The sequence below is a fragment of the Pseudomonas sp. SWRI81 genome (assembly GCF_014268545.1).
GTDB classification, from domain to species: Bacteria; Pseudomonadota; Gammaproteobacteria; order Pseudomonadales; family Pseudomonadaceae; genus Aquipseudomonas; species Aquipseudomonas hamedanensis.
The window spans coordinates 1-57,671 of sequence record NZ_JABWQS010000035.1 but is presented as its reverse complement, the minus strand read 5'-3'; the positions used below and the strand labels follow the sequence as shown (position 1 = coordinate 57,671).

The 57,671-nt window shown below is 62.3% G+C and carries 23 protein-coding genes (1 of these 23 running past the window's edge); 15 read left to right on the top strand and 8 right to left on the bottom strand.

Annotated features, from left to right (window positions below; genetic code table 11):
• Window positions 1–1,638, top strand: the 3' portion of a protein-coding gene (locus tag HU765_RS19810; RefSeq protein ID WP_186622452.1) for a MacB family efflux pump subunit. It extends 333 nt beyond the left edge of the window; only the last 1,638 of its 1,971 coding nucleotides appear in the window; its start codon lies off the left edge, out of view; its stop codon occupies window positions 1,636–1,638.
• 7 nt (window positions 1,639–1,645) lie between these two features.
• The gene (locus tag HU765_RS19805; protein ID WP_186622450.1) at window positions 1,646–3,040 is read left to right on the top strand and encodes an efflux transporter outer membrane subunit; all 1,395 of its coding nucleotides are present in this window, start codon (window positions 1,646–1,648) and stop codon (window positions 3,038–3,040) included.
• Window positions 3,041–3,189: 149 nt separating this feature from the next.
• On the opposite strand, the gene HU765_RS19800 is transcribed toward HU765_RS19805, so the two are convergent.
• On the bottom strand, window positions 3,190–4,818 hold the full coding sequence (locus HU765_RS19800; RefSeq protein ID WP_186622448.1) for a PvdJ/PvdD/PvdP-like protein: 1,629 nt from the start codon (window positions 4,816–4,818) through the stop codon (window positions 3,190–3,192).
• 183 nt (window positions 4,819–5,001) lie between these two features.
• Between HU765_RS19800 and pvdM the strand changes: the two genes are divergently transcribed.
• The 5 genes from pvdM (at window position 5,002) to HU765_RS19775 (ending at window position 13,249) form a co-directional block, all read left to right on the top strand.
• Window positions 5,002–6,351, top strand: a complete 1,350-nt coding sequence (gene pvdM / locus HU765_RS19795) for a pyoverdine-tailoring dipeptidase-like protein PvdM (RefSeq protein WP_186550989.1) — start codon at window positions 5,002–5,004, stop codon at window positions 6,349–6,351.
• Between the two features lie 33 nt (window positions 6,352–6,384).
• Window positions 6,385–7,671: an aminotransferase class V-fold PLP-dependent enzyme gene (locus tag HU765_RS19790; RefSeq protein ID WP_186622446.1), complete on the top strand. Its 1,287-nt coding sequence runs from the start codon at window positions 6,385–6,387 to the stop codon at window positions 7,669–7,671.
• A 50-nt stretch (window positions 7,672–7,721) separates the two neighbouring features.
• Complete coding sequence (locus tag HU765_RS19785) at window positions 7,722–8,612, top strand: formylglycine-generating enzyme family protein (RefSeq protein WP_186622445.1); 891 nt, start codon at window positions 7,722–7,724, stop codon at window positions 8,610–8,612.
• A gap of 424 nt (window positions 8,613–9,036) precedes the next feature.
• Window positions 9,037–10,686: a cyclic peptide export ABC transporter gene (locus tag HU765_RS19780; protein WP_186622444.1), complete on the top strand. Its 1,650-nt coding sequence runs from the start codon at window positions 9,037–9,039 to the stop codon at window positions 10,684–10,686.
• Window positions 10,687–10,837: 151 nt separating this feature from the next.
• Window positions 10,838–13,249: a TonB-dependent siderophore receptor gene (locus tag HU765_RS19775; protein WP_186622443.1), complete on the top strand. Its 2,412-nt coding sequence runs from the start codon at window positions 10,838–10,840 to the stop codon at window positions 13,247–13,249.
• Window positions 13,250–13,374: 125 nt separating this feature from the next.
• Here the strand turns inward: HU765_RS19775 and HU765_RS19770 are convergent, their stop codons facing one another.
• From HU765_RS19770 to HU765_RS19750, 5 genes are all read right to left on the bottom strand, one after another.
• A complete protein-coding gene (locus HU765_RS19770) occupies window positions 13,375–14,328 on the bottom strand; it encodes an alpha/beta hydrolase (protein ID WP_186622442.1) in 954 nt (317 codons plus the stop codon).
• Between the two features lie 58 nt (window positions 14,329–14,386).
• On the bottom strand, window positions 14,387–23,515 hold the full coding sequence (locus HU765_RS19765; RefSeq protein WP_186622441.1) for a non-ribosomal peptide synthetase: 9,129 nt from the start codon (window positions 23,513–23,515) through the stop codon (window positions 14,387–14,389).
• Window positions 23,516–30,046 carry a non-ribosomal peptide synthetase gene (locus HU765_RS19760; RefSeq protein ID WP_186622440.1) on the bottom strand — a complete coding sequence of 2,177 codons (6,531 nt, stop codon included), beginning with the start codon at window positions 30,044–30,046 and terminating at the stop codon, window positions 23,516–23,518.
• Window positions 30,047–30,059: 13 nt separating this feature from the next.
• On the bottom strand, window positions 30,060–45,623 hold the full coding sequence (locus HU765_RS19755; RefSeq protein ID WP_186622438.1) for a non-ribosomal peptide synthetase: 15,564 nt from the start codon (window positions 45,621–45,623) through the stop codon (window positions 30,060–30,062).
• A gap of 252 nt (window positions 45,624–45,875) precedes the next feature.
• Window positions 45,876–46,610, bottom strand: a complete 735-nt coding sequence (locus HU765_RS19750) for an alpha/beta fold hydrolase (RefSeq protein WP_346727549.1) — start codon at window positions 46,608–46,610, stop codon at window positions 45,876–45,878.
• Window positions 46,611–46,740: 130 nt separating this feature from the next.
• Between HU765_RS19750 and HU765_RS19745 the strand changes: the two genes are divergently transcribed.
• Window positions 46,741–47,874 carry a cupin-like domain-containing protein gene (locus HU765_RS19745; RefSeq protein ID WP_186622436.1) on the top strand — a complete coding sequence of 378 codons (1,134 nt, stop codon included), beginning with the start codon at window positions 46,741–46,743 and terminating at the stop codon, window positions 47,872–47,874.
• 106 nt (window positions 47,875–47,980) lie between these two features.
• Here the strand turns inward: HU765_RS19745 and HU765_RS19740 are convergent, their stop codons facing one another.
• The gene (locus tag HU765_RS19740; RefSeq protein WP_186622435.1) at window positions 47,981–49,153 is read right to left on the bottom strand and encodes an MFS transporter; all 1,173 of its coding nucleotides are present in this window, start codon (window positions 49,151–49,153) and stop codon (window positions 47,981–47,983) included.
• A gap of 264 nt (window positions 49,154–49,417) precedes the next feature.
• Between HU765_RS19740 and HU765_RS19735 the strand changes: the two genes are divergently transcribed.
• The 6 genes from HU765_RS19735 (at window position 49,418) to HU765_RS19710 (ending at window position 55,721) form a co-directional block, all read left to right on the top strand.
• Window positions 49,418–50,422 (top strand): Camphene synthase, encoded by a 1,005-nt coding sequence (locus HU765_RS19735; RefSeq protein ID WP_186622434.1) that lies wholly within the window; start codon window positions 49,418–49,420, stop codon window positions 50,420–50,422.
• Between the two features lie 127 nt (window positions 50,423–50,549).
• The gene (locus HU765_RS19730; protein ID WP_186622433.1) at window positions 50,550–51,350 is read left to right on the top strand and encodes an SDR family oxidoreductase; all 801 of its coding nucleotides are present in this window, start codon (window positions 50,550–50,552) and stop codon (window positions 51,348–51,350) included.
• Complete coding sequence (locus tag HU765_RS19725) at window positions 51,343–53,169, top strand: glycoside hydrolase family 15 protein (RefSeq protein WP_186622431.1); 1,827 nt, start codon at window positions 51,343–51,345, stop codon at window positions 53,167–53,169. The genes HU765_RS19730 and HU765_RS19725 overlap by 8 nt, the downstream gene beginning before the upstream one ends.
• Window positions 53,170–53,562: 393 nt before the next feature.
• The gene (locus tag HU765_RS19720; RefSeq protein WP_186622430.1) at window positions 53,563–53,952 is read left to right on the top strand and encodes a hypothetical protein; all 390 of its coding nucleotides are present in this window, start codon (window positions 53,563–53,565) and stop codon (window positions 53,950–53,952) included.
• Window positions 53,953–53,988: 36 nt separating this feature from the next.
• Window positions 53,989–54,714, top strand: coding sequence for an abortive infection system antitoxin AbiGi family protein (locus HU765_RS19715; protein ID WP_186622429.1), 726 nt, complete (start codon window positions 53,989–53,991; stop codon window positions 54,712–54,714).
• Window positions 54,715–54,764: 50 nt separating this feature from the next.
• Window positions 54,765–55,721: a putative phage abortive infection protein gene (locus tag HU765_RS19710; RefSeq protein ID WP_186622428.1), complete on the top strand. Its 957-nt coding sequence runs from the start codon at window positions 54,765–54,767 to the stop codon at window positions 55,719–55,721.
• A 72-nt stretch (window positions 55,722–55,793) separates the two neighbouring features.
• On the opposite strand, the gene HU765_RS19705 is transcribed toward HU765_RS19710, so the two are convergent.
• Window positions 55,794–56,777 carry a GlxA family transcriptional regulator gene (locus HU765_RS19705; protein ID WP_186622427.1) on the bottom strand — a complete coding sequence of 328 codons (984 nt, stop codon included), beginning with the start codon at window positions 56,775–56,777 and terminating at the stop codon, window positions 55,794–55,796.
• 89 nt (window positions 56,778–56,866) lie between these two features.
• Between HU765_RS19705 and inhA the strand changes: the two genes are divergently transcribed.
• Entirely contained in the window at window positions 56,867–57,553 is a 687-nt protein-coding gene (inhA, locus tag HU765_RS19700) for an isonitrile hydratase (protein ID WP_186622426.1), read from the top strand.
• Window positions 57,554–57,671: the final 118 nt, after the last annotated feature.

Here is a 57,671-nt window from a genome sequence, read left to right as displayed (position 1 = left end):
CCGGCCATTTATGCCGGCACGCCTGCCGCCGAACGCCACGCCCGGGCGGCGGCCCTGCTGCAGCGCCTGGGTCTGGCTGAACGCACAGGCAACCGCCCGCATCAATTATCCGGCGGTCAGCAGCAGCGGGTTTCGATTGCCCGGGCCTTGATGAACGGTGGCCATATCATCCTTGCCGACGAACCGACCGGTGCGCTCGACAGCCACAGCGGCAAAGAGGTCATGGCGCTGCTCGACGAGCTGGCGAGCCAGGGCCACGTGGTGATTCTGATCACGCACGATCGCGAAGTCGCCGCCCGCGCCAAGCGCATCATCGAGATTCGCGACGGGCTGATCATCAGTGACAGCGCCGAGGAAACTCCTCACGCACAAACCCCGGCCAATCCCGGCGCCTTGCAGGCCGTGGACTTGCGCAAACGCCTCAGCGAAGGCGCCGAAGCCACGGGCGCCTGGAAAGGCGAACTGGTCGATGCCGTGCAAGCGGCGTGGCGAGTCATGTGGATCAACCGCTTTCGCACCGCGCTGACCCTGCTCGGCATCGTCATTGGCGTCGCCTCGGTGGTGGTCATGCTTGCGGTCGGCGAAGGCAGCAAGCGCCAGGTCATGGCGCAAATGGGCGCATTCGGTTCGAACCTGCTGTACCTGGGTGGCGCCTCGCCCAATCCGCGCACGCCGCAGGGCATCATCACCCTGGATGACGTGGCGGCGCTGAAAACCCTGCCACAAGTCAAACGCATCATGCCGGTGGCCGGCGCCGAAGTGGTGGTGCGTTTCGGCAACCTCGACCAGAGCGCTTATGTCGGCGGCAACGACACCAACTTCCCGAGCATCTTCAACTGGCCGGTGATCCAGGGCAGCTACTTCACCGACGCCGACGAGCGCAACGCAGCGCCGGTGGCGGTGATCGGCACGAAGATTCGCGACAAACTGCTCAAAGGCGTCGCCGACCCGATCGGTCAATACATCCTGATCGAAAACGTGCCGTTCCAGGTGGTCGGCGTGCTTGCCGAGAAGGGTGCAAGCTCCGGCGACCAGGACAGCGACAACCGGATCGCGGTGCCCTACTCCGCCGCGGCCATTCGCCTGCTCGGCGGGCACACGCCGGAATATGTAGTGATTGCCGCCAGTGATGCACGCAAGGTCAAAGAAGCCGAGCTGGCCATCGACGACCTGATGCGACGCCTGCACGGCAAACACGATTACGAACTGACCAACAACGCGGCGATGATCCAGGCCGAGGCCCGCACGCAAAACACCCTGTCGCTGATGCTCGGCTCGATTGCCGCGATCTCGCTGCTGGTGGGCGGCATCGGCGTGATGAACATCATGCTCATGACCGTGCGCGAGCGCACCCGCGAGATCGGTATCCGCATGGCGACCGGCGCGCGCCAACGCGACATTCTGCGGCAGTTCCTCACCGAGGCGGTGATGCTTTCGGTGGTCGGCGGACTGGCCGGCATCGTCCTCGCGCTGCTGGTCGGCGGGGTCCTGCTGATCAGCGAAGTCGCCGTCGCCTTTTCCTTGCTGGCGGTACTCGGCGCGTTTGGCTGCGCCCTGGTCACCGGCGTCGTCTTCGGCTTCATGCCCGCTCGCAAAGCTGCCCGGCTCGACCCGGTCACGGCCCTTACCAGTGAATGATCGATCTATGAAACCGTGTCTCAGTGTCTTGACCGTGTGCCTGTTGCTCAGCGCTTGCGGCAGCCCCGCGCAGCATCCGCAGAGCGGCATCCAGCCGCCCGCCGCGTGGCAGATGCCGCACAACGACCGCCTCGTGCGCAACGACGCACAATGGTGGACGCAGTTCGGCAGCCGCGAACTTGACGGCTTGATCAGCCAGGCCCGGGCCGGCAGTTTCGACCTGGCCGCTGCTGTCGCGCGCGTGCAGCAGGCCCGTGCCACCACCGTCATCGCCGGCGGCTCCTTACTGCCAGAGGTCAAGGCAGGCATGAACGCCAATCGACAAAAGCTGCTGCGCGGCAACGGCTACAGCCAACTGGACGCCGACAGCAGTAACAAGGCGGTGGATTACTTTGATGCCAATCTCAACGCCAGCTATGAAATCGACTTCTGGGGCGGCCAACGCGCCAGCCGCGACAGCGCACAATTGAACCTGCGCGCCAGCGAATTCGATCAGGCCACGGTTGAACTGACCCTGCTCGGCAGCGTCGCCGACAGCTACGCGCAAACCTTGTCGTTGAACGAGCAAAGCCGTATCGCCGAGCTCAATCTGAACAACGCCCTGAGCGTACTCAAGCTGGTCCAGACGCGTTTCGACTCAGGCTCGGCCACGGCCCTTGAACTGGCTCAGCAAAAAAGCCTGATAGCGGCGCAACAGCGCCAATTACCCCGAGTGCAACAACAGGCGCAAGAAGCCAGAATCACCCTCGCCGCCCTCCTCGGCCGCCCGGTTCAGGAATTGCCGGCCAGCGAGGAAAACTTTGATCAATTGCAATGGCCGGTCATCGGTGCCGGCGTACCGAGTGAACTGCTCAATCGCCGTCCGGACATCGCCCGTGCCGAAGCGCAGTTGGCCGCCGCCCGTGCCGACGTCACGGTGGCTCGGGCGAAGATGCTGCCCAGCGTCACCCTCAGCGCCGAACTGGGTTCGGGCTCCGATCGGTTCAGCGATATGCTGCGCAGTCCTTTCTACAACCTGACCGCCGGACTGGTGGCGCCGATCTTCAACAACGGCCGTCTCGGTGCCGAACGCGACAAGGCCAGCGCCCGCCAGGAAGAGCTGTTGCAAAACTATCGCGGCGCGATCATCAACGGCTTTGCCGACGTCGAAAAAGCCCTCAACAGTATCCGCGGACTGGACGAACAACGGCAGTGGCAAAGCGAAGAACTGAACCAGGCCCAGGTTGCCTTCAACATCGCCCAGAGCCGCTATCAGGCCGGCGCCGAAGACTTGCTGACCGTGCTGGAAACCCAGCGCACGCTGTACGCGGCGCAGGATCAGAACGTGCAATTGCGACTGTCGCGGTTGCAGGCAAGCATTGCCTTGTACAAGGCGCTGGGCGGGGGGTGGCAGGCGCAGTAATCCGGCGCCGGCGAAACTGTCTTCGCGAGCAGGCTCGCTCCCACATTTTGTCCTGCGAATACAGAATCATTGTGGGAGCGAGCCTGCTCGCGAAGGCGGTGGCGGTGGCGGGTCCAGACAAAATATCCACTGAACCCGCATGACAGACGTCAAACCTCTTTTTGCCTGACCTTCAAATGGCGCGCATACCAAGGGCGCTTCGGCACGCGGCGGAACAATCCGGAGAGGATTTTCTCGTCTTCGCTGAAGGTAATGCGCAGCGCCAGCTTCATGGTTTCCGGGTCCATTTCCATCGACTTGCCGACCTGCAAACCCGGCGTCGTGCTGCAGCCATGGGTGACCGGGCCCAGCCACGGATCATCGATCTCGACCCAGCGTCCCGGCGCGAACCAGTCCACGCCATTGACCTGCTGACGATGGACTTCGCCCGGATGAAAACGCTCGTGCGCCCTGAACCAGTCTTCGAGGCGGTCATCGATCCAGCCGTGAAAATGCCAGAACACCGGATTCACATGGGAGGAAAACGGATCGCCCAGAAAGTCGTTTTCAGCGGCGTACCAGCGCGCGGAGAAATCCGCCGGATCGCGGGCGAACGGCACTGGCTGACCGTTGGACGGATCACGCGGTACCGAGGCCCAGCGCATGTGCAACCAGTCATGCAGACCCAGCTCCATCTCTGAACCCAATTGCCCCAGGGTCAGCTTCGACAGATAACGCGGGTCGCGGTACTGCGACTCCCAGACCTGAAAGTTGCTGTGATAGGTCTCGGCCGTTTTGATGTCGCTGACCCACTGGGTGTAGTCAGCGTCATCGCTGGCGATCCAGGTCGGGGGCAAGGCGTAGCCGTCATGGTTATCGAAATAACGGGCAAATCCCTGGCGATCACGTTCAAGCTCCGGCTGCGGCATCGGGAAGGCCGGCCACGACGGCAAGTCCTGCATCGAGCGCGCCGTACCGAGCATGTGCCGGTGCATGAAAAAAAAGTCGATGCCCGAGCCATTGCGGTCTTTGCGCGGCCCGCGCGCATCCCGTTCCTTGTCGCGCGGCCCCGGCTGCCAGCCGATACCGCGCAAGGCTTCGCGCTTGTCCTCGGGCAAGGTGTGCCACTTGTCACGCGATGCATGCCAGAGCTGATGGAACAGACGATGTTCGGGAGAAATCAGCCAGGCCAGCAAGGTCGGGTTGAGACCGATGCGCTGGCGTGCCTCGGGAAACAGCTGTTTGTGCGCGACAAAACGGTTGTCCTGCTCGGGCAGACCCAGCGGTCGATCCAGGCGCACAATGCGCCCACTGATCGTGCCACTGCCGGCATTGCCGAAATCCGCCCAGACCTCATCCAGCACCACGGCCAGTTCATAAGTCGGCGCGCCGTCCGCCGCCCGTGAATCAATCAGACGCCAGTACAATTCGGCAGGTTTGCCCTGCGCCAGATCGCCAATGATTCGGTAACGCGGCTCCTCGTCACCGCGCAGGCGTTGCGCGCTATCCAGATAGCCGCGCAAACCGCGGCCGCGCTGGGCAACATCAAGAAACAGTTCCAGTCCGTGCAGCGGCAAGTCATCGAAGCCGATCCGCGCGCCGTCGAAACGAATGCTCCAGACCCCGCGCAAGGCATTCGCCAATTGCTGACCGGCCGTGTCCGCCAGATCGACCGTAGCTTCGCCGGGCGTGATCGTCGGATCAGGCTTCGTCCATTGGCGATGCCCGTAAAACGCGGCCGGCACGGCAGCGCCGGTCAGCGCCAGGCCTGCCATGAACCATCGTCGAGAAATCTTCATTGCCCTACCTGTGTCAGCCATGAAGCAGGCTTTATCCAAGCTAGAACGTTTGCTGAGCGGGCAAATTTACGCGAGCGCTGCGATCTTTTCGGGCCAGCTAAATTTCCTGCCCAATCGCTCGTTCTTTCCAGATAGCAAAGGCCTCTGCGCCTGCACCTCGACGGCGAACTGACTGAGATGGCAATGACAAAACCACGTTCGAAAAAGGCTCTATACATCGGCCTGCCGCTGGCTCTGGCGATCAGCGCCGGTGCAGGCTTTGCCGCCTGGGATCACTGGTTCAAGGACAACCCTGGCTACCCGGCCAAGGTGCTCAAACAGGCCGATGAACTGCAGGATCGCTTGCTCTCGTTCGACAGCCACATCACCGTGCCGCTGGATTTCGGTACTGCCGGCAACGAGGTCGACAAGGACGGCAGTGGCCAGTTCGACCTGGTCAAGGCCAGTCGCGGACGGCTGTCCGGTGCAGCGCTGACGATCTTTGGCTGGCCGGAAATGTGGAACGGCCCAAACGCGCCCCACAAGCCCACCGACGGTTTTGTCGAGGAGGCGCGCAACCAGCAGGAGGTGCGCTACAAAATCATCTCCGGCATGGTTCGCGACTTCCCCAATCAGGTCGCCATCGCCTACACCCCGGATGACTTCCGCCGTCTGCACGGCGAAGGCAAGTTTGCCATCTTCATCAGCATGCTTAACGCCTATCCGCTGGGCAACGATCTGGACCTGCTGGACACCTGGGCTGCGCGCGGCATGCGCATGTTCGGCTTCAGCTACATCGGCAACAACCAGTGGAGCGATTCGTCGCGACCGCTGCCGTTTTTCAATGATTCCCCGGACGCCCTCAACGGCCTCTCGGAGGTCGGCAAGCAAGCCGTGCACCGCCTCAACGACCTGGGCGTGATCATCGACGTTTCGCAGATGTCGACCAAGGCCCTGGAGCAAGTCGCACAACTGAGCCGCACGCCCATGGTCGCCTCGCATTCGGCGCCGCGTGCCTCGGTGGATATCCCGCGCAACCTCAGCGACAAGGAGATGCAACTGATCAAGCAAAGCGGTGGCGTGGTGCAAGTGGTCGGTTTCTCGGCCTACCTGCGACCGCTGACCCAAGGCACCCAGGACAAACTCAACGCCCTGCGCGCACGCTTTGATCTGCCACCGCTGCCGAACCTGGCGATGGCGTTGATGCCGGGCGATCCGATCATCGCCGCGTGGCCGGAACAGAAGTTCGGCCAGTACGCCGGCCAGCTGTACGCAATCCTCGAAGAAGAGCCGAAAGCCACGCTCAAGGATCTCGGCGATGCGATCGATTACACCGTGCGCAAAATCGGCATCGACCACGTCGGCATCGCCTCGGACTTCAATGAGGGCGGCGGCGTCAAAGGCTGGGAAAACGTCGGCGAGATCCGCAACGTCACCGCCGAACTGTTGCAGCGCGGCTATTCCGAAGCCGACATCGCCAAGCTCTGGGGCGGCAACTTCCTGCGCGTCTGGGACCAGGTGCAAAAATCCGCGAAACCCGTGGCCAGCCGATGAATTCTTCTTTGCGAGCAGAAGCGAACCGTCCCCATGACTGACCGTCGTACTTTTCTCAAACAGGCCGGCATCCTTGCCGCCAGCCTGCCGCTGGGCGCTGCCGTTCACGCCTCGGCGCCAGGCGCCGCAGCGATTGCGACAGCCGTGCCGAAGGACAAGTGGGCGCAACTGCGCCAACTGTTCAATCAGGATCCCGCCTACCTGCACTTCTCCAACTTCCTCATCACTTCGCACCCGCGCCCGGTGCAGGAAGCCATCGACCGGCACCGCGCAACCCTCGACCGCAACCCGGGCTTGATGATGGACTGGGACCTCGAGGAAACCTGGAAGCACGAGGCCGAGGTGCGCGAATGGGCCGGGCGTTATCTGCAAGCCAAACCGGCGCAGATCGCCCTGACGGGCAGCACCACCGAAGGTCTCGCCGCGATCTACGGCGGTATTCATGTGCGTGCGGATCAGGAGATTCTCACTACCGTTCACGAGCATTATTCGACCGAGTTCAGCCTCGACTTCCGGGTAAAAAAGGAAGGCACGCAGGTTCGCAAGATCAAACTGTTCGAAGACGCCCATCGGGTCTCGACAGAGGAAGTGCTGAGCGCGATTCGCCGGGCGATTCGCCCCAACACTCGGGTGTTGGGCATGACCTGGGTGCAATCGGGCAGCGGCGTGAAACTGCCCATCGGCGAGATTGGCAAACTGGTCGATGAGGTCAACCGCACGCGCGCCGACGCCGACCGAATTCTCTATGTGGTCGATGGCGTTCACGGCTTTGGTGTGGAAGACCTCAGCTTCCCGGACATGCACTGCGATTTCTTCATTGCCGGCACCCATAAATGGATGTTCGGCCCGCGCGGCACCGGGATCATCTGTGCCCGTTCCGAGCAGCTCAAGGACGTCACGCCGAGCGTGCCGACGTTCTCTCAAGACACCGACTTCGCCACCAGCATGTCACCCGGCGGCTATCACGCCTTCGAACATCGCTGGGCGTTGAGCGAAGCGTTCAAGTTGCATCTGCAACTGGGCAAGGCCGAGGTGCAGGCACGCATCCATGAACTCAACACGTATCTCAAGCGACGTCTGCAAGAACATCCGCAGATCGAACTGGTGACGCCGCTGAGCCCGGCACTGTCGGCCGGGTTCACCTTCTTCCGGGTCACGGACCGCGACTGCGACAAAATCGCCGCCTACCTGATGAAAAACCGCGTGGTGGTCGATGCCGTGGAACGCGACGTCGGTCCGGTGGTGCGCACCGCGCCGGGCCTGCTCAACACCGAAGCGGAAATTGATCGATTCATGACGCTGCTGGTCACGCAGCTATGACCTTCACGACTGTTGTCTTCCCTTGCTCGAGACCCCACATGAACAGTGACATGCTTATCCCAACGCGACACGTCCCGACCTTGAAACTGCTGGCCGGGCTGGCGCTGAGCGCATCGCTCGCCGGCCTGTTGCCGGGCACCGCCGCGGCCGCCGAACCGCTGCCGGCGGGCAAGGTGTTCAAGGACTGCAAAAATTGTCCGGAAATGGTCGTGCTGCCCGCGGGCAAATTCACCATGGGCACCCCGGAAACCGAAGTCGGCCGCGAGCCCGACGAAGGCCCGATGCATGAAGTGACGTTTGCCAAGGCGTTCGCCATGAGCCGCTTCCAGATCACCGCCGGTGAATGGGACAGCTACGTCAAGGAAACCGGGGTGAAGATCGCCGACGGCGATACGCGCCCTGGTCGCGAATGCGTGGCAAGCAAGCCACGCTATAAACAGGAACCGCGACAACCGGCGGTGTGCATGGATTTTGCCGACGTGCAGGCGTATGTCGCCTGGCTGTCGAAAAAGACCGGGCAGAACTACCGCATGGTCAGCGAAGCCCAACGCGAATACGCCGCGCGCGCCGGCTCGACCGGGCCCTTCCCGTTCCCGTTCGATGCAGAGGGCGAATACAGCATCGCCAAGCATGCCAACACCTACGGCCCGACCGATGGCTACAGCTTCAGCTCGCCGGTAGGTAGCTATCCGCCGAACGCCTTTGGCGTGTACGACATGCATGGCAATGTCTACGAATGGATCGCCGACTGCGAACATCCCAACTATGTTGGCGCGCCAACCGATGGCAGCGCCTGGGTCGAACCCGGTTGCGAGTCGTACAACATCCGCGGCAACGACTGGGGCGAAGCGCCGGTATTCTCGCGCTCCGGCAACCGCAACAATATCTACCCCTCCACACGCGGCGACTGGATCGGCTTTCGCGTAGTGCGCGATCTCTGAAACGCGTCGCAACGACAAGATCCGGGTGGGAGCGAGCTTGCTCGCGAAAGCGCACTGTCAGCTACAGATGCGTCGCCTGACCTGACGCCTTCGCGGGCAAGCCCGCTCCCACAGGTTTTTGTGCCGGACCCCGGTCAGGAACATCACGAAAAGCCAGTGTGGGAGCGGGCTTGCTCGCGAAGCGGTGGGTCAAGCGGTGGAGATGTTGACTGTGCTGGCCTCTTCGCGGGCAAGCCCGCTCCCACAGATGGTTGTGCCGGAACCGGTCAGGAGCATCACCGAAAACCACTGCGTGAACAAGCTTGCCGACTCCCACAGCTTTGACGATCTGCAGGCCACCGTCAGTCGCTGACCGTCTAAATTAAGCGCGTTACCAGACGTTCTATTGGGTATCTGTCTCCACGACCCAAGGAACTGTTCCCCCATGTCCCAGCCCCCACGCGGTGCCATCCACGAATTGTTCACGCTTCTCAGGCCCTTCAGGCTCGTCGTCATTGTGTCGATCCTGCTGGGCATGGTCGGCGGCCTCAGCGTGACGGTGCTGCTGGCGACGATCAATTCGGCGCTGCACTCCGAAGCCGGCCTGACCCAGGGTGTCGTCGCCCTGTTTGCCGGGCTCTGCCTGCTGGCGCTGCTCAGTTCGATCTGCTCGGACATCGGCACCAACTTCGTCGGCCAACACATCATTGCCACCTTGCGCAAACAGCTGGGCGAGAAAGTCCTGTCGGCACCGATCGAGCAAATCGAGCGCTATCGCAGCCATCGCCTGATCCCGGTGCTGACGCACGACGTCGACACCATCAGCGACTTTGCCTTCGCCTTCGCTCCGCTGGCGATTTCCCTGACTGTGACGCTCGGTTGCATGGGTTATCTGGCGATGCTGTCGTGGCCGATGTTCCTGATCATGGTGGTCGCGATCATCATCGGCACCGGCATTCAGTATTTCGCTCAGGGCCGAGGTATCCAGGGCTTCATGGCCGCGCGTGACGCCGAAGACGAGCTGCAAAAACACTACAACGCCATTGCCGAAGGCGCCAAGGAACTGCGCATCCACCGGCCGCGCCGTCAGCGCATGTTCGTTGCCGGCATCAAAACCACGGCCGAGTTCATCTGCCGCACGCAGATCCGCTCGATCAACACGTTCGTGATCGCCAAGACGTTCGGCTCGATGCTGTTCTTCGTGGTGATCGGCCTGGCGCTTGCCTTACAGACCTACTGGCCGAGCGCCGACAAAACCGTCATGAGCGGTTTCGTCCTGGTGTTGCTGTACATGAAAGGCCCGCTGGAACATCTGGTCGGGACTCTGCCGATCGTCAGCCGCGCGCAAATCGCGTTCCGCCGTATCGCCGAGTTGTCGGAACAGTTTTCCTCGCCCGAACCGCACCTGTTGCTCGACGACCACGGCCAGAAAGCCCCGGCCGTTACCCGCCTCGAACTCAAGGACGTCAGTTATGCCTTCCCTGCCGTGCCGGGCAGCGAGGCGTTCCGTCTGGGCCCGGTCAATGTGACGATCGAACAGGGCGAGATCATTTTCATCGTCGGTGAAAACGGCTGCGGCAAGACCACCCTGATCAAGTTGCTGCTGGGCCTGTACCCGCCGCAACACGGTGAAATCCGCCTCAACGGGCAGCCTGTAAACGCCGAGAACCGCGACGATTACCGCCAGTTGTTCACCACGATTTTTGCCGACTACTACTTGTTCGACGACGTGGTGCAAGGCGATACGCACATCCCCGATGACGCCAACAAGTACCTGCAACGTCTGGAAATCGCCCACAAAGTCAGCGTGCAGGACGGCAGTTTCACCACCACTGACCTGTCCACCGGGCAACGCAAGCGTCTGGCGCTGGTCAATGCCTGGCTCGAAGAACGGCCGGTGCTGGTGTTTGACGAGTGGGCGGCGGACCAGGACCCGACCTTCCGGCGGATTTTCTACACCGAGCTGTTGCCGGACCTCAAGCGGCTGGGCAAAACCATCATCGTGATCTCCCACGATGACCGTTATTTCGACGTCGCCGACCAATTGGTGCGCATGGAAGCGGGTCGCGTGATGACGGAGCTGGCGCCGGCCTGACCGCGACACAGTGCGTGCGGACAATCCCGTCGCTGGCGATAGACGATTTTTTCGCAGTGTGCGGGATTTATTTTTCCGGTTTCATCGGGTTGTTGCGTCTAATTATCATTAACTACAAAACTGCACACGCCTTTCAGGAGCATTTGAAGTAATGCACAGCCCATCCTTGTCCCGCGCACCACTGGCCACGGCGATCCAGCGTCAGACTCAGCGCCAGGTGATCCTGCCCCGCGCCCTGCTGACTACCCTGCTTCTGCTGGGTGCCGGTGAGGTCCTTGCGGCGCCGACCAGCATCAACGTTGCGGCCCAGCCGTTGTCCAGTGCCTTGCAGCAACTCGGGCAACAGTCCAACTTGCAGATCATCTACGACCCGCAGCTGCTGCAAGGGCTGAAAGCCAACGCGGTGTCCGGCACTCTGGAGCCGGAAGAGGCCTTGCACCGTCTGCTGCTGGGGAGCGGCCTGACGTACCAGATTACCGGTAACACGGTGTCGTTGATTCCGGTCAGCGGCGCTGCCGGCGATGCCATGCAGTTGGGCGCGATCTCGATTTCCGGCAAGGCACCGGGCTCGCAGACCGAAGGCACCGGGCTGTACACCACCTACTCGTCGAGTAGCTCGACGCGTCTGAACCTGACGCCGCGGGAAACGCCGCAGTCGGTCACCGTGTTGACCCGCCAGCGTCTGGATGACCAGAAGCTGACCAACCTGACCGACGTGCTCGACGCCACCGCCGGCATCACCGTGACCCGCAACGGCATGGGCACCGAGAACGACACTTACTGGTCGCGCGGCTCGCAGATCCAGAACTTTGAAGTAGACGGCGTACCCACATCCACGCGCCTGGACAACTACACCCAAAGCACCGCGATGTACGACCGCGTGGAAGTCGTCCGAGGCGCGACAGGCCTGATCAGTGGCCTGGGCAACCCGTCGGCAACCATCAACCTGATCCGCAAGCGTCCGACCGCTGAAGCCCAGGCCAGCGTTACGGGCGAGGCCGGCAACTGGGATCGCTACGGCACCGGCATGGACGTTTCCGGCCCGCTGACCGAATCCGGCAATGTGCGTGGGCGGCTGGTCGTCGATTACAAGACCCAGGGCTCGTGGGTTGATCGCTTCAAACAGGATTCGCAACTGGTCTACGGCATCACCGAGTTCGACCTCAGCGAGGCGACACTGCTGACCGTCGGCTTCAGCTACCAGAAAACCCAGGTCGACTCGCCGATGCGCGGCGGCTACCCGTCGTATTTCACCAACGGCGAAAAATCCCACGTTCACCGCTCGCTGAATACCTCGCCGGACTGGTCTTATAACGACCACGATCAAACCAACTTCTTCACCTCCGTCGAGCATCAGTTCGATAACGGCTGGAGCGGCAAGATCGAATACGGCCACACCGAGAACAAGTTCGACCAGCTCTATGCCGTGGCCACCGGCACCCTCGACCAGGCCACCGGCTCCGGCACGGGTCTGCTGCCGGTCCGCTGGTCCGGTACGCCGCGCCAGGACAACATCGACGCCTACTTCACCGGCCCGTTCTCGCTGTTCGGTCGCGAGCATGAGTTGATCCTCGGCGTAACCGCGACCAACTACAAGGAATCCACGCCGAGCTACGGCGACTGGCTGCGTGACTACAGCTTCAACGTTCCGGATATCAGCCACTGGGACGGCAACTCGCCAAAACCGGCCACGCCTGTCGTCAGCAAGGGCCATATGGAAGAGAAGCAACTGGGTACTTATCTGACCTCACGCTTCCACGTCACCGACGACCTGACCGTCATCCTCGGCGGCCGTCTGACTGACTGGAAACGTGACACCGACACCCAGCCATACGGCGGTGAAGCGAGTACCGTGAAGGAACGTGAAACCGGTATCTTCACGCCGTACACCGGTGTGGTGTACGACCTGGATGACAACTGGTCGCTGTACGCCAGTTACACCAAGATCTTCAATCCGCAGGCGTCTTACGTTCGCGACATCAACAACAAATCGCTCGCACCGACCGAAGGCAAAGGCTACGAAGTGGGCGTCAAGGGCACGTTCTTCGACGAGAAACTCAACACCAGCCTGGCCCTGTTCAAACTGGAGCAGGACAACCTCGCGGTGTGGATGTCTGACACCCAGGCTTATCGCCTGGAGCAAAGCACCGAGACCAAGGGCGTTGAACTGGAGCTGAACGGCGAACTGGCTGAAGGCTGGCAAGCCTCTGCGGGCTACGCCTACAGCGTCACCACCAACGCCGACGACGCGCGCATCGTCACCAACGCGCCGCGCCACATGCTCAAGACCTTCACCTCGTATCGCCTGCCCGGCGCGCTGGACAAGGTCACCGTCGGCGGTGGCGTGAACTGGCAATCGAAGATCGGCGAAGACCTGCGCTACTACGAACAAGGCAGCTACGCGGTCACCAACCTGATGGCGCGTTACGACATCACCAAGAACCTCAGCGCCTCGCTCAACGTCAACAACCTGTTCGACCGCGAGTACTACTCGATGGTCTACTACGACGGCATGTACGGCGCTCCGCGCAACTTCATGACCAGCTTCAAGTACAGCTTCTGATCCCGGGCCACGGCCTGAAGAAACGCACCGTCTGACGGTGCGTTTTTTTATGCCCGCCGTTCATCGGCAACAAAAAAGGCCGGAGGGTTTGCCCCGCTCCGGCCTTGGTGTGTGACAGGTCAGTCTTATGGGTAGAGCGCCTCGCGCAACACTTCGGTCAGCTCCTGATACACGCTTTCAATCTCGCCAGTGACCATCGGCATGCGCAGGAAGTCGTGCACCAGTGCGGAGTATTCCTTGCACTGCACTGCCACACCGCTCGCCTGCAGACGTTGCGCATACGCATGGCCTTCATCGATCAGCGGATCGAAGCCGGCGAGCGCCAGGTGAACCGGTGCGACACCGCGCAGGTTCGGCGCCAGCAACGGCGAGAAACGCCAGTCGGCGCGATCTTCTGCAGTGCGCGCGTAATGATCGTAGAACCACTCCAGCGTCGGACTTTCCAGCAGATAACCTTCGCTGAAGAGTTCCCGCGATTCCGTGCTGCGCGACGCGTCGGTCACTGGATAACACAGCAGTTGCAGACACGGTTGCAGCGCCTGCGCACTGGCCGCCGCCTCAATCGCCAGCACGGTCGCCAGGGTAGCGCCGACGCTGTCACCGGCCAATGCCAGCCGTGAGCTGTCGATGTTCAGCGCGCCAGCCTGCTGCGCCAGCCAGGTCAGCGCGTCGGCGGCATCGTGCAACGCCGTGGGGAACTTGAACTCCGGCGCACGACGATATTCCACCGCTACCACGGCACACGGCGTGCGGTGACAGAACTCGCGGCAAATACCGTCGTGGGAATCGAGACTGCCCACTACAAAACCACCGCCGTGGAGGAACACCGTCACTGGCAGCGCCTGCTTGCTGTCGGTGACTGGCGTATAGATCCGTACCGCCAGCGAGTCGCCGTCACGGGTCGGGTAACTCAGGTCGCGCGACAGCACCTGCGGTACTTGCCAGCGCATGCGCGCCGAAGATTGTTCGAACGCTTGCCGCGCCTGTGCCGGCATCTGCTGATGAAAAGCCTGCGTAGCGTCTGTCTGGTTGGCCTCGACCAAGTCGAGAAACGCAGCGATTTCCGGATTCAAAGACATTAAGGACATCCTGGTGCGGCCCGCAGGCCGCCCCTCTATCGAAGGTTCAAAAAAAGGCTCACGCCGACTGCGCCAGGCAGTGTTCGATCAGCGCTTGCAACTCGCGCTGGTAATCGGCCATGAGGCGCTCGACGGTGCTGGTCCGGTAACGCCGTGTGCTGTAAATGCAGCGGAACGCCAAACGGCCGTTGTACACCTGCCCCACCAGTTCCAGCCAGTTGGCCATGCCCGCGTCCATGTCATAGCTGTCGCCGATGTTGTCATCGGCCGGCACCAGCAAGGCCTGCTCGTCAAAGCTTTGATCGAACTGTCCCAGATAGTTGAAAGTCACGCGCGCCTGCGGCAGTGCCGCCAGACGCTGCGCCAGCGGCGCGCCCGCCATGTGTCGCAACGCGCCGTAGCCGACCCCCTTGTTGGGCAGACTCTGCAGTTGATCGCGCACCGTGATGATCGCCTCGCCGATATCGGTGTCGTGCCCGGGCGCCAGACGCACCGGGAACATGGTGGTGAACCAGCCCAGGGTGCGGCTCAGGTCGAGGTCCTCGAAAAGGTCTTCGCGACCATGCCCCTCAAGTTGCACCAGCACCGACGACTCATCGTTCCAGCGGCACAGCACGCGACCCAGCGCGGTCAACAACAGGTCGTTGATCTGCGTCTGGTAAACCGCCGGTGCCTGTTTGAGCAGACTGGCGGTCAACGTTTCATCGAGGTTCATCACCGCCTCGGCGCGATGGCGCACCAGATTCTTGCCACGCGGGTTGTCACAACGCAGCTCTTTGCCGGGCTGGTCGAGGGTTTGCAGCCAGTAATCCAGCTCCTCGTCAATCAGCGTGCGGGTGTGCGCGCTGAGGTGTTCGGCCCAATCGCGAAAGCTGCTGGTGCGCACCGGCAGTTCGGGTTCGGCGCCCAGGCAATAGGCGTCGTATGCGGTTTGCAGATCCTGCAACAGAACCCGCCACGACACGCCGTCGATCACCAAGTGATGGATGACCAGCAACAGCCGCGCCTCGCCGTCCGGCAGCGTCGCCAGCAAGCCACGCACCAGAGGTCCCTCGCCCAGCTTCAGGCTGCGCTGCGCCTGATTGGCGAGCACTTCCAGTTCATCCTTGTCGGCCACTTGATGCACCCACAGTAACGGCGTTTGCCGGGCCTGTTGCCGGCACGCGTCGAGGCTCTGGTAATGCTGGGTCCAGACGCCGCCCTCGCGGACGAAGCGCAGGCGCAGCGCATCGTGCTGCTCCAGCATGGCCATCAGGCTTTTCTCCAGCGCCAGCGCATCGAGCGCCTGACGCGACCGCAGGATCAGTGCCTGGTTGAAGTGGTGCGGCGCAGCCATTTCCTCGTCGAAGAACCACTGCTGGATCGGGATCAGCGGGAACGCGCCCTCGCGCGCCGCCCGAGTCTCCTCGGCGCTGGCACGGTGAACCGCTTGCTGGTCGAACAGATTGCCGATGGTCTGGAACCGCATCAGGTCGCGCAGTTTCAGATCGAGTTTGAGCTGCGGATGGTTACGCGCCCGGGAGATCACTTGCAGGCTCAGAATCGAGTCGCCACCGAGTTCGAAGAAGTTGTCGCTCAAGCCCACCTGCTCAACCTGCAGCACTTCTGCCCAGATTTGCGCGAGCAAGGCTTCTTCCTCGGTGCGCGGCGCCACGTACTGTTCAAGCTGCACCTGCGGCTCTGGCAAGGCTTTGCGATCGAGTTTGCCGTTGGGCGAAACCGGCAGCCGCGCCAGACACATGATCTGCGCCGGCACCATGTAATCCGGCAAGCGTGCACGCAGTTCGCTCTTGAGCCGCTCGACAGTGCGCGCCTCATCATCGCTGTCACACACCACATAACCGAGCAGTTGCTTGCCGGACACACCGTCACGGGCAATCACCACGGCGTCGGTGACCCCGTCCTGCAAGCGCAGGCAGGCTTCGATTTCGCCGAGTTCGATACGGAAACCGCGCACCTTGACCTGATGGTCGGCGCGGCCGACGTAATCCATCACGCCGTCATCCCGCAGGCGTACCAGGTCGCCGCTGCGATACAGGCGACTGCCCGGCGCACCGAACGGGTCCGGCACGAAACGTTCGGCGGTGATCGAAGCTCGCCCGTGATAGCCCCGGGCGACCCCGTACCCGCCGATGTGCAGTTGCCCGGACAGACCGGCCGGCAACGGATTCAGATCATCGTCCAGAATCCACAGCGAGCGCTGACCGACAACGCGCCCGATCGGCGCATACGCTGCGGCGCAAGGCTCGTCATGGGCGGCTTTCCAGAGCATCGGGGTGACCACGGTTTCGGTCGGCCCGTAGCCGTTGGTGATGTATTGCGGACGCAGGACGCTGCGCACCTCTTGCAGGGTCTGCTCCGGCACCGCGTCACCCCCCAGGCAATAGATGCGGACCTTGGGCGCGCTCGAACCACTGGCCTGCACGTATTCGGCGACTTGCTTGAGATAGGCCGGCGGAAAACAGGCAATGTCGATCGACAGGGTCTGCAACGCGTGGCTGGTCTGCTCCGGCGTCCACAGTTCATTGTCGCGCAGCACCAGCGTGCCGCCGAACGCCAGCGTAGTCAGCCAACGTTCATGGGCACCGTCAAACGCGAACGACATGAAATGCAGTTCGCGGGTGGTGTGGTCCATTTCATACAGCTCGCGGATCGCCTGGCAGTGCATGCTCAGCGGGCCGTGGGTGACCGCCACGCCCTTGGGCAAACCAGTGGAACCGGAGGTGTAGATCAAATACGCCAGGGTGTCTTCGCACACCGCCACCGGTGGCGCCGTGTCTGGATAAACGCTGCCGTCGAAACCATCGAGGTCAACCCGTGGCAACCCGTGCGGCAACGGCAGACGCGCCGACAATTGGCCACGACTGATCATCAGCGCCATGCCGGAATCTTCGATCATGAAGGCCAGGCGATCACGCGGATAGTCGATGTCCAGCGGCACATAGGCCGCGCCGCTCCTGAACACCGCGAGCAACGCCACGAGCATGTCCAGCGAGCGCTCCAGCGCCACGCCGATCAACACTTCCGGCCCCGCACCGTGGGCAATCAGGTGATGGGCGAGGCGGTTGGCCTGGCGGTCCAGTTCGGCGTAGCTCAGCACCTGCCCGGCACACTCTACGGCGTGGGCCTGCGGGCGATGGCGGGCATGCTCGGCGATCATCAGCGGCAGCCGTTCGCGCTGCTCGCGTGGCGCCGGCTCACGGCCCCAGGCTTGCAAGGCCTGCCATTGCTGCGGCGCCAGACGTTGCAGGTTGCCGAGGTATTCGTGCGGCGTGTCGAGCATCGCTTGCAGGGTGACTTCCAGGGTCTGGCGGATACGCTGCACCGCTTCGACACTGAAGCAGTCGCGCAAAAACAGGTACTCGATGGACAGTTCTTCGTTCAGATGCACCGCCAGGTCCATCGGGAAGTTGGTCACGTCGTGGTTGGCCGAAGCGCCGAACCGCAAACAGCCCTTGGCTTCTTCCAGACGACGGTCGATCGGGTAGTTCTCGAACACAATGATGCTGTCGAACAACATCTGCCCGCCGTGCCCCGACCAGCGCTGAATATCCGCCAGTGGCGCGTGGGCGTGGTCACGCAGATCAAGGTTGTAGGCTTGCAGTTGCGCCAGCCAGTCACTGAGGCGTTGCGCCGGTTGCAGGGTCTGGATCACCGGCAAGGTGTTGATGAACAGACCCAGCATGCTGTCAGCATTGGCCAGCCCTTCCGGACGCCCCGCGACCGTCGCACCGAAGGCCACGCTGCTTTGCCCGGTGTAGCGTTGCAGCACCAGCAACCACGCCCCCTGAATCAGCGTGTTGGCGGTGATGCCGTGCGCCCGGCAGTGCTGTTGCAATCGGCGGGTCTGTTGCTCATCCCATTTGGTGTACAGCGCTTCGTGGCCGGCTGCGGTGTCGACGTGACGCGGATGCATGGCCTGGCTCAGCGCCGTCGGCTCGGCCAGGGTTTGCAGATGACCGCGCCAGAACTGTTCGAGGCGTCCCTGATCCTGGCTTTGCAGCCATTCGATGAAATCACGGTAACGACCGCTGTCCCCCACCACTTCGCCGCTGGCGTAGTGCTGCAACACCTCGCCGAACAGCTGCGAACTGCTCCAGCCGTCCATGAGAATGTGGTGGCTGGTCCAGATCAGTTGGTGACTGTCTTCATCCGTGCGGATCAACAGCAAACGCTGCAACGGCACCCGGTGCAACTCGAAACCACGCGCACGTTCCTCACGGGCACGCTCGCCCAGACGCTGCTCGCCAATCTCCTGGCCGCGCCAGTCAAGCACCTGCAGATCGACCTCGGCGTGGTGCTGCACGACCTGGATCGGCGACGTCTGCCCGCCCTGCCAGTGGAACGACGTGCGCAGAATCGCGTGGCGCCCGATCACATGCTGCCAGGCACGACGGAAGCGCTCCGGATCCATGCCTTCGACCGGCAGGTTGATCTGGTTGATGTACAGGTCATCGCCGTCGTCGGACAGCGTGTGGAACAACATGCCCTGCTGCATCGGCGACAGCGGATAAATGTCTTCGATGTCCGCCACGGCGAGCGGCAAGGCGTCGAGTTGCGCCTGGGTCAGTGCCGCCAGCGGGAAGTCAGACGGCGTGATGCCGCGATTGCCCGGCGCGCAGCAATGCTCGATCAACGCTGCCAGCTCAAGCGCGTAGTCATCGGCCAGACGCTGGATGGTCGCTTCGTCGAACATCTCGCGACTGAAGGTCCAGCTCAGCTTGAGTTCGGCGCCATACACCTGACCGCTGACTTCCAGCCAGTTGCTCAACGGTGCCAGCGGACTTTGCTCGCGACCGGCGCTCTCTGCCGCCGGGACAAACAGTGCGGCTTCATCGAACTGACTGTCGAACTGGCCGAGGTAGTTGAAGGTAATCCGCGCATCGGGCAGATCTGCCAGCGCGGTGCGTGCAGCCTCGTCGCCCAGGTACCGCAAGGCACCAAACCCCAGGCCTTTGTTGGGGATCGCGCGCAGTTGTTCCTTGACCTGTTTGATCGAACCGGCCAGTGGCGTCTGCGGTGTCAGGCGCACCGGGTAGAGGCTGGTGAACCAGCCCACGGTGCGGCTCAGGTCGATGCCCTCGATCAGCTCTTCGCGGCCATGACCTTCGAGCTGAATCAAGGTCGAGGCTTCGCCGGTCCAGCGGCAGATGACCCGTGCCAACGCCGTCAGCAGCAAGTCGTTGACCTGGGTGCGATACGCCGCCGGAGCCTGTTGCAGCAGTTTGCGCGTCAGCTGTTTATCCAGCTGAGTACGCACGCTCGATGCCAAATGGTTGTGAAGCCGCCCGTCGCGGTTGTCGCGCGGCAAATCCTGCGGTGCATCGAGCAACTGCCCGCGCCAGAAAGCCAGTTCGCCGGCCAGATTAACCGTGTGCGCCTGCAAGGCTTCGGCCCAGTGCTTGAACGCGCTGGTCTTGGCGGGCAGTTTCAGCGTTTGCCCGGCCTGCACTTGGCGATAAGCGTCTTGCAGATCTTCAAGCAACACGCGCCACGACACACCGTCGACGGCCAGGTGATGGACCACCAGCAACAGGCGCTGGCTGCCATCGGTCAGGCTCAGCAACATGGCGCGCAACAGCGGACCGTTTGCCAGATCAAGGCTGCGCTGCGCTTCGTCGCAAGCGGCTTCGACTTCATCGGCATGGTTCAGCGCGGTCTGCCACAACAGCGGCTGCCGGTCATCGACGGCCCGGTGTGCGGCAGTCCAGTCGTGTGGGTTGGGCGTGAAGGTCAGGCGCAAGGCATCGTGGTGACGAACCAACGCTTGCAGCGCCTGCTCCAGCGTTTCCCCGTGCAAGGCTTGCGCAGGCTTGAGCAGCAAGGACTGGTTCCAGTGATGACGCTCGGGGATGTCGGTGGCAAAAAACAGCTGTTGGAACGGTAACAGCGGCGTGCTGCCAGTCACCGGGCCCTGATCGATACGCACCGCACTTTCGCCACGCGTGGCAACGGTCGCCAGACTGCGGACGGTCTGGTGCTGAAACAAGTCTTTGGGAGTGAAATGCACACCGGCCTGACGGGCGCGGCTGACCACCTGGATCGAAATGATCGAGTCGCCACCGAGGGCGAAAAAGTTATCGCTGACGCCGACCTGCGCAAGGCCCAGCACCGACTGCCAGATGTCCGCCAGTTGTTGCTCCATGGCGTTGGCGGGCGCCTGGTATTGCGGCTGGGCGGTACTCGCATCGGGTTTCGGCAAGGCCTTGCGGTCGAGCTTGCCGTTGGGGCTCAACGGCATCTGCTCGAGCGCCAGCCATTGGGTCGGCACCATGTATTCCGGCAGTTGCTGCTGCACGTGCGCGGCCAGCGCTTCGCGCCAATCAGTGTCCTCTTCGGCCAGCACGACGTACGCCACCAACTGCTTGCCATCGATGACCAGCACCACCGCTTCGCGCACCGCTGGATGTTCGAGCAGGCGCGCTTCGATCTCGCCCATTTCGATGCGCAAGCCGCGCAGCTTGACTTGATGGTCGATGCGTCCGGCGTATTCGATCACCCCGTTGTCGCGGTAGCGGGCCAGATCACCGGTGCGATAAATCCGCTCGCCCTTGCCATAAGGGCTGACGGCGAAACGCTCGGCGGTCAGCGCCGGACGCTGGTGATAACCACGGGCCAGGCCCTCGCCTGCCAGGTACAGCTCGCCAAGAACGCCGACCGGCACCGGTTGCAGTTGTTCATCGAGGATGTAGCAAGCGAGATTGGCGATCGGCTCACCGATCGGCACGCTGTCGCGCCCCTCGTCGACACACGTCCAGTGGGTCACGTCGATGGCCGCTTCGGTCGGGCCATAGAGGTTGAACAGCCCGGCCTGCGGCAGCTTGGCAAACACTTGCTGCTGGGCGTCGGCCGGCAGCGCTTCGCCCGAGCAGACAATGCGCTTGAGGCTGGTGCACGTCGCCACCTCGCCATCCTGCAGGAACGCCTGCAACATCGACGGCACAAAGTGCAGCGTGGTGATCTGTTCGCGCTTGATCAGGGCCACCAGCGCCGCCGGGTCACGGTGATCGCCCGGGGCCGCGACAACCAGCCGCGCGCCGGTCATCAGCGGCCAGAAAAACTCCCAGACCGACACGTCGAAACTGAACGGAGTCTTTTGCAACACGCTGTCGTCGGCGCCCAACCGATAGGCCTGCTGCATCCAGCACAGACGGTTGGTCAGCGCCGAATGACGGTTGCCGGCGCCCTTGGGTTTGCCCGTGGAACCCGAGGTGTAAATCACATAGGCGAGATTTTCGCCATCGACCGTCACCTGCGGATCGCTCGCGGGGTACCCTTGCAACTCGCCGACCGTGTCCAGCGCCAGGATTTGTACGGTATCGGCCAGCGGCAAGCTGTCGAGCAACGCTGCCTGGGTCAGCAGCAACCGCACGCCGCTGTCTTCGATCATGTAGCGCAGGCGTTCCTGCGGATAATCCGGGTCGAGCGGGACGTAAGCGCCACCGGCCTTGAGCACCGCGAGCAGGCCGACAACCATTTCGACCGAACGCTCCAGCGCGATGCCCACCAGCGACTCCGGGCCGACGCCCATGTCGATCAGGCGATGCGCCAAGCGATTGGCCCGGGCATTGAGTTGCGCGTAGCTCAGACGCGTCTCGCCAAAGGCCAGCGCCGGGGCGTCAGGGGTTTGCGCGACTTGCGCTTCAATCAGTTGCTGGATGCTGGTGGTCAGCGGGTAGCTCGTCGCCGTGTCGTTCCAGCCTTGCAGGATCGCTTGGCGCTCCTGCGCGGTGAGCATCGGCAAGTCACCGAGCGCTTGTTGCGGTTGCGCGACAAGCGCCTGCAACAATGCCAACAGATGCTGGCCCATACGCTCGATGGTCGCGGCATCGAACAGATCGGTAGCGTAGATCAGCGAAGCACCGAGGCCCTGCGCCGATTCGTGGGTTTCCAGCGTCAGGTCGAGTTGCGCCTGATGCGTATCCCAGCTCATCGGTTCGACGTGCAACTGTTCAAGCGACGCGTTCGCCCCTTGCGCGCCACTGGCCGTTTGATGGTTGAACATCACCTGGAACAACGGACTGCGACTGAGGCTGCGCTCCGGCGCCAGTGCCTCGACCAATTGTTCGAACGGCAACTCCTGATGCGCCTGCGCGCCCAGCGCCGCTTGCTTGACCTGTTGCAGCAAGGCACTGAATGACAGACGCGAATCGAGCTGCGCACGCAGCACCTGGGTGTTGACGAAGTAGCCGATCAGGCCTTCGGTTTCAGTACGGTTACGGTTGGCGTTAGGCACGCCGACGCGGATATCGCCCTGCCCGCTGTAGCGATGCAGGAAAGTCTGAAACGCCGCCAACAGGACCATAAACAGCGTCACGCCTTCACGGCGGGCGATGGCTTGCAGGCCATGGTTCAACTCAGGATCGATGTGCAGGTCCAGACGCGCACCGCGGTAACTCTGCACCGCCGGCCGTGGCCGGTCCTGCGGCAATTCCAGCACCGGTTGCTCACCGCCCAGTTGCTCGACCCAGTAGGCCAGTTGCCGTTCGCGCTCACCGGCCTCCATCCAGCTGCGTTGCCACAGCGCGTAGTCGGCGTACTGGATCGGCAAGGCCGGCAGTGTCGCGGGCTGGCCGCTGCTGTAGCCGGCGTACAGGTTGATCAATTCATCGACCATCACGCGCATCGACCAGCCATCGGAGACGATGTGGTGCTGGACCAGAATCAACACATGATCCTCGGCCCCCAGTTGCAGCAGTTTTACCCGCAGCAACGGCCCATCGGCCAGATTGAACGGCTGCTGGATTTCGGCTTCGATGAGCCGTTGCAAATCGGCATCGCCGGTATCGGCGGGCAGATTCTGCCGGACGATGCTCAGCAAGGCGTCCTCGGCAATCACTTGCCGCGGGCGCTGGCCGTCGTCGACGAACACAGTGCGCAAAGTCTGATGGCGTTCGATCAGGCTGTCGAAGGCGCTTTGCAGCGCCATGACGTCAAGCGTGCCACGCAGGCGCAGCGCCATCGGAATGTGATACGCGGCGCTGGTCGGCTCCAGTTGCCAGAGAAACCATTGACGTTCCTGCGCATAACTCAGGCCCAGGGTGTCAAACGCCGACTGCACTTCGGGAATCGGCAGGTTGGCCGGGGACACGCCCTCGGCAAGCATCTTGGCCAAGTATTCCTTGCGCTTTTCCAGCGGCAGGGTAATGAAACGGCGGGCAATCCGCGTGGCGACGTTAACGTCCATTCACGCGTCCTCCATTTCATCGAGCAGGTCTTCGAGCAGGCTCAGTTTCGATGCCGTGACCTGTTCGCCGTGGCCTTGCAGTTGCGCCACCAGATCGCCGAGTACCGGGTACTGGAAAATGGTTTGCGGGAGCAGCTTCATACCGAGTTCAAGTTGGATGCGCGACACAATGTTTATCACCAGCAGGGAGTGACCTCCCAGTTCAAAGAAATGGTCGGTCAGACCGACCCGATCGAGTTTCAGCACGTCACTCCAGATTGCCGCGACTTGTTGCTCCAGCTCACTGACCGGGGCGACATAGGCGCGCTGCGACTGGCTGGCATCGACCGTCGGCAGGGCCTTGCGATCGAGCTTGCCGTTGGCGGTCAGCGGCAGTTGCTCAAGCAGCAACAGGTGCGCCGGGACCATGTAGTCCGGCAGATCCTGACGCAGGCGCAGGCGCACCTGTTCGCGCCAGGCGCCCTGCTCCAGCGGATCGAGCGCTGACGCGGCGACGATATACGCCACCAACTGCACGCCGCCGGCCCCCGGCTGATCGAGCACCACCGCTTGGCGCACGTCTGGCAAGGCCAGCAAACGCGCTTCGATTTCGCCCAGTTCGATGCGGAAACCGCGGATCTTCACTTGATGGTCGATGCGCCCCCGGTACTCGATTCGTCCGTCCGCGCAGTACCGCGCCAGGTCGCCGGTGCGGTACAACCGCTCGCCGCTGGCGCCAAACGGATTCGGCACGAAACGCAAAGCGCTGAGATCAGTGCGATTCAAATAACCGCGCGCCAGACCAGCGCCCGCCACGTGCAGTTCACCGATGCAACCCCGGGCGACCGGATTGAGATCGGCATCCAGCACGTACCACGACAGGTCGGCAATCGGCGCGCCCAACGGGCTGCCGACGGCAGTCTCAAGGTCGGCAAGCGACAATGGCCGATAGCTGACGTGCACGGTGGTTTCGGTGATGCCATACATGTTGACCAGCTGTGGCGCGCTATCACCGAAACGCTCGAACCACGGCCGCAGGCTCTTGACCTCCAGCGCCTCGCCGCCGAACACCACATAGCGCAGCGACGGCTGTAACCCGGGCGCCGATTCGCAAGCGACCTGCATCAGCTGCTTGAACGCCGACGGCGTCTGGTTCAGCACCGTCACCTGCTCGCGACAGAGCAAGGCATAGAAGTCCTGCGGTGAACGACTGATGTCCTGCGGCACGACCACCAGACGCCCGCCATGCAGCAATGCACCGAAAATTTCCCAGACCGAAAAGTCGAACGCGTACGAGTGAAACAGCGTCCAGCAATCCTCAGGGCCGAACTTGAACCAATCTTGCGTGGCCTCGAACAGACGCAGCGCATTGGCGTGGCTGAGCAACGTGCCCTTGGGCTTGCCGGTGGAACCGGAGGTGTAAATCACATAGGCCAGGTTGGCGCAGTCGACGTGGGTCTGCGGATCCTGTTCCGGCTGGCCTTCGCCGGCATCGTCCAGCGACAAACGCGTCACTTGCGGGCCGGTCGCGACGTGGTCGAGGACACCGTGACCACTCAACAACAGCCTGATGCCGCTGTCCTCGATCATGTAGTGCAGGCGCTCGGCCGGGTATTGCGGGTCCAGCGGCAGGTAGGCGCCGCCAGCCTTGAGGATCGCCAGCAAGCCGACAATCATCTCCACGGAGCGTTCGGCTGCGAGACCGACCAGCACGTCAGCGCCGACGCCGCGCGCCATCAGCGCATGGGCCAGACGATTGGCCCGGCGGTTGAGTTCGGCATAACTCAGTTGCTGTGCGTCAAGGCTCACGGCAATCGCGTTCGGCGCCTTGCGTGCTTGCGCTTCGAACAAACGGTGCAATGGCTGCTGCGGGTTCCAGTGCTGCGGCGCCGGGTTCCAGTCGCGCAGAGTCTGCTCGATCGTCGCCTGTTCAAGCATCGGCAACTCGCCGATCAATTGTTGCGGCTGCTGGCAAATGCCGCGCAGCAACGCCTGCCAATCCATGGCCATGCGCGCGACGGTGGTGGCGTCAAAGAGGTCGGCGGCATACACCATCGAGGCGTAGAGACCGTCAGCCGACTCTTCGGTATTGAGGGTCAGATCGAACTGGGCCATCAAGCTGTCCCAGTTCACTTCGCTGATCTGCAGGCTGTGCAGTTGCGCCAAGGCGCTGGTGCGACGGGCCTTGGCCTGATGGTTGAACATCACCTGAAACAACGGGCTGCGACTGAGGCTGCGCTCCGGTTGCAGCACTTCAACCAGTTGCTCGAAAGGCAAATCCTGATGGTCCTGTGCACCCAGCGCCGCTTGCCGGACTTGTTGCAGCAAATCGCTGAAACGCACCCCGCCGCTGACGTCGGCGCGCATGACCTGAGTATTGACGAAGAAGCCGATCAGGCCTTCGGTTTCGACCCGGTTGCGGTTGGCAACGGGCACACCAACGCGGATATCGTTTTGGCCACTGTAGCGGTGCAGCAAGGTCTGGAACGATGCCAGCAAGAGCATGAACAGCGTCACGCCTTCGCGGCGGGCCACTTCGTTCAACGCGTCACTCAATGCGCCATCCAGCGCCAGTTCAAAACGTCCACCGCGCAGACTTTGCGTGGCCGGGCGGGGACGATCCAGCGGCAGTTCCAGCAGCGGTTGCTCGCCGCCCAATCGGGCCAGCCAGTAATCGAGTTGGCGCTCGCGTTCGCCGGCCTCCATCCATTGGCGCTGCCACAGCGCATAGTCGGCGTACTGGATCGCCAGCGCCGGCAATTGAGGCGTGTCGCCACGGCTGTAAGCGGCGTACAGCGCAATCAGCTCATCGACCATCAACTGCATCGACCAACCATCGGAGACGATGTGGTGCTGGACCAGCACCAGCACACGGTCGTCAGCGCTCAGTTGCAGCAATGTGGCGCGCAGCAGCGGACCTTGTTGCAGGTCGAACGGCCGGCTGATCTCGGCTTCGACCCGTGCCTTGAGGGCGGCGGCGTCGCTGTTGGCGGCCAGGCTGTGGGTTTCGATCGCCAGGCTGAACGGCGCCAGAATCGATTGGCGAGTGCCGTCGGCGTCTTGCAGGAACTGCGTGCGCAGGCTTTCGTGACGCTCGATCAGTGTGTCGAAACTGCGTTGCAGCGCGGGTTGATCCAGCGGCCCGCGCAGGCGCAGCGCGGTCGGAATGTGATAGGCAGAACTGTGGCGGTCCATGTGCCACAGGAACCATTGGCGTTCCTGGGCGTACGACAACGGCAGCGGTGCGCCGCGTTGCACCGCCACCAGCGGCGGTTGCCGCGCTGCCTTTTGCGCCTCGCTCAGATACGCGCAAAAGGCGCCGAGGGTGTTGTGTTCGAACAGCGCCTTGAGCGGCACGTCGCGCTGCAAGGTCTGGCGCACCCGTGACAGCACCTGAGTGACCAATAATGAATGGCCGCCAAGCTCAAAAAAGTTGTCGCTCATCCCTACGCGTTCAAGCTTGAGTACCTCGGCCCAGATCCGCGCGGTGTGCTGCTCCAGTTCGCTGACTGGCGCAACGTAACGTTGCTGCATCAGACTGGCGTCGGGCTTGGGCAAACCTTTGCGGTCGACCTTGCCGTTCGGCGTCAGGGGAATCTGCTTGAGCACCAGCAAGTACGCCGGAACCATGTAATCGGGCAGGCTGCGCTTGAGGCTGGTGCGAATCTGCTCACGCCAGGCACTTTCCCGCGAGGCGTCAACAGTTTGCGCGGCGACGACGTAACCAACCAGTTGCGCGCCGTTCGGGCCGTCCTGCGCCAGCACCACCGCCTCGCGTACCGAATCGAGCGCCATCAGCCGCGCTTCGATCTCGCCCAGTTCGATGCGAAAACCGCGCACCTTGACCTGATTGTCGACCCGCCCCTGATAATCGAATACGCCATCGGCCCGCAGACGCACCTGATCGCCACTGCGGTACAGCCGCGCGCCCGGTTCGCCGAACGGGTCCGGCACGAACCGCTCGGCAGTCAGCGCCGCACGGTCCAGATAACCACGGGCGACGCCATAGCCGCCCAGGTACAACTCGCCGGCCACACCTTGCGGCACCGGGTTGAGTTCGGCGCTGAGCACCCAGGTGCTGCGCTCGCCGACGCGCTGGCCGATGGGCGCATACGCCGCCCCGCAGGCGGTATCGCGATCGGCTTTCCACAGCAGCGGCGTAACCACGGTTTCGGTCGGGCCGTAACCGTTGATGATGTGTTGCGGCGCCAGGGCGCGGCGCACGCGCTCGAAGCTGTCGTTCGGCACCGCGTCGCCGCCGAAACAATAGATGCGCACCTTCGGCGGATGGCCTTCGCTCTCGGCGAACTCCGCCAACTGCTGCAAATAAGCTGGAGGGAACGCGACAACGGTGACACCGTGACGCTGCATCGCGCGGTAAGTCTGCTCGGCGGTCCACAGGCTGTCGTCACGCAACAACAGGCTTGAACCGTGGGTCAGTGGTGTTATCCAGCGCTCATGCGCGCCGTCGAACGCGAACGACATGAAATGCAGTTCGCAATCGTCCGGGGTCATCGCATATCGCTGACCGATCGCCTTGCAATGCATGGCCAGCGGACCATGGGCCACGCAGACACCTTTGGGCTGACCGGTCGAACCCGAGGTGTAAATCACGTACGCCAGGCTGTGTTCGTGCACCTCGACCGTCGGCGCCGTGTCGGGAAATTCGCCGGTGTCCAGGGTATCGAGGCAAAGGTTCGGCAAACCCGCCGGCAACGGCAACTGAGTGATCAGGCTGGAGTCGGTGAGCAACAGCGCCATTCCCGAGTCGTCAATCAAATAGGCCAGACGCTCGCGCGGGTAACTGGCATCCAGCGGCACATAGGCCGCACCGGCCTTGAGCACCGCCAGCATTGCCACGAACATCTGCGCACTGCGCGGCAACGCAATGCCGATGCGCACTTCCGGCCCCGCGCCGGCGATTTGCAGACGCCATGCCAGGCGATTGGCTGCCGCGTCGAGTTCGGCAAAACTCATTTGCTGCTCGCCACAACGCACCGCCACGGCGTGCGGCTGGCTCGCGGCGATGCGGGCAAAGCGTTGGTGCACCGCCAGCCGCTCCATCGGCAGCAACGCGTTGCTCTGTTGCAGTTGCGCGAACTCGTCGCGGCCGAGCATCGGCAACTCGCCAATGCGCTGACCACTGTCGGCCACGATGCCGGCCAGCAGGTTCTGCCAGTGCTCGGCCATGCGTGCGATGGTCGTGGCTTCGAACAAGTCGGTGGCAAACACCAAAGAGGCGCTGAGGCCCGCGGCGGATTCATACGTGTCGAGGGTCAGGTCGAACGGCGCGGTGTGGCTGTCCCAACGCACCGGCTCGACGTTCAGCCCCGGCATTTGCAGCGGTTTGTGCGTGGCCGGCGCTGCGGTCTGGTGATTGAACATCACCTGGAACAACGAACTGCGGCTGAGGCTGCGGGTCGGCGCCAGCGCTTCGACCAATTGCTCGAACGGCAAGTCCTGATGTGCCTGGGCGCCGAGCGCGTGCTGCTTGACCTGCTGCAATAGTTCGCGGAACGGCAGCTGTTCGTCGAGCTCGGCACGCAACACCTGGGTGTTGACGAAGAAGCCGATCAGACCGGCAGTTTCGCTGCGATTGCGGTTGGCAATCGGCACGCCGACGCGAATGTCGCCCTGGCCACTGTAGCGATGCAACAGGGTCTGGAACGACGCCAGCAACAACATGAACAAGGTCACGCCTTCGCGCCGGGCAACCTCCTGAAGTCCTTTGCTCAAGGCCGGTGGCAAGTCACAATCGAGGCTGCCACCGCGCAAACTCTGGCTCGCCGGACGCGGATGGTCCAGCGGCAACTCCAGCACCGACGCCTCGCCAGCGAGGCGCTCGGTCCAATACGCCAATTGTCGCGCGCGCTCGCCCGCCTCCATCCAGCTGCGCTGCCATAGCGCATAGTCGGCGTACTGGATCGGCAGCGGCGCCAACGTCACCGCGTGGCCGCGACTGAGCCCGGCATACAACTGGATCAGCTCATCGACCATGATTTGCATCGACACGCCGTCGGAAACGATGTGGTGCTGCACAGCGACCAACACATGTTCCGCGGGTGCCACGCGCAACACGCGAATCCGTAGCAGTGGCCCTTGCAGCAGATCGAACGGCTTAGCCATTTCCGCCTGGATCAGCGCCTTCAACGCAGCGTCGTCAATGCCCTGCACATCCTGCACCGGCAATGCCAGTTCAAAAGGCGCCTGAATGCTTTGCAGCACCCGGCCCTGTTCGTCGAGAACGAAGCCGGTACGCAGGCTTTCGTGACGCTCGATCAGCGCCGCGAAGCTTGCCTGCAATGCCGGCAGGTCCAGCGCCCCGCGCAGACGCAGGGCGGTGGGAATGTGATAAGCGGCGCTGTGCGGCTCCATCTGCCAGAGGAACCACTGCCGCTCCTGGGCATAGGAAAGCAACAGGGGCTCGTCGGCACCACGCCGGAAAACCGGGGCGATGCCATAGAGGTTGACTCCCTGTTTGCCCAGTAGAATCGCCAGCGCCTTGCGTTTCTCGGGAGAAAGCGCGCCTACCGATTCAATCAACTCCTGCATGCCGTGGTCCTCGTTAGGAAATCAGTTTTTCAAGTTCATCTGCTGATAAACGATTGAGAGCCTCCAAGGATTTAGCCAAAACATCATGAACGGGCTGCGAATCGGGTTGCAGGGCTTGTACCGCCTCGCTGAAAGCCGCCAGATCGGCACTGCCGAACAGGCTCGCCAGCGGGATTTCGACACCCAGCACCTCGCGCAGACGCAGCACCACCTGAGTCGCCAGCAGCGAATGGCCGCCCAGCTCGAAGAAGTTGTCGCTGAGGCTGACCCGCTCAAGTTTCAGCACCTCGCCCCAGACTTCGGCGATTTGCTGCTGGAGTGGACTGACGGGCGCCACGTAGGCGTTCTGCAACAGTTGCGCGTCGGGTGGCGGCAGGGCACGGCGATCCAGTTTGCCGTTCGCGGTCAGCGGCAGGCTGTCGAGCAACAGCAGGTGCGCAGGCACCATGTAGTCCGGCAGATTGCCCTTGAGTGCCAGACGCACGCGCTCACGCCAGGCGCCCTGCTCTGCCGGCTCGACCGGTTGCGCCGTGACGAGGTACGCCACCAGTTGCACGCCGCCAGCGCCCGGCTGATCAAGGACCACAGCCTGACGAATGCCCGGCACGGCAAGCAGTTGCGCCTCGATTTCACCCAGCTCGATACGGAAGCCGCGAATCTTGACCTGATGGTCGATGCGGCCGCTGTATTCGATCCGCCCATCGGCGCAATAGCGCGCCAGGTCGCCGGTGCGATACAAGCGTTCGCCATCCTCGCTGAACGGGTTCGGCACGAAACGCAGGGCGCTGAGGTCGGCGCGGTTCAGATACCCCCGCGCCAGACCGGCACCGCTGACGTGCAATTCACCGATGCAACCCTTGGCGACCGGATTGAGATCGGCATCCAGCACGTACCAGGACAAGTCCGCTATCGGCTCACCCAACGGACTGCCCGCCTCGTTGTGCAAGTCCGCCAGCGACAGCGGCCGGTAAGTGACGTGCACGGTGGTTTCGGTGATGCCGTACATGTTGATCAGTTGCGGCGCGCTGTCACCGAAGCGCTCGAACCATGGACGCAGGCTCTTGACCTCCAGCGCTTCGCCGCCGAACACGACATAGCGCAGCGCCAGTTCTGCGCTCTGCCGGGAGTCGGTCACCACCTGCATCAGCTGCTTGAACGCCGAAGGCGTCTGGTTGAGGACGGTGATTTGCTCGCGGCAGAGCAAGTCGTGGAACTCGTGAGGCGAGCGGCTCACCGCGTGCGGCACGATCACCAGACGCCCGCCGTGCAGCAGCGCGCCGAAGATTTCCCAGACCGAGAAGTCGAACGCGTAGGAGTGGAACAGCGTCCAGCGGTCTTCGGCGCCGAAATTGAACCCGCGCTCGGTGGCCGCGAACAGGCGCAATACCTGTTGGTGCGCGAGCAGCGTGCCTTTCGGTTTGCCCGTGGAACCGGAGGTGTAAATCACATAAGCGAGGTTGTCACTGTCGACCGCCACCTGCGGATCGCTTGCCGGGTAACCGTTGCCCGCCTCGCCCAACAGCAAGGTCTGGACGTTGTCCGGCAAGGCCAGATGCGCCAGCACGCCCGGCTGCATCAATAGCAGGCTGATGCCGCTGTCCTCGACCATGTACTGCAACCGTTCCGCCGGGTATTGCGGATCCAGCGGCAGGTAAGCGCCGCCGGCCTTGAGGATCGCCAACATGCCGACGATCATCTCGATCGAGCGCTCGGCCGCCAGGCCCACCAGCACGTCCGGGCCGACACCGCGCTCGATCAGCGCATGGGCCAGACGGTTGGCGCGGCGGTTCAGCTCGGCGTACGTCAGTTGCTGTTCGTCGAGGCTCAGTGCAATGGCATCGGGCGCGCGCTGCGCCTGTGCGCTGATCAGCTGATGCAGGCTGGCGGTCTGCGGGAACGTCGCGCTATTGCGGTTCCAATCGCGCAGCACTGTGTGCTGCTGCGCGGCATCCAGCAGGTGCACGTCGCTGACTCGCTCAGCTGCCGATGCGGCGCTCAATTGCAGCAACAACTGCTGCATGTGCCCCGCCATCTGTTCAATGACCGCCGCGCTGAAATGCCGCCGTGCGTAGGCAAATTCCAGCGACAGCGTGTCGCCCAGATCGACCAGCACGGTCAGCGGCAGGTTGGTCTGTTCATGGCTCGACACCTGACCGAAGCGCATGCCTGGCGGCGCGCCTTTATCCAGTGCCGCCGACACCGGGTAGTTCTCGAACACCAGCAGGCTGTCGAACAACCCTTCGCCGCCCTGACCGGCCCAGCGCTGGATATCGAACAAAGGCGTGTGTTCGTATTCGCGCAACGCCAGGTTTTGCGACTGCAAGGCCTGCAGCCACGCGCCCAGCGCTTGTTCCGGACGCGGCGCGGCGATCACCGGCAAGGTGTTGATGAACAACCCGACCTGATGCTCGACACCCGGCAAATCGGCCGGACGTCCCGACACCGTTGCGCCGAACGCCACGGCCGACTGACCGGTGTAGCGCTGCAACAGCAACAGCCACGCACCTTGCACGACGGTGTTGAGCGTGACTTTGTGGTGGCGGGCGAACTCGCTCAGGCGACGTGTCTGCTGAGGGTCGAGCAGTTGCGTGTGATGGCCCTGGCCGCTGTCCTGCGCCGACGCGCCGTCAGCCCAGACGCGAGCGAGCAAGGTCGGCTCATCAAGCAGGCTCAGTTGGGTTTTCCAGAAGGTTTGCGCGGCCTGCGCATCCTGGCGTTGCAGCCAGCCGATATAGTCACGGTAACGGCCGACGCGGTTCGGCAACGCCTGACCGCTGTAGCGTTGCAGCACGTCGCCGAGCAACTGCGAATTGCTCCAGCCGTCCATCAGGATGTGGTGGCTGGTGTAGATCAGTTCATGGCAATCGTCGGCCGTGCGCACCAGCAGCAGACGCAGCAGCGGCGCCACGCTCAGATCGAAGCCGTGCGCGCGCTCGGCGCTGGCCAGATCCTCGAGCGCTTGCGCCTGCCCGGCCTGCCCGCGCCAGTCCTGCACGCTGAACGGCAACAGCGCCTGACGCTGCACCACTTGCACCGGTTGTGCTTGCTCGCCGGTCCAGATGAAACCGCTGCGCAGCACCTCGTGGGCCTGCACCGTGGCTTGCCAGGCGTCACGGAAACGCTCGACATCAAGGCCGTGCACGCTGACGCGCATCTGGTTGATGTAGTCGCCGCTGCCTTCGGCGAACAGGCTGTGGAACAGCATGCCCTGCTGCATCGGCGACAGTGGATAGAGGTCTTCGACGTCGCGGGCGACCAGCGCCAACCCGTCCAGTTGCGCCTGTTGCAGCGGCGCCAGCGGGAAGTCCGACGGCGTAAAGCCGCCGTTGACAGGGTTCACGCAATGCGCAATCAGCAGGCTCAACTCGGTGGCGTAGTCGTCGGCCAGACGCTGGACGGTGGCTTCGTCGAACATCTCGCGACTGAAGCTCCAGTCCAGGCTCAATTCGCCGCCATACACCTGACCGTTGAGCGACAGCCAGTTGCTCAGCGGTGCGCTGGCGCTTTGCTCGGCGCCGGCCTTTTCGGCGCTCGGCACAAACAACGCGCGCTCATCGAACTGACTGTCGAACTGGCCGAGGTAGTTGAAGGTGATCCGCGGCATCGCCAGCTCGGCGAGGGCGGCCCGCGCCGGGGCATCGCCCAAATGACGCAAGACGCCGAATCCCAGGCCTTTGTTCGGCACGTTGCGCAGTTGCTCCTTGATGGCCTTGATCGAGTCGTCGAGACGCTCCTGCGGGGTCAGGCGCAGGGGGAACAGGCTGGTGAACCAGCCGACGGTACGGGTCAGGTCGATGTCATCGAACAGTTCTTCGCGGCCATGCCCTTCGAGCTGGATCGAGGTCGCCGGTTGCCCGGTCCAACGGCAGATCACGCGCGCCAGCGCGGTCAGCAGCAGGTCGTTGACTTGCGTGCGATAAGCGCTCGGCGCGTCTTGCAGCAGTTGCCGGGTCAGGCCTGCATCAAGGCGACTCTGCACGACCACGGCATGGCGGTTTTCCAGGCTGCCGGCCGGGTTGTCACACGGCAGTTCGGCCAATGCGCCTTGCGCCTGCCAGTAAGCGAGTTCGGCCTGCAACGGCGCGGTCTCGGCGTACTGTTGCAGGCGCTCGGCGAACGCCTTGAAGGCGCTGGTCTTGAGCGGCAGTTGCACCGTTTGCCCGGCCAGATGCTGGCCGTACGCAGTCTGCAAATCTTCCAGCAGGATGCGCCACGACACACCGTCGACCGCCAGGTGGTGAATGACCAGCAGCAAACGCTGTGAACCGTCGGCCATCCGTGCCAGCACCGCCCGCAGCAAGGGCCCGCGCTCGATGTCCAGTGAGCGCTGGGCTTTGTCGCCCAAGGCGTCGAGCGCCGTTGCGTCGGCGACATCCGCCTGCCACAGCACGCTATCCTGCCAGTCCGCCGGCAAATGCAGCGCGTCCCAGCCGTGCGCGGCCTGTTCGAAACTCAGGCGCAACGCATCGTGATGCTCCAGCAACGCCAGCAAGGCGCGCTCCAGCGCCGGGGCATCCAGCGCTTGCGCCGGACGCAGCAGCAATGACTGGTTCCAGTGCGAACGCTGGGCAATCGCCTGGGCAAAGAAATCATGCTGAATCGGCAGCAACGGCGTTGCGCCGCGCACCGGCCCCTGATCGATCAGCGCCACGGCCTCGGACTGCTGCGCCACGCGCGCCAGACCTTGTACGGTCTGATGCTGGAACAACGCCTTGGCACTGAAGTGAATCCCCGCCGCACGCGCCCGGCTGACCACTTGAATCGACACGATCGAGTCGCCGCCGAGTTCGAAGAAGTTATCGGTGATGCCCACTTGCGCCAGCTTGAGCACGTCTTGCCAGATCGTGACCAGCGCCTGTTCCAGCGCATTGCGCGGCGCCACATACGTGGCTGGCACGGTGCTGAAATCCGGCGCCGGCAAGGCTTTGCGGTCGAGCTTGCCGTTCGGCGTCAGCGGCAGTTGCTCAAGGAACATCAACTGCGCCGGCAGCATGTAGTCCGGCAGGGTTTCCTTGAGCCAGTCACGCAACGTCTCATCCAGTGACGCTGCCTGCGGATCCGCCTTGCTCACCACATAACCGACCAGTTGCGTGCCGGTGTTGCCTTCACGCGCAACGACCACCGCTTCGTGGACATCGGCGTGGGCCAGCAGGCGTTTTTCGATTTCGCCAAGCTCGATACGGAAACCGCGGACTTTGATCTGGTGATCGACGCGACCGAGGTATTCGATCTGACCGTCAGCCTGATAACGCACCAGGTCCCCGGTGCGATACATGCGCTCGCCCGTGCGGCTGAACGGATTCGGCAGATAACGCTCGGCCGTCAGGTCAGGGCGCAGCAAGTAACCGCGGGAAAGACCCGCGCCGGCCAGGAACAGCTCGCCGACGACTCCCAACGGCACTGGCTGCAGACGGGCATCAAGCACGAAACTGTCGGTGCCGGCCAACGGCCGACCGATGCTCGGCTGGCCACCGGCTTCGCGCCGCACATAGGTCGAGTACGTGGTGTCTTCCGACGGGCCATACAAGTCGTAGACGTGTTGCAGCGTCGGCTGGCTGTACAAGGCATCGACCAGCGATTGTTTCAGCGGCTCGCCCGCAAGGTTGATGATGCGCACGCTCGGCGGGATCTGCCCGGCCTGATGCAGCGCAGCAATTGCCGACGGCACGGTGTTGATCAGGCTGACCCGATCACGCGCCGGCAGGTCCGGCAGTTCCAGCGCGTTTTGCGCGAGGACGAAGAAGCCGCCACCGGCGAGGGTCACAAACAGTTCCCACACTGACAGGTCGAAGCAGATCGACGTCGAGGCCAGTACCCCTTGCAGATCCTCCCGGGTGTAAACGCCGTGGGCCCACTGAATCAGCGCCGCCGCATTGCGATGGGTGATCGCCACGCCTTTGGGCTTGCCCGTGGAACCGGAAGTGTAAATCACGTAGGCAAGGTTATCCGGGCTGCTGAGCGCCGGCAGATTGTCGACGGGCGACACATCATCGGCCTCGGCAGTCACCACCAACACACGCAGGCCCGGCGCCGCGAGTGCAGCCAACCGCACGTCGGCGCCCACCAACAACAGCACCGCCCGGCTGTCTTCGAGCATGTAGCTCAGGCGTTCGGCCGGGTAGCTCGGGTCGAGCGGCACATAGGTACCACCGGCCTTGAGCACGGCCAGCAGCGCGACAATCATCTCCACCGAGCGCGGCAAGGCCACGCCAACCCGCACTTCGGCAGCGACGCCCAGCTCGCGCAATTGCACGGCCAGGCGATTGGCGCGGTTATTCAACTGTGCATAGCTCAGTTGCTGTTCACCGAAAATCATCGCCAATGCCTGCGGCGTCGCCGCCACTTGCGCCTCGACCAGCGCTGGTACGGTGAAATCGGTCGGCTGCGGCAGCTGCTGGCGGTTCCAGTCAGCGAGGATCAATTGCTGCTCGGCAGCGTCGAGCAACGGCAAATCGCCAATCGCCCGCGACGCGTCCTGACTCACGGCGCGCAGCACATTGAGCCAGTGCCGCGCCAGTTGCTCGATCGTCTGGTGCTTGAACAGGTCGGTGGCGTACGTCAGCGATGCCGACACACCGCCCTGCACCTCGGCGGTGTCCAGCGTCAGGTCGAACTGTGCCGCTGCGCTGTCCCAGGCAACCCCTTCCATCTGCAAACCGGCCAGGCCGACGGGCTGATGCTGAAGGTTTTGGTGATTGAACAGCACCTGAAACAACGGGCTGTGGCTCAGGCTGCGCTGCGGTTGCAGCGCATCCACCAGTTGCTCGAACGGCAAGTCCTGATACGCCTGGGCCTCCAGCACCGAATGCCGAACCTGTTGCAGCAACTGCTCGAAACCGTGGTCTGGCGCGATTTCGGCGCGCTGCACCTGGGTGTTGACGAAGAAACCGATCAGGCCCTCGGTCTCCAGGCGATTACGGTTGGCCACCGGCACGCCGACGCGAATGTCGCGCTGGCCGCTGTAGCGGTGCAGTAAAGTCTGGAACGAGGCCAGCAGAAGCATGAACAGCGTCACGCCTTCGCGCTGTGCCAGGGCGTCAAGCGCGGACACCAGATCGGCCGGCAGTGCGAAGTCGAAACGTGCACCACGGAAACTCTGCTGCGCCGGACGCGGGAAGTCGAACGGCAGCTCCAGCACCGGTTGCTCGCCACCCAGGCGATCACGCCAGTAGGCCAGTTGCCGAGCGCTTTCGCCGTCATTCATCCATTGACGCTGCCACGCCGCGTAGTCGGCGTACTGCAAGGTCAGTGGCGCCAACTGCACATCGCGCGCCTCGCTGAAACCGGCGTACAGACGCACCAGTTCATCGACCATGACTTGCATCGACCAGCCATCGGAAATGATGTGGTGGGCGGTGATGACCAGGACGTGGTGCTCGCTGGACAACTCCAGCAACAGCACGCGCAATAACGGCCCCTGGAGCAGATCGAACGGCCGCTGGATTTCGGCCTCGACCCGCGCCTTCAGCGCTGCAGAACTGCTCTGAGAATCAAAAACCGCGCGCTCGATGATTAACCGTTCGGTCGGGCGAATGACTTGCAGGGTCTGCGTCGGTTGCTCGACAAACACCGTGCGCAGCGATTCGTGGCGCGCCACCAGCGCCTGAAGAGCCTGATCCAGCGCGGCAACATTCAAGTGCCCGCGCAGGTGCAAAGCAGTCGGCACATGGTAAGCCGCGCTGTCCGGCTCCAGTTGCCAGAGGAACCACTGACGTTCCTGGGCAAACGACAAGGGCAGCGGCTGGCCGCGCTCCAGCGCGACCATCGGCAGCACATGGCTGGTTTGCAGCGCCGCACAGGCCTGGGCAAAAGCGCCGAGGCTCGGCTGCTCGAACAACACCCGCAACGGCACGTCGAGTTCCAGTTCATGGCGCACCCGGGAAATCACTTGGGTCGCCAGCAGGGAATGTCCGCCGCGCTCGAAGAAGTGATCGTCCAGCCCCACCGGCGCGAGGTGCAGCACCGCCTCCCAGATCGCCGCCAACTGTTGTTGCAGTGCGGTTTTCGGCGCTACGTAAGCGTATTGGCTTTGACTCAGGTCGACCTTCGGCAACGCTTTGCGATCGAGTTTGCCGTTGTTGTTCAACGGCAACGCCGCCAGCAGTACCAGATGCGCCGGCACCATGTATTCCGGCAAGGATTGACGCAGCGTGGTTTTCAACTGGTCGAGCCATGCCGTTTGTGCCAGCGGGTCGTCCGCCAGCCGAGCCGGCTCGGTCGCGACGACATAAGCCAGCAGTTGCGCGCCGCCGACGCCGTCCTGAGCCACCACAGCCGCTTCGCGCACCTGATCAAGCGCTTGCAGGCAGGCTTCGATTTCGCCCATTTCGATGCGGAAACCGCGAATCTTCACTTGATGGTCGATGCGCCCGACGTATTCCAGTGCACCGGCATCGTTGTAGCGCGCCAGATCGCCGCTGCGATACAGGCGCGAACCCGGCTCGCCGCCGAACGGGTCCGGCAGGAAACGCTCGGCGGTCAGCGCCGGGCGGTCGAAATAGCACTGCGCCAGACACGCTTGCGCGCCGATGTACAGTTCGCCGACGCCTTCGGCCGCAAGCAACTCGCCCGCCGCATCCAGCACATACAACGCGCGTCCCGCCGTGGCCTGACCAATCGGAATACCGAAGGTGTCGCTGGCATCTTGCAGACGGCATTCATGCACGCTGGACACCACCGTCGCCTCGGTCGGACCGTAGGTATTGAGCAGCCGCACATGGCCCAGACCCGCGGCGTGCCACAGGCGCAAGCCCTCGACGGACATCGCCTCGCCACCGACGTGAACCTGACGCAGCTGGCCCAGCCCCGCCACGCGGCCGTTGGCGCATTCGCGCGCCAGCAAATACCAGTACGCCGCCGGCAAGTCGGCGAGTGTCACCTGGTGCGCAACGATGGCAGCGGCCATCTGGCCGACATCCCACGGCTCGTCGCCGCGCATGACCAGCGCCGCGCCGACACACAGCGGCGGGTAGCACTGCTCGACGAAACCGTCGAAGCTGAAGGTCGCAAATTGCAGCACGCGATCCTCGGCGGTCAGTCGCGAATACTCGGCAGCGGTCTGGCAGAACTCGCGCAGCGCGCCATGATCGATCGCCACGCCTTTGGGTTGCCCGGTCGAGCCGGAGGTGTAGATGACGTACGCGAGGTCCGCCGCGACTGCCTGGTTGTCTGGATCGGTGTCGGCATAAGCGGCCAGCTCAGCCTGCAGATCGCCAAGGCTCAGACGCGTCAGCGTGGTCGGCAGCGGCAGGTCAGCGAGCAAATCGGACTCGCACAGCAACAGATCGAGACGGCTGTCATCGATCATGTAGGCGAGGCGCTCAGCCGGGTATTGCGGATCAAGCGGCACGTACGCCGCCGCGCTTTTCAGGACCGCCAGCAGGCTGACGATCAACTGCGGCCCGCGACGCATCGCCAGGCCGATGCGCTGGCCGGGCGCGACGCCAAGCGCCAGCAAGCGATGGGCCAGGCGGTTGGCCTGCGCGTTCAATTCGCCGTAGCTCAGCTGTTGCTCGCCGACTTGTAATGCCAATGCGTGGGGCGTCGCGGCCGCCTGGGCGGCAAAGCGTTGGTGCACCAGCGCTTCGCTGCGCAGTTGCAGCGTCAGCGGTTGACTGGCGGCCAGCACCTGCGCGCGCCCCGCATCGTCCAGCAAGTGCAACGCGCCGAGACGGATGTCAGGGGTCGCAACCATTTGCGCCAGCAGGTGCTGCAGATTGGCGCTCAACTGCGCCACTTGCGCGGCACTGAAACGCGCGGTGTCGTAGCTGAATTCCAGGCGCAGGCCGGCGGCCAGTTCGATGCCCAGGGTCAGCGGGTAGTGGGTGCGTTCGTGGTTGTGCAGGTCGCCGAAAGACAACCCGGCCGGCGCGCCGCGCTTGAGCGCTTCGGCCACCGGGAAGTTTTCGAATACCAACAGGCTGTCGAACAGCGCCGTGCCTTGGTGCCCGGCCCAACCCTGAATATCGTAGAGCGGCACATGTTCAAACTCGCGCATGCTCAGGTTCTGCGCCTGCAACTCGCCGAGCCACTGGCCCAGTGGTTGGTCCGGCGCTGCGCCGCAGACCATCGGCAGTGTATTGATGAACAGCCCCAGCTGTTGCTCGATGCCCGGCAATGCCGCCGAACGACCGGCAACCGTGGCGCCAAACGCCACGTAATCCTGACCGGTGTAGCGTTGCAGCAACAGCGCCCACGCCGCTTGCATCACGGTGTTCAGGGTGACTTTGTGCTGGCGGGCGAAATCCGCCAGCGCGCGAGTGGCGGCCTCATCGAGCGCAACGATCAGCTCTTCACTGCCCTGCCCGGCAACCGGTGGGCGCAAGGCTTCGGCGAGCAGCGTCGGCGTGTGCAATGGCGCCAGCGCAGCGGTCCAGAACTGCTCACCGGCGCTGGCCGATTGTTGCTGCAACCAGCCGAGGTAATCGCGGTATTGGCCCAGCGGTTTGCCCGGCGCTTGCCCGGCGTAGTGCTGGATCACTTCGGCGAGCAATTGGGCGTTGCTCCAGCCGTCCATAAGGATGTGATGACTGGTGTAGATCAGGTGCCAGGCGTGCGCACCGCTACGCACCAATTGCAGACGCAACAGCGGCGCGGCGCTCAACTCGAAACCCCGCTCGCGCTCGGCATCGGCCAAGGCATCGAGGTCGGCATCGGTCTGCTCGATCACCTGCAATGGCAAGTCGACCTGCCGATGAATCGCCTGATGCGCGCTGTGCAGGCCCTGCCAGTGAAAACTGCTGCGCAGAATGTCATGACGCGCCAGCGCCGCTTGCCAGGCTGCGCTGAAACGCACGAGGTCGAGGCCGTTGATGTCCAGGCGCAACTGGTTAATGTAAGCGCCAACCTGCGGCTCGTACAGGGTGTGGAACAGCATGCCCTGCTGCATCGGCGACAGTGGATACAGGTCTTCAAGCGCCGGCAGCGTCAGCGGCAAATCGTCGAGTTGCTGCTGTGTCACGCTGGCCAGCGGGAAGTCAGACGGTGTCGCCTGCCCGGCCGGGGTCTGGCAGCAATGGTCGATCAGCGCCTTGAGTTCGTCGGCATAAGCGCTGGCCAATGTTGTGATGGTCGCGGCATCGAACATCTGCTCGCTGAAACCCCATTGCAGGGCGAGTTCGCCGCCATACACCTGGCCTTCGACTGTCAGCCAGTTGGCCAGCGGCGCCTGCTCGTCCTGCGCCGTACCGCTGCGTTCGCGGGCCGGTTCCCACAGAGCTGCCTCGTCGAACTGGCGATCAAACTGGCCGAGGTAATTGAAGGTGATGCGCGGCGGCGTCAGCGCGGCGAGCGACTGCTGCACCGCGGGCTCACCGAGGTAACGCAGCACGCCATAACCCAGGCCTTTGCCGGGCACCGCACGCAGTTGCTCCTTGATCGACTTGATTGAGGCCGACAGGCTATCGAGCGGTTGCAGGCTGACCGGAAACAGGCTGGTGAACCAACCCACGGTGCGGGTCAGGTCGAGGTCATCGAACAGGTCTTCGCGGCCATGCCCTTCCAGCTGAATCAGTGCCGAGGGCTGACCGCTCCAGCGGCAAATCACTCGCGCCAGGGCGGTCAGCAGCAGGTCATTGACCTGGGTGCGATAAGCCGCCGGCGCGGTTTGCAGCAGTTGCCGGGTGAGGTCGCTGTCCAGGCGCACTTCGATTTTCTGCCCGAAACGGTTTTCCAGGCTGCCGTCGGCGCGGTCGCATGGCAACTCGGCCGCCGCCGTTTGTTGCTGCCAGTACGGCACCTGCGAACGCAGTTGCGGCAGGTAATCATGCAGGTGTTCAGCCCATGCCTGATAAGCGCTGGTCCGCGCAGGCAGCACCACGCCGCCGCCACTTTCCAGCTGCGTGTAGGCCTGCTGCAAGTCTTCCAGCAGGACACGCCAGGAAACACCGTCGACCGCCAGGTGGTGGATCGCCAGCAACAGGCGTTGTGTGTTGTCAGCCATCTGCACCAGCAGCGGCCGCAGCAACGGACCGGCGTGCAAGTCGAGGCTGCGTTGCGCTTCATCGCACAATGTGGCGAGTGTGGCGGCGCTGTCCGCCTGGCGCTGCCACAAGCCGGATTCGCTGACGGTCTCGGCATAGGCCTGCTGCCAGCCTTGCGCGGTTTCAGTGAAACGCAGACGCAATGCGTCGTGCTGGTTGAGCAGTTGCGTCAGCGCGCGCTCCAGCACATCGGCCCGCAGGGTTTGCCGTGGGGTCAGCAGCAGCGACTGGTTCCAGTGTCCACGCACCGCCATCGGTTGATCGAAGAAATGATGCTGCACTGGCGTCAGCCGCACCCCGCCAGTGGCGGGAGCCTGCTCTTGAGTGGTTTGCTGGTCGAACGTGGCGACCAGCGCCAGACTGCGCACGGTCTGGTACTGGAATACATCACGCGGGCTCAGGCGAATGCCGGTCTGGCGGGCGCGGCTGACCACCTGGATCGAAATGATCGAGTCACCGCCCAGCTCGAAAAAGTTATCGTCCAGGCCGATTCGTTCAGCGCCTAACACCTGCTGCCAGATCGCCGCGAGGGCTTTTTGCAGGTCGTCCTCAGGTTCGATAAATGCCTGCTGAACGGCCGCTTCCGGCTCCGGCAAGGCACGGCGATCGAGCTTGCCGTTGGCGGTTACCGGCAGTTTCAGCAGCGGCATGAAATACGTCGGCACCATGAATTCCGGCAGGCCGGCCAGCAGCCACGCCTTGAGGGTTGGCTGCCATTGCGCGTCCGGCTCGGCGTCTGCGAGCACCAGATACGCGACCAGATGCTTGCCGCCCTGCACCAGCACCACCGCCTCGCGCACCGATGGATGTTGCATCAGCCGGGTTTCGATTTCGCCCAGTTCAATGCGCAAACCGCGCAGTTTGACCTGATGGTCGAGACGGCCCAGGTACTCGATCACGCCATCGGCGCGTTGGCGCGCGCGGTCACCGGTACGGTACAACCGCGCGCCGACATGGAACGGGCACGGCACAAAACGCTCGGCGGTGAGCGCCGGACGCCGATGGTAACTGCGTGCGAGACCCGCACCGCCCAGGTACAACTCGCCGGCCACGCCCGCCGGCACCGGGGACAATTGCGCATCCAGCACGTGGGTGCGCAGGTTGGCGATCGGCTCGCCAATCGGCACGCTGTCGGCGCCCTCGTCGACGCAGGTCCAGTGAGTCACGTCGATCGCCGCTTCGGTCGGGCCGTAAAGGTTGTAGAGCCCCGCTTGCGGCAGCTTGGCGAACACTTGCAACTGCGCGTCCAGCGGCAGCGCTTCACCGCTGCAAACGATGCGTTTGAGACTGCTGCACGCCGCGACGCCCGGCTCGTGAATAAACGCCTGGAGCATCGACGGGACGAAGTGCAGCGTGGTGATGTGATGTCGGCCGATGGTCTCGATCAGCCGCGCCGGCTCACGGTGCTCGCCCGGCGCCGCCACCACCAGACGCGCGCCGCTCATCAATGGCCAGAAGAATTCCCAGACCGAAACGTCGAAACTGAACGGGGTCTTTTGCAACACTGCGTCGCGCTGATCCAGCGCATAGGCTTGCTGCATCCAGCACAAGCGGTTGACCAGCGCGGCGTGACTGTTGCCGGCCCCCTTCGGTTTACCGGTGGAGCCGGAGGTGTAAATCACATAGGCCAGGTTCAGGCTGTGCATCGGCACCTGCACCCGCGTATCGCTGTAGCGCGCCAGCCAGTCGTCGTTCCGATCAAGGGCGATCACCGTCACCCCTTCGGCCGGCAAGCGTTGCAGCAGGCTGCTTTGGCTCAACAGCAGCGTAATCGCGCTGTCCTCGATCATGTAGGCCAGGCGTTCCGGCGGGTACTCAGGATCCAGCGGCACGTAGGCGCCGCCGGCCTTGTGAATCGCCAGCAGGCCGACGACCATTTCAATCGAACGCTCCATCGCGATGCCCACCAGTCCATCCGGACCGACGCCCTGCTCACGCAGCAGATGGGCCAATTGGTTGGCACGGGCATCCAGCTGCGCATAGCTCAGCTCGGTGTCACCGAACGCCAGCGCCGTGGCGTGGGGGGTGCGATCGACCTGAGCCTCGATCAGCTGGTGCATGCACTGTTCGATCGGATAGCGTTGTGCGGTGTCGTTCCAGTCGTGAACCAGCACTTGCAGTTCATCTGCGTCGAGCAGCGGCAGCTCGCCGATACGCTGCTCGGCATCACCGACCATCGCTTGCAACAGACGCGTCCAGTGCCGTGCCATACGTTCGATGGTGGAGGCTTCGAACAGATCGCTGGCATAGGTCAGCGCCGCGCGCAGCTTGCCGCCCTGCTCATAGGTGTCCAGGGTCAGGTCGAATTGGGTCGTGCGGCTCTGCCAGTCGAGCGCGCTCAGTTGCAGCCCCGACGCCGTGGTCAGCGCCGCCAGATCGGCGACCTGCGGCTGGTGGTTGTACATCACCTGGAACAGCGGCGTATGGCTCAGGCTGCGCTCCAGTTTCAGCGCTTCGACCAGTCGCTCGAACGGCAGATCCTGATGTGCCTGGGCGCCGAGCGCGGTGTCCTTGATGTTGCGCAGCAGATCGGCGATGCGGGTCTGGCCATCCAGCTCGGTGCGCAGCACCTGGGTGTTGACGAAGAAGCCGATCAGGCCTTCGACTTCGGCGCGGTTACGGTTGGCGATCGGCACGCCGATGCGGATGTCGTTCTGCCCGGTATAGCGATGCAGCAGCACATTGAAAGCGCCCAGCAACAGCATGAACAAGGTGATGTTGTGCTTGCGCGCGGTGCTGCGCAGTTGTTGCGCCAGCTCGCTGTCGAGGGTGAATTCATGGCGGGTGCCGCGATAGCTCGGCACGGCCGGACGCGAGTGATCGGTCGGCAGTTCCAGCACCGGGTGTTCATCACCCAGGCGCGCCTGCCAGTATTCCAGTTGCCGTGCCTGCTCGCCCGCCTCCAGCCAGCGCCGCTGCCACAACGCGTAGTCGCTGTACTGGATCGGCAACGCCGGCAGTTGCGGCTCGGCGCCCGCATCATGGGCGTCGTAGCAACGGGTGAATTCGTCGATCAGGACATTCATCGACCAGCCGTCGGAGACGATGTGGTGCAGGGTCAGCAGCAACACATGCTCATGCTCGGCCAGGCGCAGCAGTTTCACCCGCAGCAAGGGTCCGCACGCCAGATCGAACGGCTGCAGCGATTGCGCTTCGACCTCGCGCAGTACCGCTTGCTCCCGCGCCTGCGCCGGCAACTCGCGCAGATCGACCTGCTCGACGCGCAACGGCGCACTGCCCGGCACCTGCTGCAAACGGTCATCGGCCTGACGCTCGAACACCGTGCGCAAGGTTTCATGACGCGCCACCAGACTGGCGAACGCCTGCTCCACCGCTACGGTGTTGAGAGACCCCTTGAGCCGCACCGCACCGGGCAGATTGTAGGCGCCACTGTGCTGATCCAGTTGCCAGAGAAACCACATGCGCTGCTGGGCGTAGGACAACGCGTGACGGTCCTCGGCCTCGACACCGGCGGGAATCGGGAATTGCGCGAAATCCACACCTTCCTTGTTCAGCGCAGCCAGGAACATCTGGCGCTTTTCCAGGGGCAACCCGATAAACCGGCGAGCGAGTTTCAAGGAGTCTTCAGCATTCATTTCTAAGCATCCGGATCAGTAGGCAGGAAGCACAAAGGCACGTCGTCCCTATAAAACGAATGCAGACCGGAAAAATTAGCGAATGAGAACAACTGTCAGGCGGGGGGCAAAGCGCAGGCTTGCGGATATGAAAAACCCCTGTAGGCGTGAGCCTGCTCGCGGTAGCGGTATTCCAGACAATGATGATTTGACTGATACACCGCTATCGCGAGCAGGCTCACTCCTACAGGTTTCGAGCCGATTTCGGAGTGATTACACAGCAGCCAGCGCACCCAGCCGCCGATGATGAACGTCCAGATGCCCCTTTATCAGGCGCAGCACTTTGGCTTCGTGTTCATGGATGAAAAAGTGCCCGCCAGCAAACATGTCCACGGAGAAACTGCCGGAGGTCTCCCGGCTCCAGCCGATCAACTGTTCGGTGGTCGCACGGTCGGTGCTGCCGCCGAGCACGTGGACCGGGCAATCGAGCCGTGGCCGCTCGACCGGGCGATGGCTGCCGCACAACAGGAAGTCGGCACGCAGGATCGGCAGGGTCAGGCTCATCAATTCCTGGTTTTCCAGGGCCTCGGCGCTGGTGCCCTGCAGCGAGCGTAATTGCTCCAGCAACTCGGCATCGGTTTTGGGGCGCGCCAGGTCACGATCGTATTCGTCGCGCAGACTCGGAGCGGCGGTGCCCGAGGCAAACAGCGCCACCGGCGGCGGACAACCCAGGGCGCGCAAGGCGTGCGCCAGTTCAATGGCGAGCAGCGCCCCCAGACTGTGACCGAACAGGGCATAAGGCGCTTGCAGCGAACCGCGCAGCTCACGGGCCAATTGCTGCACCAGCGCCGGCATGTCGGTCTGCAACGCTTCATCGAAACGCATGCCGCGCCCCGGTAATTCCACAGGCTGTAACTTCAGCCACTCGGGCAGCTTGCGCCGCCAGCGGCTGTACACCATGGCACTGGCCCCCGAATACGGCAGGCACAGCAGTGTCAACTGAGTCACCGCGCTCACCTCCAAAAAAACCATATTGCTAACAGAACGCACGAGCGCGGCTGAAAGTTAACCAGCGCGGTAAATTTCCCCCCACATGGCACGTCTCCTGTTCACGCCAAAACCAACAAGAGGCATCGCCGTGGACCTGCAGACGATTCTGAGTTTACTGTTCGCCAATGCCAGCGCCGTCGGGATTGAAGGGGTCTTTCAATTCGTGTTTGCCCCGCATCAGGCCTTCTGGTCGGAAATTCGCCAGACCACACGCACCGAAGCCGGACGTCATGCAAGCCCGGACGTGACCATCGAAGTGGCGGAAAAAGATTTCATGGGCATCATGGCCGGCACCGCCAACGTCGAGGAGCTGTTCGCCAGCGGGCGCCTGAAGATTGGCGGCAACATGGGCCTGGCAACGATGCTGCCGCAGATCATCGACCATGCGCGCAGCGGTGCCGCCACCGTGGAAAAGGTCGACATGAACAAGCGCTACCCGACACCGCCGCGAGTCAGCGAACGACTGACCGCGCGCCTGCCGGTGCAGACCGTGGTCGAACGCATTGCGCGCAGCGAACTGTCGGTCGAGCAGTTCAAGCGCGATTACCTGCCCAACGGCGTTCCGGTGGTCATCAGCAATGCCCTGCACGACTGGCCACTGTTCAAGCTCAGCCGCGAAGAATCGCTGGTGCATTTTGCCCAATTGCAAGGCATCACCCGCCACGGCGACTACGTGAAAAAGACCTTTTCCACCGAGCGTGATTTTCGCTCCACGTCGATGGCCGAATTCATCGCCTCGCTGGACAGCCCGGCCGTCAAAGGCCCAGACGGCGAGCCGCCGGCATACATGGGCAACAACATTTTGCCGGCGCAGTTGTTGGAACAGATCCAGTACCCGCCCTACTTCGACTCCTCGCTGTTCATCCCGCCGCGCATCTGGATCGGCCCCAAAGGCACGCTGACGCCGTTGCATCGCGATGACACCGACAACCTGTTCGCGCAGGTCTGGGGCCAGAAGAAATTCACCCTCGCCGCCCCGCATCACCGCGCGGCACTCGGTACATGGTCGACGGCACCACAGGGTGGCCTGGACGGCTGCGACTTCAACCCGGACGCGCCGGACTATGAACGCTTCCCGGCGGCGCGCGAGGTGACGTTTTTGCGGGTGACGCTGGAGGCTGGGGATCTGCTGTTCTTGCCGGAGGGCTGGTTCCATCAGGTGGAATCGGTGTCGACGTCGTTATCGGTCAACTTCTGGGTCAACTCCGGCCGGGGCTGGTAACCCGATCCCCTGTAGGAGTGAGCCTGCTCGCGAAGCGGTGGGTCAGTCAGCACATCACCATCTGACCCACCGCCTTCGGGAGCAAGCCCCCTCCCACAATGGAATTTCATTTCAAGTGGCGGAAACTTTGAAACGCTGAAACCAACACCACCGCCCCCGCCGCAATCGCCAGCCAGAACCCGCTGCGCGCGCCAAACGCATCCACCAGCGCGCCCGATCCGGCGGCGCCGATCGCCACGCCAATACTCAACCCCGTCACCAGCCAGGTCAGGCCCTCGGTCAGTTTGGCCGGCGGCACGATGCGTTCGATCAGGGCCATCGCCACGATCAGCGTCGGCGAAAAAAACAGCCCGGCCACGAACACCGCCAGCGACAAGCCGACAATATTGCTCGCCCACAGCAGCGGTAACGTGGTCACTGCGGTCGCCACACCGCCATAGAGAAACAGTCGCGGCAACGGCAGCTTCGAGCGCATTGCGCCGAAGGCGATGCCGGCCAGGCACGAGCCGATGGCGTAGACCGACAAGACAATGCTCGCCGCCGCTGGCTGGCCCTGCTGCTGGGCGAAAGCGACGCTGACCACATCGATCACCCCGACGATGACGCCCATGGCGAGCATCAAGGCCAGCAGCCACTGGACATCCGTCGAACGAATGATCGAGCGCTGATGCTCAGACTCATGCGGATGCACCGGCGGCTCGGTGCTGCGTTGGGCGACGAACACCGTCACGCCGATCGCCAGCGCCAACAACGCCGCCAACGGCCCGGCCTCGGGAAACACCGCGACGGACAAACCCACCGACAGCGGCGGCCCGACGATAAAGCAGACCTCGTCGAGCACCGACTCCAGCGCATAGGCCGTCTGCAATTGCGGCTGGCCACGGTAGATCTCAGTCCAGCGCGCCCGCACCATCGCCGACATGCTCGGCATGCAGCCGGCCAGCGCGGCGCAGACAAACAATGTCCAGTTCGGCGCCTGCATTCGCGTGCACAACAGCAGCATCAATAACCCGCCGCCCCCCGTCAGAGCCGCTATCGGCAGAACCCGCCCCTGTCCGTAGCGATCAACCAGCCGCGACACCTGCGGCGCGCAAAATGCCGTTGCCAGGGCAAACGTCGCCGCCACCGCGCCGGCCAGCGCATAGCCGCCGGTCAATTGCGCGAGCATGGTGATCACGCCGATGCCGGTCATGGAAATCGGCATGCGCGCAATCATCCCGGCCAGCACAAACGCACGGGCGCCGGGGGCGGTGAACAGTTCGCGGTACGGGTTTGCCATGGGGACTGCCTCATCAAGGGCAGCCAACTTGCCATAGCGTTCAAGCGCGTGGAAGCGGCGAATTGTTAGTGGAATGTGAAGCACCGGGAGAACCGTGGTCATAGCTTGCTTGCGCTGCAATGGCTTGGCCACACGACAGGGCTGCCTGCCCGCTGCCCCTGACCACTCGTCGAAAATGCCTATGCACCTGTCAGACCTGACAGGTGTGCTTTTCCCTACAGCGCGCTTTGATGGAGGCAGTTCTACGCCAGCAGGAATTTCGCCATGAAGCCGCCGCAAACAACCGCGCCACCACGCAGCGCGACGCCTCCATTCGTCGTGCGCAGTCTTTTTTGCCCGCCACCGACACGCGTGGATGAAGCGTTGGGCCGAGAGGTCAACGAGCGCTTGATGGCCTGGATACCGACCGTGGGAATCTTCGCCGGCAAGCATGAAAAATTGCGTGCCAGCGATTTCGGCCGCTATGCCATGTTGTGTCACGCCGACACGGACGATCCGGACAGGCTGCTCCTCGCCGCCCAATGTTTCGCCGCGCTGTTTGCAGTGGATGACCATTATTGCGACGACCCGTCACTCGGTGGCAGTCCCGAAAAAGTGGCCGAGAAACTGTCGTTCGCGATTACCGCCATTGACCCGGCGTATTTGCCCGCCCCCTTCGACGGCGAACTGTTGCAACAGCAAAGGGCAGATCCGGTGATCAGAGGACTGCTGGCCTACATGGCGCGAGTGGCGCACTTTTGCACGCCGTCGCAGGTAGCCCGCGTGCGCCAAATCACTATCGCCATGTTCGTTACCATGGCGGCGGAGGGTCCGTGGCGTATCTACGGCACCCAGCCGACCATTGCCGAATATCTGGCGAGCCGGCAAGTCAACAGTTTCTGGCCCTGCCAGGTACTGATCGATGCCATTGATGGCTATGAGGTGCCAGCCAACCTGTATGCCAGGCCGGACGTCCACCGCATCAGCGCACTCGCTTCCCTGGCCACCACCCTGGTCAATGACCTGTATTCCGCCTACAAGGAACACCTCAAGGAAACGGGCGACTTCAAGCTTCCTTACTTGTTGGCGGCCAGGCATAACTGTTCGTTACAGGACGCCATCGATAAAGCGGCGGATATTCATGATGCCGTGATGCAGCAATACGTGGCGCTGGAGCGGCAGTTGCTCAGCGATGCCACACCCTTGCTCAAACGTTATCTGACGGGCCTGACTGCGTGGATCGCAGGCAATTGGGAATGGCACAAACACAGCGCCCGCTACCGGATCTGAGCGCTCTGTTGAACCCCGGATCGCCATGAAGATGACGACAGCAGAGTGATTTTCCTGCGCCCTTTGCTGAACTCTCGCCTGCGCACACCAGTCAGCTAGTTAAATCCACGCTCAGGCGCTGACATCTATGCACATCTCCCTCGCCCGCCAGGTGGCTGTTATCACCGGCGCCAGCTCCGGCATCGGCCACGCCGCCGCCCAGGCACTGGCCGCTGCCGGTGCCGCCGTCGTCATCAACTACAACAGCAGCGCCAGACCCGCTGAAGAACTGGCTGCGAAAATCAACGCCGAGGGCGGCAAAGCGCTCGCCATCGGTGCCGATGTCTCGAAAGAAGACGAAGTCGAGCGGCTGTTTGCCGAGACCGTCGACGCCTTTGGCTCGCTGGACATTCTGGTGGCCAACTCCGGCCTGCAGAAAGACGCCGCAGCCGTGGACATGACGCTCGACGACTGGAATACGGTGATCGGCGTCAACCTCACCGGGCAGTTTCTCTGCGCCCGCGCGGCGTTGCGGATTTTCCAGCGTCAGGGCGTGCGCGAAGGCGTGTCCCGGGCCGCCGGCAAGATCATTCACATGAGTTCGGTGCACCAGCGCATTCCCTGGGCCGGGCACGTCAACTATGCGGCGTCCAAGGGTGGCGTCGATCAATTGATGCAGAGCCTGGCCCAGGAGGTCAGTCACCAGCGCATCCGCATCAACAGCATTGCCCCGGGGGCGATTCGCACCGCGATCAACGCTGAAGCCACCGCAGGCGAGGCAGGCAAAAAACTTCTCGAACTGATTCCCTACGGGCGCATCGGCGACGTCGAGGATGTTGCCAACGCGGTGGTGTTCCTTGCCAGTGATCTGTCCGATTACATTGTCGGCACCACGTTATTTATCGACGGCGGCATGAGCCTCTATCCGGGGTTTCGCGGCAATGGCTGATCATCATCCGGAACGCCAAAGCGCCATCGATGCCCACGGCATCATTGGCGACATGCGCAGTGCGGCGCTGGTCAACGACAGGGGCAGTGTGGATTTTTTCTGCTGGCCGGAGTTCGACAGCCCGTCGATTTTCTGTTCGTTGCTGGACACGCCTGAGGCAGGGATTTTCCAGCTCGCACCGGACTTGCCCGGCGCCCGGCGCGAGCAGATTTATCTGCCCGACACCAACGTCTTGCAGACTCGCTGGTTGAGTGAACAAGCGGTGGTCGAGGTCACCGATCTGTTGCCCATCGGCGACCACGAAGACGCCCTGCCGCTGCTGATGCGCCGCGTGCGTGTAGTCAGCGGCTCGGCGACGTTCCACCTGCTCTGCGCGGTGCGCCATGATTACGGCCGCGCCGATACTCAGGCGCAGTGGGACGATAAGGACGTGACGTTCAGCGCCGCCGGCCAGCCGTCACTGCGCCTGGCCTCGGATCAGCGGTTAACGCTCGACGCCAACGCGGCGGTGGCGCAGTTCACCCTCAAGCAAAATGAAACTGCCGTGTTCATGCTCGGCGCCAGCGACGACCCGCGCTTCGCCGCAGGGGCCGCTGAACTGTGCCTACAGCGCACCTTGCTGTTCTGGCGCGGCTGGATCGGCCAGTCCAACTACCGCGGACGCTGGCGAGAAATGGTCAACCGCTCGGCCCTGGCCCTGAAACTGCTGACCTCGCGCAAGCACGGCGCGATCCTCGCCGCCGCCACCTTCGGTCTGCCGGAAACTCCTGGCGGCGAACGCAACTGGGATTACCGCTACACGTGGATCCGCGATGCTTCGTTCACAGTGTATGCGTTCATGCGTTTGGGTTTTGTCGATGAAGCCAACCACTACATGCAATGGCTGCGTGGACGGGTCAGCGATTGCTGCGGCAAACCGATGAAGTTGAACATTCTCTACGCCATCGACGGCCGCCAGGAGCTGCCGGAGACCGAACTGACGCACCTGTCCGGCCACGGCGGCGCGCAACCGGTGCGTATCGGCAACGGTGCTTACGAGCAGATCCAGCTCGACATTTTTGGCGAGCTGATGGACGCGGTTTATCTGGTCAACAAATACGGCGACGCGATTTCCCATGAAGGCTGGAAGCACGTCTGCGAAGTGGTCAATCAGGTCTGTGAGACCTGGCAGACCGAGGATGTCGGTATCTGGGAAATGCGCGGCGAGCAGCATCACTTTCTGCACTCACGCTTGATGTGCTGGGTGGCCCTGGATCGCGCCATCCGTCTGGCCTCGAAACGCTCGCTGCCGGCACCGTTCGCCCGTTGGGATCAGACCCGGCAAGCGATTTATGCCGACATCTGGGACAACTTCTGGAATGAAGAGCGGGGACATTTCGTCCAGTACAAGGGTGGCACCGCGCTGGATGGCTCGATGCTGTTGATGCCGCTGGTGCGTTTCGTCAGTGCCAAGGACCCGCGCTGGCTGTCGACGCTCGCAGCGATCGAAAAAAGTCTGGTGCGCGACGGCATGGTTTATCGCTACCGCAACGACGACGGCAATATCGATGGCCTCAGCGGCACCGAAGGCGCATTCGCCGCATGCTCGTTCTGGTACGTCGAATGCCTGGCCCGCGCCGGGCAAGTGGAAAAAGCGCATCTGGAGTTTGAACAGTTGCTGCGGTATGCCAATCCGCTGGGGCTGTATGCCGAAGAGTTCGACAGCCATGGCCGGCATTTGGGCAACACGCCGCAAGCGCTGACGCATCTGGCGTTGATCAGTGCGGCGAGTTTTCTGGATCGCAAGTTGAGTGGGGAAAAGAGTTCCTGGCAGCCGTAAATCTCGCCACCGTCTGTAGGACATATTCCACAAAACTGTGCTTTACCAGGCCAAGTCCTACGCAGCCATCAGCAAAATAATTCCTTTGTGGCGAGGGAGCTTGCTCCCGCTGGGTCGCGAAGCGGCCCCAAACCCTGCGTCTCCATCCGTCCAGAGGGACCGCATTGCCTGGCTTTGCGCCTGCTGCGCAGCCGAGCGGGAGCAAGCTCCCTCGCCACAAAACACGCGTCTCATGGGGATTACACCGCCTCAACATCCCTTGGACTATCCTCCCCCTGCAACTTGCAGTCACACCCGGAAATACCCTGTTGCCAGCGGTTACATCCGCACCTACCATCCAACGCAACGGGCACAGCGGAGCTGTCCAACCACCCCCGAATTCAAGGAACCGGAATGCCTCACCACGTCCAGCGCAGCATCGACTCCCCTCTTCGCACCGGGCTGACCCGCACCCAGCTCTGGGAAGCCGCCGATAAGGGCCTGATCAAATGCTGGGAAATCGGCCGCCAGCGTGCCGAGCGCTTTCCCGATCTGGCTCAGCGATGCCTTGCAGGCGAATTGCCGGTGCTCGGCTGGAAAGGTGGCGTCAGTCGCAGCCTGAAGAAAAACGAGAAATACGGCTCGCTGAAATATCTGGCGCAGTGGCAGGGTTTACGTGGTGAGGATCTGGATATTGACTTGGCTGAGGAACGTTCGCTGACATGCTCGCGGACGAAGATGAAAGTGACGTTTACCCCGGATCGGACCAAGTATTTCAATCAGGTGGCGGAAGTTGCAGAGTAAACCCAGCGTGCAGTTCTTCTAAGACAAGAGAACCTAATGAAACCTAAATCAGACAATCTTTTTCATTTCACCAAGAACATTGAATTCCTCAAGAGCATACTTACTAATGGACTTCTTCCTCGCTACTGCCTTGAAGATAGCCGCTGGCTAGAGGTTGACAGAAACTTTATCGCTTATCCAATGATATGCTTCTGCGACATCCCCATTTCAAGAATCTCCGAACACACAAACTTTTATGGGCAATATGGAATCGGTCTTACAAAAAAATGGGGACTAACTAACAAACTGACCCCGGTAATCTACGCTCCACAAGGTTCAGCAGCAATCCGGGTCGCAGACTATTTATTTAGCCAGAATTATGATGGGCAACCAGATAAAAAAGAAAAAAACGATAAAAATTCAGACTATATCTACGAGCTGATTACACTAATAAAACCTATTTCTGGGAAAATGAACATAGGGGGAGATATCGTGGAAAAAGACTTCTACCAAGAAAACGAATGGAGATTCATTGCTTCAGATGCAGATATAATCTTTGAGGACGAACCAATAGAAAACAGAGAAATCGCAAATAAAAAACTAGAACACCAGCGCCTTCAAATCGCCCCCCAAGACATTCGATACATATTTGTCAAAAACGACTATGAAATTCCCGCACTTGTTGACTTCATAAACACGAATCTAGGCCACTACCCTCATAACGACATAAAATTACTAATTACAAGAATACTTTCCATAGAAACCATATATTCAGACATTTAAAAAGCTCGCCACTTGCTTTAAGCAATAGCAAAAAGTTAAGGAATTCTGAGTTGACAATACAAAAAAAACGAAAAAAACGACCGTGTTGGGTCGTACAGTATTGGTTTGAGCTAGCCATTTTTGCCGTTGGCACTGTGTGCATATTGTCGACTTTTTTCGCAGACAGCTATCGAGGTAACAAGCTTGATCCGACGCTTGCAGGGCAGTTTGGCGACTTCGTAGGTGGGTTTATAGGGACGTTCTTCGCGCTAATGAGCACAGTCCTCTTATTCGCAACTTTAAGAAGCCAGCGAAGCTCTTCGTCCTTACAGAATTTTGAAACCAAACATTTTGAATTAATAAAAATGCATCGCGATAACGTTTCAGAACTAGAAGTCCAAGGATTAAAAGGAAGAAAAATTTTCGTTGCGCTCATCCGCGAGCTTAGAGAAATTTTAAAAATCGTAAAAGAAGCTACTGTCAATAGCAACTCATCGCTAAATCAGAAACAGCTAATACACATTAGTTATTATTGTTTATTACTTGGAACCGGACCTAACTCCACAAGAGTTTTAAAGGAGGCACTCATAGGCTTCAACGATGATTTAATATCCCAGATCATCAGAACACTAGACAATCCGTACACCAAAAGCAAAATACAAAAACAAAGAAAGCTAACCTATGTCCCGTTTGAAGGACACCAATCGCGCCTAGGGCATTATTATCGACACCTATACCAGTCCATCAGCTACGTGGACAAACAAACGATATCAATAGACAAATATGAATACATTAAAACCATTCGCGCCCAACTAACAACCCACGAACAGGCACTTTTACTTTTAAACAGCTACTCGCCAATTGGCGGCAGTTGGTGGAACGAGAAATACATAGTTAAATACAGCCTAGTCAAAAACATACCGAAAGACTTTTTTGACTGCCATGAAGAATTGGATATAACGCATGATTTTCCGCCAACTTACTTTGAATGGGAAATAGCCAGATCAAAAACCAACATTTCCCGATGATCACATAGAGCCACCCTTTCAACTCTCATATACATGAATAACTATTTGACTTGGTAATCATTTTAAAAACCCTCAACGCCATACAGGATCTGTTGCAGCGCTAACCGAAAACCGCTCGCGATAGGCCTGTGGCGTGACGCCAATAGCACGGAGAAAATTGCGCCGCAGTGTTTCTTCACTGCCAAACCCGCAATTAGCTGCGATGCGTTTGACCGGCAGGCCGGTATCGCTGAGCAAACGCCGCGCCGTTTCCACCCGGATCAATTCGATGGCCCGGGCCGGGGTCTGACCGGTGTCGGCGCGGTAGTGGCGGATGAAGCTGCGTTCGCTCATGCCGGCCTGTTCGGCCAGCGTGGGAATGCCGAGGTCGCACATGAGGTTCTCGGCGATCCAGGCGTGCAGTTCATCGAAGCGGTTGCCTTGATTTTGCAGTGACAGCGTGACGCTGAACTGTGACTGCCCACCGGGTCGTTTGAGGAACACCACCAAGTGCCGGGCGACGTCCAGGGCGATGTCGCGACCGAGGTCCTCTTCGACCATCGCCAGCGCCAGATCGATACCGGCCGTGACCCCGGCCGAGGTCCACACCGGGCCGTCATTGATGAAAATCGGATTGGCTTCGACGCGCAGCCTGGGATGTTGCTGCGCCAGTTGTTCGCAACGCGTCCAGTGCGTTACCACGCGGCGGCCGTCGAGCCAGCCACTGGCCGCCAGCAGAAAGGCCCCCGTGCACACCGAGGCCACGCGGCGGCAGCCAGCGGCATGTTCGCGCACCCAATCGACCAGTTGCGCATCTTCAGCCGCAGGATAAATGCCCCAGCCACCGGCGATGATCAGCGTGTCGCTGGGCGCCTGCGGCAGCGGTTCGGCCAGCACCGCCAGACCCGCCGACGACATCACCGCCCCGCCCTCGCTGGCAATCACGCTTGGCGCATAAGGCGTCGGCAAGCCGCGCTGACGGGCAAGATCGTTGGCCGAAGCGAACACTTGCAATGGCCCGGTGACATCGAGGATCTGCATGTTGGCGAACGCGAGGACGTGAATGGCTTTGGGCATTTGGCGTAATTCGTGGGGTGATTGGCGTATGCGCCAGAACCTACGCGCCTACAGTCAAGCCGTCCACCCCCTTAATGGAGAAAAACACCATGACGTTGCAGATCGGTTTCCTGTTGTTTCCGCAGGTCCAGCAACTCGACCTGACCGGCCCGTACGATGTGCTCGCTTCGCTGCCGGGGGTGCAGGTGCATCTGGTCTGGAAAGACCTGATGCCGGTCACCGCCAGCACCGGCCTGCTGCTCAAACCGACGACAACGTTTGAAGACTGCCCTTGCCTGGACGTGATCTGCGTGCCCGGCGGTGGCGGTGTCGGGCCGCTGATGGAGGATGAACAAACGCTGAACTTCATCAAACGCCAGGCCGCACAGGCCCGTTATGTGACTTCGGTGTGCACCGGCTCGCTGGTGCTTGGCGCGGCCGGCCTGCTGAAGGGCAAACGCGCGACCACGCACTGGGCGTATCACGATCTGCTGCCGACGCTGGGGGCGATTGCGGTGAAGGATCGGGTGGTTCGCGACGGCAATCTGTTTACCGGTGGCGGGATTACCGCCGGGATCGATTTCGCTCTGGTGCTGGCGGCAGAACTGGTCGATGCCGACACGGCGCAGCTGGTGCAATTGCAGCTGGAATATGCGCCGGCACCGCCGTTCAATTCGGGTAGCCCCGAGGCCGCGCCGAGTGCGATTGTCGATGAGGCGCGCTTGCGTGCGGCGCCTTCGTTGAAGTTGCGCACGGAGATTACCGAGCGCGCGGCTGCCAGGCTCAACCTGCGCTGATCTCGAACGCCCACCGAATCCTGATTGAAATAATGATCCACCATGTGGGAGCGGGCTTGCTCGCGAATGCGGTGTCACAGATACAGTTATGCCGACTGACACACCGCTTTCGCGAGCA

What these genes read in the sequence shown, in the direction of transcription:
- pvdM (WP_186550989.1), top strand. Translation starts at nt 5,002, where the DNA reads ATGACAAAACCACGTTCGAAAAAGGCTCTATACATCGGCCTGCCGCTG.
- HU765_RS19725 (WP_186622431.1), top strand. Translation starts at nt 51,343, where the DNA reads ATGGCTGATCATCATCCGGAACGCCAAAGCGCCATCGATGCCCACGGC.
- HU765_RS19790 (WP_186622446.1), top strand. Translation starts at nt 6,385, where the DNA reads ATGACTGACCGTCGTACTTTTCTCAAACAGGCCGGCATCCTTGCCGCC.
- HU765_RS19715 (WP_186622429.1), top strand. Translation starts at nt 53,989, where the DNA reads ATGAAACCTAAATCAGACAATCTTTTTCATTTCACCAAGAACATTGAA.
- inhA (WP_186622426.1), top strand. Translation starts at nt 56,867, where the DNA reads ATGACGTTGCAGATCGGTTTCCTGTTGTTTCCGCAGGTCCAGCAACTC.
- HU765_RS19775 (WP_186622443.1), top strand. Translation starts at nt 10,838, where the DNA reads ATGCACAGCCCATCCTTGTCCCGCGCACCACTGGCCACGGCGATCCAG.
- HU765_RS19740 (WP_186622435.1), bottom strand. Translation starts at nt 49,153, where the DNA reads ATGGCAAACCCGTACCGCGAACTGTTCACCGCCCCCGGCGCCCGTGCG.
- HU765_RS19720 (WP_186622430.1), top strand. Translation starts at nt 53,563, where the DNA reads ATGCCTCACCACGTCCAGCGCAGCATCGACTCCCCTCTTCGCACCGGG.
- HU765_RS19785 (WP_186622445.1), top strand. Translation starts at nt 7,722, where the DNA reads ATGCTTATCCCAACGCGACACGTCCCGACCTTGAAACTGCTGGCCGGG.
- HU765_RS19805 (WP_186622450.1), top strand. Translation starts at nt 1,646, where the DNA reads ATGAAACCGTGTCTCAGTGTCTTGACCGTGTGCCTGTTGCTCAGCGCT.
- HU765_RS19760 (WP_186622440.1), bottom strand. Translation starts at nt 30,046, where the DNA reads ATGCAGGAGTTGATTGAATCGGTAGGCGCGCTTTCTCCCGAGAAACGC.
- HU765_RS19780 (WP_186622444.1), top strand. Translation starts at nt 9,037, where the DNA reads ATGTCCCAGCCCCCACGCGGTGCCATCCACGAATTGTTCACGCTTCTC.
- HU765_RS19730 (WP_186622433.1), top strand. Translation starts at nt 50,550, where the DNA reads ATGCACATCTCCCTCGCCCGCCAGGTGGCTGTTATCACCGGCGCCAGC.
- HU765_RS19735 (WP_186622434.1), top strand. Translation starts at nt 49,418, where the DNA reads ATGAAGCCGCCGCAAACAACCGCGCCACCACGCAGCGCGACGCCTCCA.
- HU765_RS19800 (WP_186622448.1), bottom strand. Translation starts at nt 4,818, where the DNA reads ATGAAGATTTCTCGACGATGGTTCATGGCAGGCCTGGCGCTGACCGGC.
- HU765_RS19705 (WP_186622427.1), bottom strand. Translation starts at nt 56,777, where the DNA reads ATGCCCAAAGCCATTCACGTCCTCGCGTTCGCCAACATGCAGATCCTC.
- HU765_RS19770 (WP_186622442.1), bottom strand. Translation starts at nt 14,328, where the DNA reads ATGTCTTTGAATCCGGAAATCGCTGCGTTTCTCGACTTGGTCGAGGCC.
- HU765_RS19765 (WP_186622441.1), bottom strand. Translation starts at nt 23,515, where the DNA reads ATGGACGTTAACGTCGCCACGCGGATTGCCCGCCGTTTCATTACCCTG.
- HU765_RS19755 (WP_186622438.1), bottom strand. Translation starts at nt 45,623, where the DNA reads ATGAATGCTGAAGACTCCTTGAAACTCGCTCGCCGGTTTATCGGGTTG.